51 protein-coding genes (1 of these 51 only partly in view) are annotated in these 56,691 nt (G+C 67.5%); 31 read left to right on the forward strand and 20 right to left on the reverse strand.

The genetic code is table 11. The annotated features are described in order from the left end of the window. The coding region (locus tag LY44_RS17800) for a hypothetical protein (protein ID WP_055212898.1) at positions 1-232 on the forward strand (232 nt) is incomplete at its 5' end. 180 nt (positions 233-412) lie between these two features. Here LY44_RS17800 and LY44_RS02425 read toward each other — a convergent pair. The 6 genes from LY44_RS02425 to LY44_RS02450 form a co-directional block, all read right to left on the reverse strand. Beyond that, on the reverse strand, positions 413-1,105 hold the full coding sequence (locus LY44_RS02425) for an ATP-binding cassette domain-containing protein (protein ID WP_055208924.1): 693 nt from the start codon (positions 1,103-1,105) through the stop codon (positions 413-415). A gap of 8 nt (positions 1,106-1,113) precedes the next feature. Then, positions 1,114-2,286: an FtsX-like permease family protein gene (locus LY44_RS02430; RefSeq protein ID WP_055208922.1), complete on the reverse strand. Its 1,173-nt coding sequence runs from the start codon at positions 2,284-2,286 to the stop codon at positions 1,114-1,116. After that, complete coding sequence (locus LY44_RS02435) at positions 2,283-3,464, reverse strand: HlyD family efflux transporter periplasmic adaptor subunit (protein WP_055208920.1); 1,182 nt, start codon at positions 3,462-3,464, stop codon at positions 2,283-2,285. The genes LY44_RS02430 and LY44_RS02435 overlap by 4 nt, the downstream gene beginning before the upstream one ends. A 645-nt stretch (positions 3,465-4,109) precedes the next feature. Beyond that, positions 4,110-5,204 carry a polysaccharide pyruvyl transferase family protein gene (locus tag LY44_RS02440; protein WP_081024471.1) on the reverse strand — a complete coding sequence of 365 codons (1,095 nt, stop codon included), beginning with the start codon at positions 5,202-5,204 and terminating at the stop codon, positions 4,110-4,112. A 261-nt stretch (positions 5,205-5,465) separates the two neighbouring features. Then, positions 5,466-7,112: an FMN-binding glutamate synthase family protein gene (locus LY44_RS02445; RefSeq protein ID WP_055208982.1), complete on the reverse strand. Its 1,647-nt coding sequence runs from the start codon at positions 7,110-7,112 to the stop codon at positions 5,466-5,468. Positions 7,113-7,213: 101 nt separating this feature from the next. Beyond that, positions 7,214-8,155, reverse strand: a complete 942-nt coding sequence (locus LY44_RS02450) for a LysR family transcriptional regulator (RefSeq protein ID WP_055208981.1) — start codon at positions 8,153-8,155, stop codon at positions 7,214-7,216. 174 nt (positions 8,156-8,329) lie between these two features. On the opposite strand from LY44_RS02450, the gene LY44_RS02455 reads away from it, so the two are divergent. The 4 genes from LY44_RS02455 to LY44_RS02470 are packed head-to-tail and all read left to right on the forward strand — an operon-like array spanning position 8,330 to position 13,821. Further along, entirely contained in the window at positions 8,330-9,613 is a 1,284-nt protein-coding gene (locus LY44_RS02455) for an NAD(P)/FAD-dependent oxidoreductase (protein WP_055208980.1), read from the forward strand. A gap of 3 nt (positions 9,614-9,616) precedes the next feature. Continuing rightward, positions 9,617-11,053 (forward strand): hypothetical protein, encoded by a 1,437-nt coding sequence (locus LY44_RS02460; protein ID WP_055208916.1) that lies wholly within the window; start codon positions 9,617-9,619, stop codon positions 11,051-11,053. 16 nt (positions 11,054-11,069) lie between these two features. Beyond that, entirely contained in the window at positions 11,070-12,581 is a 1,512-nt protein-coding gene (gene amaB / locus LY44_RS02465; RefSeq protein ID WP_055208915.1) for an L-piperidine-6-carboxylate dehydrogenase, read from the forward strand. Between the two features lie 7 nt (positions 12,582-12,588). Then, the gene (locus LY44_RS02470) at positions 12,589-13,821 is read left to right on the forward strand and encodes a pyridoxal phosphate-dependent aminotransferase (RefSeq protein ID WP_055208913.1); all 1,233 of its coding nucleotides are present in this window, start codon (positions 12,589-12,591) and stop codon (positions 13,819-13,821) included. Here the strand turns inward: LY44_RS02470 and aroQ are convergent. Then, positions 13,818-14,261 (reverse strand): type II 3-dehydroquinate dehydratase, encoded by a 444-nt coding sequence (aroQ, locus tag LY44_RS02475; RefSeq protein ID WP_055208911.1) that lies wholly within the window; start codon positions 14,259-14,261, stop codon positions 13,818-13,820. The genes LY44_RS02470 and aroQ overlap by 4 nt on opposite strands. Before the next feature lie 71 nt (positions 14,262-14,332). Then, the gene (locus tag LY44_RS02480) at positions 14,333-15,358 is read right to left on the reverse strand and encodes an AraC family transcriptional regulator (RefSeq protein ID WP_065118314.1); all 1,026 of its coding nucleotides are present in this window, start codon (positions 15,356-15,358) and stop codon (positions 14,333-14,335) included. 130 nt (positions 15,359-15,488) lie between these two features. Between LY44_RS02480 and LY44_RS02485 the strand changes: the two genes are divergently transcribed. From LY44_RS02485 to LY44_RS02505, 5 genes are all read left to right on the forward strand, one after another. Continuing rightward, positions 15,489-16,919, forward strand: a complete 1,431-nt coding sequence (locus tag LY44_RS02485) for an APC family permease (RefSeq protein WP_055208979.1) — start codon at positions 15,489-15,491, stop codon at positions 16,917-16,919. A 57-nt stretch (positions 16,920-16,976) separates the two neighbouring features. Next, positions 16,977-18,116: a tyramine oxidase subunit B gene (locus LY44_RS02490; protein WP_055208908.1), complete on the forward strand. Its 1,140-nt coding sequence runs from the start codon at positions 16,977-16,979 to the stop codon at positions 18,114-18,116. Between the two features lie 80 nt (positions 18,117-18,196). Next, a complete protein-coding gene (locus LY44_RS02495) occupies positions 18,197-18,616 on the forward strand; it encodes a Rid family hydrolase (protein WP_055208906.1) in 420 nt (139 codons plus the stop codon). Positions 18,617-18,619: 3 nt separating this feature from the next. Beyond that, a complete protein-coding gene (locus LY44_RS02500; protein ID WP_055208903.1) occupies positions 18,620-19,912 on the forward strand; it encodes an NAD(P)/FAD-dependent oxidoreductase in 1,293 nt (430 codons plus the stop codon). A gap of 78 nt (positions 19,913-19,990) precedes the next feature. Next, positions 19,991-20,572 carry a CIA30 family protein gene (locus tag LY44_RS02505; protein ID WP_055208901.1) on the forward strand — a complete coding sequence of 194 codons (582 nt, stop codon included), beginning with the start codon at positions 19,991-19,993 and terminating at the stop codon, positions 20,570-20,572. A 63-nt stretch (positions 20,573-20,635) separates the two neighbouring features. On the opposite strand, the gene LY44_RS02510 is transcribed toward LY44_RS02505, so the two are convergent. Next, entirely contained in the window at positions 20,636-20,902 is a 267-nt protein-coding gene (locus tag LY44_RS02510; RefSeq protein WP_055208899.1) for a spike base protein, RCAP_Rcc01079 family, read from the reverse strand. Positions 20,903-21,195: 293 nt separating this feature from the next. Here LY44_RS02510 and LY44_RS02515 point away from each other — a divergent pair, with 293 nt between their 5' ends. The 12 genes from LY44_RS02515 to rnd all read left to right on the forward strand — a co-directional run bounded on the left by LY44_RS02515 (position 21,196) and on the right by rnd (position 33,297). After that, a complete protein-coding gene (locus tag LY44_RS02515) occupies positions 21,196-22,020 on the forward strand; it encodes a hypothetical protein (protein ID WP_055208897.1) in 825 nt (274 codons plus the stop codon). A gap of 150 nt (positions 22,021-22,170) precedes the next feature. Further along, positions 22,171-22,602: a PACE efflux transporter gene (locus LY44_RS02520; RefSeq protein WP_055208895.1), complete on the forward strand. Its 432-nt coding sequence runs from the start codon at positions 22,171-22,173 to the stop codon at positions 22,600-22,602. Positions 22,603-22,698: 96 nt separating this feature from the next. Next, positions 22,699-24,183, forward strand: a complete 1,485-nt coding sequence (locus LY44_RS02525) for a UDP-N-acetylmuramoyl-L-alanyl-D-glutamate--2,6-diaminopimelate ligase (protein WP_055208893.1) — start codon at positions 22,699-22,701, stop codon at positions 24,181-24,183. Between the two features lies 1 nt (position 24,184). Continuing rightward, positions 24,185-25,636, forward strand: a complete 1,452-nt coding sequence (locus LY44_RS02530; RefSeq protein ID WP_055208891.1) for a UDP-N-acetylmuramoyl-tripeptide--D-alanyl-D-alanine ligase — start codon at positions 24,185-24,187, stop codon at positions 25,634-25,636. Further along, positions 25,636-26,718 carry a phospho-N-acetylmuramoyl-pentapeptide-transferase gene (gene mraY, locus LY44_RS02535; RefSeq protein WP_055208889.1) on the forward strand — a complete coding sequence of 361 codons (1,083 nt, stop codon included), beginning with the start codon at positions 25,636-25,638 and terminating at the stop codon, positions 26,716-26,718. The genes LY44_RS02530 and mraY overlap by 1 nt, the downstream gene beginning before the upstream one ends. A 25-nt stretch (positions 26,719-26,743) precedes the next feature. Beyond that, entirely contained in the window at positions 26,744-27,097 is a 354-nt protein-coding gene (locus LY44_RS02540; RefSeq protein ID WP_055208887.1) for a hypothetical protein, read from the forward strand. 442 nt (positions 27,098-27,539) lie between these two features. Next, positions 27,540-28,940, forward strand: a complete 1,401-nt coding sequence (murD, locus tag LY44_RS02545; protein ID WP_055208885.1) for a UDP-N-acetylmuramoyl-L-alanine--D-glutamate ligase — start codon at positions 27,540-27,542, stop codon at positions 28,938-28,940. Between the two features lie 70 nt (positions 28,941-29,010). After that, positions 29,011-29,589: a hypothetical protein gene (locus LY44_RS02550; RefSeq protein WP_055208883.1), complete on the forward strand. Its 579-nt coding sequence runs from the start codon at positions 29,011-29,013 to the stop codon at positions 29,587-29,589. 22 nt (positions 29,590-29,611) lie between these two features. Beyond that, entirely contained in the window at positions 29,612-30,076 is a 465-nt protein-coding gene (locus tag LY44_RS02555; protein WP_223230745.1) for a GFA family protein, read from the forward strand. A 78-nt stretch (positions 30,077-30,154) separates the two neighbouring features. Then, positions 30,155-31,201, forward strand: a complete 1,047-nt coding sequence (purM, locus tag LY44_RS02560; protein WP_055208879.1) for a phosphoribosylformylglycinamidine cyclo-ligase — start codon at positions 30,155-30,157, stop codon at positions 31,199-31,201. Then, a complete protein-coding gene (gene purN / locus LY44_RS02565) occupies positions 31,198-31,788 on the forward strand; it encodes a phosphoribosylglycinamide formyltransferase (RefSeq protein WP_081024470.1) in 591 nt (196 codons plus the stop codon). Before purM ends, purN begins: the two co-directional genes overlap by 4 nt. Positions 31,789-32,142: 354 nt before the next feature. Further along, entirely contained in the window at positions 32,143-33,297 is a 1,155-nt protein-coding gene (gene rnd / locus LY44_RS02570) for a ribonuclease D (RefSeq protein WP_055256444.1), read from the forward strand. Between the two features lie 239 nt (positions 33,298-33,536). On the opposite strand, the gene LY44_RS02575 is transcribed toward rnd, so the two are convergent. Then, positions 33,537-35,888 (reverse strand): ATP-dependent helicase, encoded by a 2,352-nt coding sequence (locus tag LY44_RS02575; protein WP_055208875.1) that lies wholly within the window; start codon positions 35,886-35,888, stop codon positions 33,537-33,539. 139 nt (positions 35,889-36,027) lie between these two features. Here LY44_RS02575 and LY44_RS02580 point away from each other — a divergent pair, with 139 nt between their 5' ends. Beyond that, complete coding sequence (locus LY44_RS02580) at positions 36,028-36,543, forward strand: hypothetical protein (protein WP_146707193.1); 516 nt, start codon at positions 36,028-36,030, stop codon at positions 36,541-36,543. Between the two features lie 102 nt (positions 36,544-36,645). Here LY44_RS02580 and folE2 read toward each other — a convergent pair whose 3' ends face one another. After that, entirely contained in the window at positions 36,646-37,737 is a 1,092-nt protein-coding gene (gene folE2 / locus LY44_RS02585; RefSeq protein WP_055208871.1) for a GTP cyclohydrolase FolE2, read from the reverse strand. Positions 37,738-37,945: 208 nt separating this feature from the next. Further along, the gene (gene metZ / locus LY44_RS02590; protein ID WP_055208870.1) at positions 37,946-39,145 is read right to left on the reverse strand and encodes an O-succinylhomoserine sulfhydrylase; all 1,200 of its coding nucleotides are present in this window, start codon (positions 39,143-39,145) and stop codon (positions 37,946-37,948) included. Between the two features lie 141 nt (positions 39,146-39,286). Here metZ and LY44_RS02595 point away from each other — a divergent pair, with 141 nt between their 5' ends. Further along, complete coding sequence (locus LY44_RS02595; protein WP_055208867.1) at positions 39,287-41,167, forward strand: elongation factor G; 1,881 nt, start codon at positions 39,287-39,289, stop codon at positions 41,165-41,167. 93 nt (positions 41,168-41,260) lie between these two features. Here LY44_RS02595 and LY44_RS02600 read toward each other — a convergent pair whose 3' ends face one another. Beyond that, complete coding sequence (locus LY44_RS02600) at positions 41,261-41,749, reverse strand: hypothetical protein (RefSeq protein ID WP_055208865.1); 489 nt, start codon at positions 41,747-41,749, stop codon at positions 41,261-41,263. Positions 41,750-41,906: 157 nt separating this feature from the next. On the opposite strand from LY44_RS02600, the gene LY44_RS02605 reads away from it, so the two are divergent. Next, positions 41,907-42,335, forward strand: a complete 429-nt coding sequence (locus LY44_RS02605; protein WP_055208863.1) for a SufE family protein — start codon at positions 41,907-41,909, stop codon at positions 42,333-42,335. Positions 42,336-42,429: 94 nt separating this feature from the next. After that, a complete protein-coding gene (locus LY44_RS02610; protein WP_055208861.1) occupies positions 42,430-43,197 on the forward strand; it encodes a gamma-glutamyl-gamma-aminobutyrate hydrolase family protein in 768 nt (255 codons plus the stop codon). A 42-nt stretch (positions 43,198-43,239) separates the two neighbouring features. On the opposite strand, the gene LY44_RS02615 is transcribed toward LY44_RS02610, so the two are convergent. From LY44_RS02615 to glmU, 3 genes are read right to left on the reverse strand one after another with little or no spacing between them, the layout of a single operon-like run. Then, a complete protein-coding gene (locus LY44_RS02615; protein WP_081024469.1) occupies positions 43,240-44,079 on the reverse strand; it encodes a DNA alkylation repair protein in 840 nt (279 codons plus the stop codon). Continuing rightward, entirely contained in the window at positions 44,076-45,890 is a 1,815-nt protein-coding gene (glmS, locus tag LY44_RS02620) for a glutamine--fructose-6-phosphate transaminase (isomerizing) (protein WP_055208860.1), read from the reverse strand. The genes LY44_RS02615 and glmS overlap by 4 nt, the downstream gene beginning before the upstream one ends. Next, positions 45,891-47,237, reverse strand: a complete 1,347-nt coding sequence (gene glmU, locus LY44_RS02625) for a bifunctional UDP-N-acetylglucosamine diphosphorylase/glucosamine-1-phosphate N-acetyltransferase GlmU (protein WP_055208858.1) — start codon at positions 47,235-47,237, stop codon at positions 45,891-45,893. Between the two features lie 115 nt (positions 47,238-47,352). Between glmU and LY44_RS02630 the strand changes: the two genes are divergently transcribed. The 3 genes from LY44_RS02630 to LY44_RS02640 are packed head-to-tail and all read left to right on the forward strand — an operon-like array spanning position 47,353 to position 50,424. After that, positions 47,353-48,027 carry an HAD-IA family hydrolase gene (locus LY44_RS02630; protein WP_055256440.1) on the forward strand — a complete coding sequence of 225 codons (675 nt, stop codon included), beginning with the start codon at positions 47,353-47,355 and terminating at the stop codon, positions 48,025-48,027. After that, positions 48,020-49,231: an MFS transporter gene (locus tag LY44_RS02635; protein WP_055208854.1), complete on the forward strand. Its 1,212-nt coding sequence runs from the start codon at positions 48,020-48,022 to the stop codon at positions 49,229-49,231. The genes LY44_RS02630 and LY44_RS02635 overlap by 8 nt, the downstream gene beginning before the upstream one ends. Next, positions 49,228-50,424, forward strand: a complete 1,197-nt coding sequence (locus tag LY44_RS02640) for a DegT/DnrJ/EryC1/StrS family aminotransferase (RefSeq protein ID WP_055208852.1) — start codon at positions 49,228-49,230, stop codon at positions 50,422-50,424. Before LY44_RS02635 ends, LY44_RS02640 begins: the two co-directional genes overlap by 4 nt. On the opposite strand, the gene LY44_RS02645 is transcribed toward LY44_RS02640, so the two are convergent. From LY44_RS02645 to LY44_RS02655, 3 genes are all read right to left on the reverse strand, one after another. Next, the gene (locus LY44_RS02645) at positions 50,415-51,167 is read right to left on the reverse strand and encodes a hypothetical protein (protein WP_055208850.1); all 753 of its coding nucleotides are present in this window, start codon (positions 51,165-51,167) and stop codon (positions 50,415-50,417) included. The two genes, LY44_RS02640 and LY44_RS02645, sit on opposite strands and share 10 nt — an antisense overlap. A 114-nt stretch (positions 51,168-51,281) precedes the next feature. Continuing rightward, positions 51,282-53,972 carry a hybrid sensor histidine kinase/response regulator gene (locus LY44_RS02650; protein ID WP_081024338.1) on the reverse strand — a complete coding sequence of 897 codons (2,691 nt, stop codon included), beginning with the start codon at positions 53,970-53,972 and terminating at the stop codon, positions 51,282-51,284. Positions 53,973-54,005: 33 nt separating this feature from the next. Then, a complete protein-coding gene (locus LY44_RS02655) occupies positions 54,006-54,572 on the reverse strand; it encodes an oxidoreductase (RefSeq protein WP_055208846.1) in 567 nt (188 codons plus the stop codon). Positions 54,573-54,814: 242 nt separating this feature from the next. On the opposite strand from LY44_RS02655, the gene LY44_RS02660 reads away from it, so the two are divergent. Beyond that, positions 54,815-55,435: a response regulator transcription factor gene (locus tag LY44_RS02660; protein WP_081024336.1), complete on the forward strand. Its 621-nt coding sequence runs from the start codon at positions 54,815-54,817 to the stop codon at positions 55,433-55,435. 125 nt (positions 55,436-55,560) lie between these two features. Here LY44_RS02660 and LY44_RS02665 read toward each other — a convergent pair whose 3' ends face one another. Next, positions 55,561-55,809 (reverse strand): hypothetical protein, encoded by a 249-nt coding sequence (locus LY44_RS02665; protein WP_055208844.1) that lies wholly within the window; start codon positions 55,807-55,809, stop codon positions 55,561-55,563. 213 nt (positions 55,810-56,022) lie between these two features. Between LY44_RS02665 and LY44_RS02670 the strand changes: the two genes are divergently transcribed. Further along, a protein-coding gene (locus LY44_RS02670) for an acyl-CoA dehydrogenase family protein (protein ID WP_055208842.1) crosses the window boundary here: on the forward strand, positions 56,023-56,691 show its 5' portion. It continues 492 nt past the right edge of the window; only the first 669 of its 1,161 coding nucleotides appear in the window; the start codon lies at positions 56,023-56,025; its stop codon lies beyond the right edge, outside the window.

Below are 56,691 nucleotides of genomic sequence, written 5' to 3' on the forward strand. Positions count from 1 at the left end.
CGCCACCGAAAGCTTCTCCGACGTGCCCCTGCGCCGCATCCCCGGCGGTTACGAGGCCGTTCTGGCGGGCAAGGCGCTCAAGCGCCTGATCGCCGCCGCCTTCGAGGGCGCCTCGATCGAGGTCTGGGGCGGCGATCTGAGCGCGCATGGCCTCGATGTGACCGACATCCGCATGGCGGGCGCCACCACCACCGTCACGCTGATGAGTTCGGGCGCGAAGGCGTTGCACTGAGATCCGGGGCAGGTGCGCTTGCCCCAGACGTCGAGAAGGCCCAGGCGAAACCTAAACCTCGGGCACCAATGAAGAGCCTGATCGACGAACCTGGCCCCTGTCCGCAAGGACGGGGGCCTTTTCCCTGACCGCCCGCCGGGGTGCGAGGGGGCGGGGGCGGGGCGGGCGGTGGCGGGGGGCCTAGCTGCGGTCCTCGACCTTGACGATGCGGCCATCCTCCAGCGTCAGGATGCGATCGGCGCGATCCAGAATGCGGCTGTCATGGGTCACCAGCAGTGTCGTCGTGCCCCGCGCGCGGCCCATGCGCCGGAGCAGGTCGACCACCCCGGCGGCGCTGTCCTTGTCCAGCGCGGCGGTGGGTTCGTCGGCCAGCACCAGCGCCGGATTGCCGACCAGCGCCCTCGCCACCGCGACGCGCTGCTTCTGCCCGCCCGAGAGCTTCGCGGGCAGGTAATCGACCCGGTCCGACAGCCCCACCAGCCCCAGCACCCGCGCCGCCGCCGCGCGTGCCGTGGCCTGGTCGATGCCCGGATGCACCTGCAGCCCCATCATCACATTCTGTGCCGCGGTCAGGCTTTCGTGCAGGTTGTGCATCTGGAAGATGAAGCCCAGCCGGCGTCGCAGCGCCACCAGATGGGCCTCGGGGGCGCCGTGCAGCTCCTGCCCCAAAAGCCGCACCGACCCCGCCTGCACCGACCGCAAGCAGCCAAGCAACGTCAGCACCGTGGTTTTCCCCGATCCCGAGGGCCCCATCAGCACGGTGAAAGACCCCCGCGGCAAGGCCAGCGAGACATCGAACAGCGCCTGTTTGCGGGTCTCCTCCCGTCCGAACCAGTGGTTCAGCCCCGCGGCGGCAATGGTGATCCCGGTCATCGCCCCCCTCAGAACAGATCGGCCGGATCGGCGGCGGCCAGACGGCGCGTCGCGATCGCCCCCGACAGCGCCGAAAACGCCACCGTGCCCAGAAACACGCTGGCCGCCATCCCGGGTGTCATCCGCAGGGGCAGGGTGGTGACCTTGCCCATCAGCGCCAGAATGCCGCCGCCAAAGATCAGCCCCGGCAGGAAGCCAAGACAGCCCAGCACCAGCGCCTCTTCGAAGACCACGCCAAGAAAGAAGCCGGGCCGGTAGCCCATCGCCTTGAAGGTCGCATATTCGCGCAGATGGTCGGCCACGTCCGAGGACAGCACCTGATAGACGATGACCAGCCCGACCAGCACCCCGATCAGCACGCCGAAGCCGAAGATGACGCCGGTGGGGCGGCGGGTCTGCTGATAGCGCAGATCCTCGGCTTTGGCCTCGGCAAAGGTGCGGATCCGCAGCCCGGGGTCCGACAGCTGCGCCCGCAGCCGGGTCACCACCGCCGCGGCCTCGGCCCCGGGGACAAGGCGCAGCAGGATGTGGTCGGGCGCGCCCGCGCGGCGGGCGGGAAAGAGCCGCAGGAAGGTCTGGTCGGAGACCAGCATGTAGCCGTCCGCGCCGAAACCGCCGCCGCCCGCAAAGGTCGACCAGGCGGTCAGCGTGCGGTTCTCGGTCTCGAAGGACAGCGGCGTCGCCGGGCTGATCGCGGCGGCTTCAGTGCGTTTGAAGCCGCGCGCCAGACGGTCGAGCACCGCGCCGTCGCGCAGCTGCAGGAAGCCCGCCGTCGGGGCCAGCGCCGGGGCCAGGAACTGCGGCTGGAACGGATCGACGCCGAAGGTGGTCAGGCTGATGTCGGTCATGCCCCGGTCCCACGGCACGTTGGCGACGTAAAGCCCCATGCCCTCGGCCACCTCGGGGTCGGCCAGGGCCTGCCAAAGCCATTGCCGCGCGACATTGGCGCCATCGGTCAGGGTGTTGGCATCCGGGGCGGAAATCAGGATGTCGGCGGTGAAGAAGGCATAGGGGCGCACGGTGGCCGCGGACATCGAATTCATGATGCCAAGCTGCACGAAGACCAGCACATTGGCAAAGGCCACCCCCGCCAGCGCGGCGAAAAACCGGGTGCGATTGTGCGTCAGCTGCAGCCAGCCCACCGGCAGCCGCCCGAACAGGCGTTGCAGCAGCCAGCTCATGGTGCCGCCCCCGCCGCCGCCTTTGGCGTCGCCGCGGCCCCGGAGCCGGGCGCGGTGTCGATATGGGCGATCACCTCGAGGCCGGTGAAGCGGGCGGCCCGCCGCGAGGCCTCGGGGTCGAGCGTGATCCGCACCTTGACCACCCGCGCATCGGTATTGGCGGCGCTGTCGTCAGAGATCAGCCCCTGCCGCCCCACGGTCAGCCCGATGCTGTCGACCCGGCCGGAGAGCGGCGCGGCAAAGGCGCGCGACAGCAGCGTGACCCGCTGCCCCGGCTGCACCAGGCCGATGCGATCCTGCCAGATCTCCGCCTCGGCGCGCATCCGGCCCAGATCGCCCATGGTCAGGATGCCCTCGGTTCCGGGCTTGCCGCCGGGCCGGGCGATCACCTCCAGCACCGTGCCCGAGATCGGCGCCACCACCAGCGCCCGCGCGAGGTCAAGCTCGGCGCGCGCCAGATTGGCCGCGGCGGCGGCCAGATTGCGCTCGGCCACCGTCACGTCTGGCTGCGCCGCCAGCGCCGCCGGGGTGAACCGCGCCAGCGTCGCCTCGGCCCGGATCACCGCCAGCCGCGTCGCCTCGGCGCTGGCGCGCACGGCCTCCAGCGTCGCCGTCGTCGCCACGCCGCGCCGGTGCAGGGCCTCGGTCCGGGTCAGGCTGGTCGCCGCTTCGGTCGCGGCCGAACGGGCCTGATCCAGCGCCGCCCGCGCCTCGTCGCGGCTCGAGGCGACCGTGGCCTTCACCTGCACCAGCGCCGCTTCGCGCACCGCAAGCTCGGCCCGTGCCGCCAGAACCGCGCTTTCAAGCGCCGCCTGATTGTCAAGCCGCGCCAGCGGCTGGCCCTTGCGCACCTGCGCGCCCTCGGCCACCAGCAGCTCCGCCACCCGCGCATCGCCCGAACCATAGGGCGCCGCCACCACCGCCACATCGCCCCGCGGCATCAGCCGCGCCAGCCCGACCACGTCCTGTGCGGCAAAGGGCGCCTCGGGCGCCACCGCCACCGCCGTCTCGGGCGCAGGCGCGCGGCGCGTGGCCAGGAAAGCCGCCGCCGCCGCCAGCACGATCAGCCCGGCCAGCGCCAGCCACCGCCCCCTGCCGGGACCGGGCGCGGGCAGATCAAGCCGCTCCGTGTCGGGGCCGGTCTGCATCGGCAATGTCGCGGCGCTGTCTTCGGTCATGCTGCAGTCCTTTTGCCCGCCCCATTCGGCCCCCAAATCCGGCCCGTGCAAGGGCCGGACCGTCGCGCCCCGGCCCGGCTCCTAGCGCAGAGCCGGTCCGCTGTCGGTGACGCAGTCACAAGCCCCGGGCACTTGATGTCACGGCCGCGTGATCCGCTTCGATCCGCGGGAAGGCGGGGCAGGGCAGGGCCGAGGCGGTTGCCCGCGCCGCGCTGTGGCGCGACAAGCAGGTGGAATATTCCCGGCTGCGCACCATCACCGGGCATTACGAAAGCTTCTGGCAGATCACCCGCGATGCGCTTTGCGTCACGCTGGAACGGCTGGCGGGCGGGATCGAGCCCGCCGCGCAGGAACTTTTGCTGTCGGTCCATGCCGAGCTGCCGGCGCATCCGGAAACCGCCCGGGTTCTGGAACGGTTGCAGGGCGCGGGCCTGCCGCCGCGGATCCGGTCTTCGTGTCGTCGAACGGCCGGAACATCGGCTGCGCCGCCTGGTTCGGCGACCGCAGCTTCCGGGTCAGTCGCACCGCCGCCCCGCGGAGCGCATCGGCCGCTCTCTGCGCCATCTGGCCCGGCATCTGGGGCTTGCCGACTGATCTTTCGGCGCAGGTTGCGCAACCGCACCGCCCTGCGCCGGATTTGCCGGATCACCGATCCGGCAGGCTGCGCCGGTAGGTCAGGCCGTTGGCTTCCAGCAGCTGCGCATAGACGACCCGGTTCTCTTCGCGCCGCTCGACAAAGGCGCCGACCTGCGCGTCGATATCCTCGGGCAATCGGACCGTGCCCTGATCCTCGTTCAGCAAGAGATCCGGATTGCCGGTCGGGATCTTCGCGAAGTCGATCAGCTCGTGGGTGCGCGAGTCATGCGGCAGCAAGGTTGCCCGCACCCCCGAGTTCAGCGCCAGGATCGCGCCGTGCAGCCGCGTGCCGATCACCCCGGCGCGCGACTTCAGGAACCCGGACCAGTCGTCGATCGAGGTGAAGACCTTGCCATGGGCGCGCAGATAATCCTGCAGCTCCGTCACGGTGGCTTTGCCGTAAAGCTTGTGCAGCCCGGCCTCCTCCGCGGCGCTGGCCCAGCCCTCGCCCATGGCGCCGTCGAACAGGCTGATTTCCAGCCGTTCGGACTGATAGATCATGTCCATCTCTGCCCGGCCGGCGATCGAGAATATCTTCCGGTCCAGGGACCGCGTCCGCAGATACTGCGGCGACATGACATACCGCGTGCCCTGCAGGATCAGATCCTCGCTCGGGGGGGGATCGATGTCTTTCGGCAGGTCCATGTAAAGCGAGGGGCAGCCCGTCACCACGGTATTGTGGCAGCCCAGATGCGCCAGCACCTTGCGGGTGAATTCGCCGCGCACCGAAATATGCTTGCAGCGCTCGGTCAGGATTTTCGTCAGATCGATGGCGCCTTGCGACAGCTTGAGGCTGGACGGATCCGCCCCCGCCGAGGCGGCCTGCGCGCCAAGCCCGATGCAGGTGATCGGAATCTCGATCCTTTTCAGCAGATTGACAAGGCTGCCAAGGGTTTCGCCGCGGTCGATCCAGTTTGCCGCGGGCATGACGACATGATCGTATTCCGCGTTGATCTTGTCCGGATCGAAATTGAAACCGATCCAGGAGATGTCACCGGCGATATTGCGATAGGTCGCCTCGGTGAACATGTAATTTCCGGTATTGGTCCGGATCGGAGAGCCGGGAACAGGCTTTCGCCGAATGGTGATCGCTGCAATTTTCATGGTTCAGTCCCTGTTGCCCATTCCTTCACAAAGGCGACAGCCGAAACCCCGCAAGGGGGCGCGGCATGTCCGGAGTGCCTTCAGGGCGATCTGCAGGCCTTGCGCGCAAGCACAGTTCCGGATCGGTCCCGTTCCATCCCGAAAGGCCGGCCATTGCATTCGGGGGGCGTATCACGGTCCAACCTCTTTGTGTCAGAGGTCACTACCCCATCCCCGCGCGTGCTGTCGACAAGATTCTTGACCGGCCCCAAGGCCCGCCGCTCACGAGGCAAAACGGCTTTTCGGCATCCTGAGCGGCTCGAAAGTCTCGGCCGAGGCGCGGTTCCAGCGGTCCAGCCAGGCCTGCAGATCGGGGTGGGTCGAGCCGGTCAGCAAGAAGCCCTCGGGCAGATCCTCGAAGACTTCGTTGCCATCCTGAAAGGCATTGTCCTTTTCGCGGAACATGAAGTGATAGGGCAGGAATTCGGAGGGATGCGAGAGTCCGGCGGCCCCCACCAGCTCGCCCAGCGCCTTGAGCGTGTTGCGGTGAAACCGCGCGACGCGCTGGGTCTTGTCGGTGACATCGAGCGCCTTCATCCGGCGCGGATCCTGCGTCGCGATGCCCGCGGGGCAGCGGTTGGTGTGGCAGGATTGCGCCTGAATGCAGCCGATCGCGAACATGTAGCCGCGCGCCGAATTGCACCAATCCGCCCCCAGCGCCATCGCCCGCGCGATGTCATAGGCCGAGACGATCTTGCCCGCCGCGCCGATGCGGATGCGGTCCCGCAACCCCGCCCCGCGCAGCAGATTGTGGACGAAATGCAGCCCCTCGAGCATCGGCATGCCGACGCGGTTGACGAATTCCAAGGGCGCCGCCCCGGTGCCGCCCTCCTTGCCATCGACGACGATGAAATCGGGCGTCGTGCCGGTTTCCAGCATCGCCTTGACCAGACACATGAATTCGCGCCGATGCCCGATGCAGAGCTTGAAGCCCACCGGCTTGCCCCCCGACAATGCGCGCAGCTGCCGGATGAAGGCCATGAATTCCAAAGGCGTCGAAAATGCCGAATGCGCCGCGGGCGAGACGCAGTCGCGCCCCATCGGGATGCCGCGCGCCTCGGCGATCTCGGGCGAGATCTTGGAGGCGGGCAGCATCCCGCCATGGCCGGGCTTGGCGCCCTGGCTCAGCTTGATCTCGATCATCTTGATCTGCGGATCGCGGGCCTGGGCGGCGAATTTCTCGGGCGAGAAGCTGCCATCATCATTGCGGCAGCCGAAATAGCCCGACGCCACCTGATAGACCAGATCGCCGCCACCCGCGCGGTGGTAGCGGCTGATGCCGCCCTCGCCGGTGTCATGGGCAAAGCCGCCCAGTTTCGCGCCCCGGTTCAGTGCCGAGATCGCATTGGCCGAGAGCGCGCCGAAGCTCATCGCCGAGATGTTGTAGACCGAGGCGTCATAGGGCTGGGCGCAGTCCGGCCCGCCGACGCGGACGCGGAAATCGGTGTCCTTGATCGTCTTTGGCACGATCGAATGCGTCAGCCAGTTGAAGCCCGAGGCATAGACGGATTCGACCGTGCCGAAGGGGCGCTTGTCCTCGACCCCCTTGGCGCGCTGATAGACAAGAACGCGGGTCTGCCGGCTGAAGGGCACCTCGTCGCGGTCGGATTCAAAGAAATACTGCCGGAATTCCGGGCCGACGCTTTCGATCATGTAGCGCAGATGGCCGATCACCGGATAGTTGCGCAAGATCGCGTGGCGGCTCTGGCGCAGGTCGTAAAGGCCGACAAGGCTCAGCCCGGCCGCGATCCCGAAGATCGCCAGCACCCAAAGCTGCGGCACGAAGATCAGCACAAGGCCGAAGATCCCGGTCAGAAGCAGGACCGCAAGGAAGGGAATGTAGCGGATGTTGAGGCGCAGCTTGGGCATGGCGGGCTCGCGGATGAGGGGCATCGCCCAATTTGAAAGCACGCCGCCGGGCCGGTGACAAGCACGCGCTGTGTAAAGATGTGTCCGTTGCCGATGGTATCTTAGCCGCCGGTGCCGCTCTCGGTGCCGCGCCGGGCGGCTTCGGCCGCTTCGGCCGCCCGGGCGACATGGCCCAGCCAGTTGCGGAACGCCGCCAGCGGCGGATGCGGGCCGCGGCCGCGCGGCGCGCACAGATAATAGGCCTCGTCCGAGCGCATCCGCGCCGCGAGCGGCACCACAAGCCGCCCCGAGGCGATCTCGTCCTCGATCAGGAACTCGGGCAGAAGCGCGACGCCCAGCCCCACCATCGCCGCCTGCGCTACGGTGGCGAACTGGTCGAACAGCATCCCGTGCAGCCGTTGCGGCGCCATCCCGGCGCGCGCGAAGAACTTTTCCCAGGCATCCGGGCGCGAGGTCAGATGCAGAAGCGGCGCCGCGCGCAGCTCTTCCAGCGTCGCAAAGCCATGCCGCGCCGCCAGATCGGGGGCGCAGGCGGGCACCACATGTTCGCCGCGCAGCCAGCTGCAGTCGGCCCCCGGCCAGTCCGGCACGCCGAAATGGATCGCGGCATCGACGGCCTCGGTGGCGAAATCGAATTGCGTCAGCCGGGTCACAAGGTTCAGGGAGATCCCCGGATGGGCGTTCAGGAAATCGGGCAGCCGCGGCGCCAGCCAGCGCGTCCCGAACGTGGGCAGGATCGCCAGCGTCAGCGTGCCGCCGCCCGGATTGGCGCGCAGCGTCAGCGAGGCGGTGGAGATCTTCTGCAGCGCCGCCCGGATCTCGCGCGCATAGGCTTCGCCGCCCTGGGTCAGCCGGATCGTCTGCCTTTCGCGGTGGAACAGCTCGGTGCCCAGCTGCGTCTCCAGCGCCCGGATCTGCCGCGACACCGCGCTTTGCGTCAGCGACAGCTCCGCCGCCGCCGCGGTGATGCTTTGCCTGCGCGCGGCGGTCTCGAAGGCCTGCAACAGCGAGAGCGAGGGCAGGAAACGGCGCGGGGTCTTCATCTTTGCCTCCGGTCTTGCCTCTTTCTGCTGCCTCTCGCCCCGTTTCTCAAGGGTTTTCGCCTTGGTCCGCGAAAAGGTCATTCCGAAACGGAATGACCTGAGACGCATCGCGAATTGGCCCTGGCGCGCGAAACCGGGCAGGAAGGGGCCGGAACAGCCCCGCAGGAAGGTTTGATGCGCAACGATCCCCGCTCGCATGGTCTTTGGGAGGTCTCGGCGCCGCAAGCGCCGGTGACCGCGCCGCTCTCTGGCGCGGCCGAGGCCGATGTGGTGGTGATCGGCGCGGGCTTCACCGGGCTTTCCGCCGCGCTGCATCTGGCCGAGGCGGGCAAATCGGTGATCGTGCTCGAGGCCGATCAGATCGGCTTTGGCGCCTCGGGGCGCAATGTCGGGCTGGTCAATGCCGGGATGTGGGTGCTGCCCGAGGCGATGCCGCAGGCGCTGGGTCCGGTCTACGGGCCGCGATTGCTGGCGGTTCTGGGCGCGGCACCGGCCGAGGTCTTCGCGCTGGTGCGCCGTCACGGCATCGCCTGCGAGGCGGTCGCGCGCGGCACGCTGCACTGCGCGGTGGGCGCCGCGGGGTTGGCCGAGATCACCGAGCGCGCCCGGCAATGGGCGGCGCTGGGGGCACCGGTCGAGGTGCTCGATGCCTCTGATACGGCGCGGCGGCTGGGGGGCGGGCGCTATGCGGGGGCGCTGCTGGATCGGCGCGCGGGCACGCTGCAGCCCTTGGCCTATGTGCGCGGTCTGGCGCGGGCGGCGCGGATGGCGGGGGCGCGGATCTGCACCGAAAGCCCCGCGACCGGGGCCGGGCCGCAGGGCGCGGGCTGGCGGGTCACCACCCCGGAGGGTTCCGTGCAAGCCGCATGGCTGATCGTCGCCACCGACGCCTATAGCGGGGCGCTGTTTGCCGGGCTGCGCCGCGAACAGGTGGCGTTGCCCTATTTCAACATGGCGACGCCGCCCTTGCCCGAAGGGGTCCGTGCCGGGATTTTGCCCGGGGGCGAGGGCTGCTGGGACACGCGCGCGGTGCTCTCCTCCTTTCGCATGGATGCGGCGGGGCGGCTGGTCTTCGGCTCGGTCGGGCGGCTGGGCTGGGCGGACCGCGCCATTCACCGCGCCTGGGCCTTGCGGGCGCTGCACCGGATCTTTCCGCAGCTGAGCGGCATCGGCTTTGAAAGCGACTGGTTCGGCCGCATCGGGATGACCGCCGACGCCCTGCCGCGCCTGCATCTGCTGGGGAAAAACGCTTTGGCGATCGCGGGCTACAATGGCCGCGGCATCGCCCCCGGCACCGTCCTCGGCAAGGCTTTGGCCGAGCATGTGCTGGGCGCGCGGGCGATCGAGGCGATGCCCTTGCCCGTCCGCCCCGTGACCCCGGCGCCGTTGCGCCTGGCTCACGAGGCCGGATACAGCATCGGCGCGGCGGCGGCGCATCTGCTGGCCGACCGGATCTGAGGAATGACGATGCCCATCCGCCCCCGTTTTCGCCTGCCTTTCGGCCCGCAAACCACGATGGCCGCCGCAGGCGTGCTGTCGCTTGTGCTGCTGGCCAGCCTTGTCGCGGGCAGGATCGGCGGGGCCTGGCTGCCGGGGGCAGGGGGGCTCTTGATGCTTTCGGCGATCACCGCCATCGTTCTGGCGCTGGTGCGCCTGCCCCGCGTCTCGCGCATCGCGCAGGTGTTTCTGGCGGGCGCCATTCTGGCCACGCTGACCGTTGCGGTCTTTCTGCCCAAGGCGCTGCCCGCGATGCAGGCGGCGCTGATGCAGGGCACCGCCTTTTCCGCCTTTCTGACCGCGCTCGGGCTGATCCGCGCCCCGGTGCGGCGCTCAACCCTGATCGCCCGCGCGGCCGAGGGGCTTTTCGCCCATTCCGCCCGCGCCCGGGTTTTCGCCGTCTCGCTGGGCGCGCAGGGGATTTCGGTGCTGTTCAACATCGGCACCATCGGGATGATCTCCGACATCGCGCGCAACCATGATGCGGCGCGCAAGGCGGCGGGCAAGCGCGGCATCGACAGCCGCGCGATGACGCTTGCGGCGCTGCGCGGCACGCTGCTGATGACGGTCTGGTCGCCGATCGGGCTGGGCTTTGCCATCGTCACCAGCGCCATCCCGACGCTGGATCCGGTGCGCTTCTTCGGCCTTGCCTTTGGCATCGTCGCCGTCCTGTCGCTTGCCGCCGCGCTGCTGGACGCCGCCGCCACCCCGGTTCCGCAGGGCCCGCGCCCGCAAGATCCCGCCCCCGAGGGGGCGGGCCGGGCGCTGGCGCTGGTGCTGGCCGCGATCGCCGGGCTGATCGCGCTGACCCTTGCCGCGCATCGGCTGCTTGACGTCAGCTTCCTGATCGCCGCCTGTCTGGTGCTGCCGCTTCTCGCCGCGCTCTGGCCGCGGCTGGAGCCGGGGTTGCGCGGGGCGGGCACGGACGGCGCCCTGACCCGGCTTTCGGCGGCCTCCGAGGGGATGGCGACCGAAAGCACGATCTTTCTGGCCGCGGCGGTGATCGGCGCGGCCGTGGCGGCGGCGGCACAGGCGGCGGGGATCGACGCGCTGATCGCGGGCGGCCAGATTCCGGCGCTGGGCGTGATCCTCGCCTGCCTTGTCGTCATCCCGGCCGTCGGCGCGGTGATGATCCCGCACACCATCGTGATGATCATGGCGGCAAGCCTTTTCGGGCCCGGGCCGGTTGGCGCCGATCACCCCTATGCGCTTGGTCTTGCGCTGCTTTTCGCCTGGGCGCTGGCCATCGCCGCCTCGCCGATCTCGGCGATGTCGATCATCACCGGGCGCGAACTCGGCGTCACGCCGCAGCGCGTCACCTTTGCGCTGAACCTGCGCTTCACCCTGGGACTGATGGCCGCCGCGGCGCTGGTCGTCGGTCTTGTTTACAGCTTCGACTGACCCGAAAGGACGCCCGATGACCCTGCGCGACGAGACCCGGACCCTGCTGTCCCGCCTTGGCGTTCCCGCCTCTGCCCATGAGGGCGGGCCGATGGCGAGCTTCTCGCCGCTGACCGGCGCGCAGATCGGCGCGCTGACGCCCGAGACGGCCAAAACCACCGCTGCCGCGATCGGGCGCGCCGCCGCCGCCTTTCGCAGCTGGCGGCTGGTGCCCGCGCCCAGACGCGGCGAACTCGTCCGGCTCTGGGCCGAGGAGCTGCGCGCCGCCAAGGCCGATCTGGGCCGTCTTGTCGCGATCGAGGCGGGCAAGACCCTCTCCGAAGGGCTGGGCGAGGTGCAGGAGATGATCGACATCTGCGATTTCGCGGTGGGTCTCTCGCGGCAGCTTTACGGGCTGACCATCGCGACCGAGCGGCCGGGGCATCGGATGATGGAAAGCTGGCACCCTTTGGGGGTCGTCGGCGTGATTTCGGCCTTCAACTTCCCCGTCGCGGTCTGGGCCTGGAACGCGGCGCTGGCGCTGGTCTGCGGCGATCCGGTGCTTTGGAAACCTTCGGAGAAAACCCCGCTGACCGCGCTTGCCGCGCAGGCGGTGCTGGAGCGCGCGCTGGCGCGGTTCGGCGCCGCGCCCGAGGGGCTGGCGCAGCTCTTGATCGGCGGGCCGGAGGTCGGCGAAGCGCTGGTCGAAAGCCCGAAAGTGGCGCTTATTTCCGCCACCGGCTCGACCCGGATGGGGCGGATCGTCGGCCCGAAAGTGGCGGCGCGGTTCGGCCGGTCGATCCTCGAACTGGGCGGCAACAATGCGGGCATCGTCTGCGCCTCGGCCGATCTTGACATGACCCTGCGCGCGGTGGCCTTTGGCGCCATGGGCACGGCGGGGCAGCGCTGCACGACGCTGCGGCGCCTGTTCGTGCATGACAGCCTTTATGAAGCGCTGGTGTCGCGGCTGATCCGCGCCTATGCCTCGGTTTCGGTCGGCAACCCGTTGGAAACGCAGGCGCTTGTCGGCCCGCTGATCGATGGCGCGGCCTATGCGGCGATGTGCTCGGCGCTTGATGCCGCGCAGGCCGCGGGGGGCATCGTGCATGGCGGCACCCGCGTCGCCTGCGGCCCCGACACGGCCTATTACGTCCGCCCGGCGCTGGTCGAGATGCAGGCGCAGATCGGCCCGGTGCTGGAGGAAACCTTCGCGCCGATCCTTTATGTCATGCGGTTCTCCAGCCTGCAGGCGGTGATCGAGGACCATAATGCCGTCGCTGCGGGTCTGTCCTCGTCGATCTTCACGCTGAATCTGCGCGAAATGGAGCTGTTCCTCTCGGCCGCGGGCTCGGATTGCGGCATTGCGAACGTCAACATCGGCACCTCGGGCGCCGAGATCGGCGGCGCCTTCGGCGGCGAAAAGGAGACCGGCGGCGGGCGCGAAAGCGGCTCGGACGCCTGGAAGGGCTACATGCGCCGCGCCACCAACACCATCAACTATTCCCGCGACCTGCCCTTGGCGCAGGGCGTGGTTTTCGACATCGCATGAGGATCGGATGACCTTGCAAGACCAGACCGCCGCTTTCCGCCCGGCGGACCGCATCGCCGCCCTGGGCGTGTCCGAAATCCTGCAGATCGGCGCGAAGGCCGCGGCGATGCAGCGGGCGGGGCGGCCGGTGATCATCCTTGGCGCGGGCGAGCCCGATTTCGACACGCCCGAGCATGTCAAACAGGCTGCCGCCGAAGCGATGGCGCGGGGCGAGACGAAATACACCGCGCTGGACGGCACCCCGGCGCTGAAGGCGGCGATCGTGGAAAAGTTCAGGCGCGAGAATGGCCTGGACTACAAAGTTGCGGAAATCACCGTGGCCACGGGCGCCAAGCAGGTGCTTTACAATGCGATGATGGCGACGCTTGATCCGGGCGACGAGGTGATCATCCCGACCCCGTGCTGGACGTCTTACTTCGACATCGTCCGCATCGCGGGCGGTGTGCCGGTGGCCGTGCCCTGCGACGGCGCGCAGGGTTTCAAGCTGCGGGCCGAGGCGCTTGCCGCCGCGATCACGCCGAAGACGCGCTGGCTGATGCTCAATTCGCCCTCGAACCCGACCGGGGCGGCCTATGCGGAGGCCGATTACCGCCCGCTGCTGGAGGTGCTTTTGGCCCATCCGCAGGTCTGGCTGCTGGTCGACGACATGTATGAGCACATCTGTTACGAGGGCTTTCGTTTCACCACCCCCGCCGCGCTGGAGCCGCGGCTGAAGGGGCGGATCCTGACGGTGAATGGCGTTTCGAAAGCCTATGCGATGACCGGCTGGCGGATCGGCTATGCCGGTGGGCCCGAGGCGCTGATCAAGGCGATGGCGGTGGTGCAGAGCCAGTCAACCTCTTGCCCCTCCTCGATTTCGCAGGCCGCGGCGCTGGCGGCGCTGAGCGGGCCGCAGGATCTGCTGGCCCTTCGCGCCGCCGATTTCCAGCGCCGCCGCGATCTGGTGGTGGCGGGGTTGAACGCGATCCCGGGGATCACCTGCCGGGTGCCGGAAGGGGCGTTCTACACCTTTGCCGATTGTTCCGGCCTGATCGGCGCGACCACGCCCGAGGGCGGCACGATCACCACCGACCGCGATCTCTGCGCCTGGTTGCTGGAAACCGCCGAGGTGGCGATGGTGCCCGGCGCGGCCTTTGGCCTCTCGCCCTATTTCCGCATCTCCTACGCGACCTCCGAGGCCGAGCTGCGCGAAGCCTTGGCGCGGATCAGCGCCGCCTGCGCCCGGCTGCGCCCCGCCTAAGCCTTTGACAGCAGCGAACAGGCCCGGCGCAGGCAGAGCTCGTAGCCCTCGGTGCCAAAGCCCGCCATCACGCCATCGGCCCGGCCCGAGACATAGCTGTGATGGCGGAAGGGCTCGCGCTTGTGCACGTTCGAGATGTGGCATTCGAACACCAGCCCGTCATAGGCGTTCAGCGCGTCAAGGATCGCGACCGAGGTATGGGTGAAGGCGCCCGGGTTGATCACGATCGCGGCGGCCTCGTCGCGGGCGCGGTGGATCGTGTCGATGATCACGCCTTCATGGTTCGACTGAAAGAACTCCACCGTGACACCAAGGCTTTCGGCCAGCGCCCGGCACCGGGCCTCGACATCGGCCAGCGTCTCGGCACCGTAGATTTCCGGCTGGCGCTTGCCCAGAAGGTTCAGGTTCGGGCCGTTCAGGATGAAGATTTTGTGCGACACGGGCGGTCTCCTGCGATTTGCGCCAAACTAGCCCGCGGCGGGGGCAAGGGCCACCGAAAACCGGCCCGGCGTCATTTCGGGGCGGGGCGGCTGGGCGCCTCACCGGTCCAGCTGCGCCAGGCCCGCCAGAACACCGTGCCATCGGCGTAGCCAAGCGCCTGCGCCACCGCCTCGACCGAAAGGCCGCGTTCGCGCAAGAGCACTTCGGCCCGGCGTTGCCGCTGCCGGCGCAGAAGCCCGCTCAGGCTCTGCCCCTCGGCGGCCAAGCGGCGTTGCAGGCTGCGCGGCGCCATCCGCAGCGCCGCCGCAATGGTTGGCAGATCGATCGGCCGCACCCCCAGATACAGGTCGATCAGCGCCTCGACCTGGGTGACAAGGTTTTCGGCGCGGCCCGCATCGGCGGTCAGATCCTGCAGATGCCGCTCGATCAGCGCGATCATGTCGGGGTCTTCGGCGCGGTGCACCCGGTCGGCCTCGGCGGCGGAAAGGACGATGGCATTGACGGGCTGCGAATGCCGCACCGGGGCGCGGAAGAGCGCCTCGAGCCGCGGCTTCTCGGCGATCGGCGGATGGGTGAAGCGGATCTCCAGCGGCCGCCAGCGCGGATCAAAGGCGCCGCGGATCAGCCGCGAGACCGCCGCCAGACTGAATTCCGTATCCTGACGCGAGGCGATCAGCACCGGCGCCGTCAGCCGGTAGGTGAAGACCAGCTGATCGTCCTCGGTGGTCAGGTTCGATTGCGTGGCGCTTTGCAGCGCCCCCGACCAGCGCGCGAAAGCCGAAAGCGCGCTGCGGATCGTGCCCGCCTGCACCGCGCGCAGCCCGATCGGCGCCAGATTGCCCGGTCGCATCCCGAAGCCCAAGCGTGCGCCAAAGAGCGGATCCCCCGCCAATTCCGCCGCAGTCTCGAAAATCGAGAGATAACTTTGCAAGGGAATCGCTTCGTAAGGGTCGGCCAGCACCTCGGGCGAGAGCTGCTCGCGGGAAAGCAGAGTTTTCAACTTGCCCGGATCATCGGCAAAGTATTCCAGAATTGGCCCAAAAATCAGGGCCCTGACAGACAGCATTCCGGGCAGCGGGGTGCTGATCGTGGACATTTTTCCTCATTTCCCCGCCTTGGGGGTGCATTGGCGCAAACTATCGGATTTTTGGCGCGTTTTGCAATGGCCGCTCTTGTCCTGCCGCCTGCAGACCGGTTCCAAAGAAACCGAAACAGGGATCGGTAAAATGGAAAATCAACCGGGCGCAAACCGCCTGCAGGCCAATTCGATCGGGCTTGCGCATATCATCTTCTTTGTCGTCGCGGCCGCCGCGCCGATGACCGCGGTCGTCGGCGCGACCCCGCCCGCCTTTGCTTTCGGCAATGGCGCGGGGGTGCCGGGCGCCTTCATTCTGGCGGGGATCCTTTACCTGCTCTTCTCCGTCGGCTTCACCGCGATGACCCGCCACATCAGCGGCGCCGGGGCGTTTTACGCCTATATCACCCGCGGTCTGGGCAGCCCGGCGGGCATCGGCGGCGCGCTGACGGCGCTTCTGGCCTATTTCGCCATCCAGATCTCGGTCTTTGCGCTGTTCGCCGTCTTCGTCTCGGGCTTTGCCGCCTCGCTCGGCCTCGATCTGCCCTGGTGGGTCTGGGCCTTTGCCGGGCTGGCCATCGTCGTCGCTCTCGGGCGGCGTCACATCGCCGTTTCGGGGGTGATCCTTGGCCTGTGCATGATCGCGGAGCTGGTGATCCTTCTTGTCCTTGATCTCGCGATCCTCGCCCATGGCGGCGGCGAGGCGGGGATCTCGGTCTCGGGCTTCCGGCTCTCCGAGGTCTTCGGCCCCGGCCTTGGCGTCACCATGGTCTTCGTGCTGGGATCTTACGTCGGCTTCGAGGCCACCGCGATCTTCGGAGAGGAAGCCTCGAACCCCGACCGCACCATCCCGCGGGCGACCTATATCGCCGTGATCCTGATCACCGCCTTCTATGCCTTTTCCACCTGGGCGATCGTGCAATATTACGGCCCCGACAAGGCGCAGGCCGCAGCCGCCGCCTCGCTCGAAGGGTTCTATTTCGCCCCGATGCAGGCGCTTCTGGGCGGCTGGGTGGTGAAACTGGCCAATATCCTCCTCATCACCAGCCTTTTTGCCTGCCTGCTCTCGTTTCACAACACGCTCAACCGCTATTTCTACGCGCTGGGGCATGAGGGGCTGCTCTCGTCGCATGTGACGAAAGTGCATGACGATCACGGCTCGCCGCATGTGGCGGGGCTGGTGCAGGCGGCGCTGGTGGCGACGATCCTGGGCCTCTTCGCGCTGATCGGCGCCGACCCTTATGGCGTCGTCTTTTCCTGGATGTCGGCGCTGGCCGTGCTCTCCATCGTCGCGGTGCAGATCATGGTCTCGGTCGCCGTCATCGCCTTTTTCCGCCGCGACAGCTTTGGCCGCTCCCCCCTTGTCACCCTTGTCGCGCCGGTGCTGGCGACGCTTGGCCTGATGACCGCCTTTGGTCTGGTCTGGTCGAACCTCTCGATGCTGACCGGGTCCGAAAGCCCGATCGTGCAGGCCTTCCCGGTGATCGTCGTCTGCGTCGCCGCCTCGGGCTCGCTTCTTGCCCTGCGCATCAAGCGCGTCCAGCCCGAGCTTTACGCCCGCCTTGGCCGCGCCTTCGACTGAGCCTTTCCCGCCCTGCCACGCGGCAGGGCATCCCTTCCCAAACCAGTGAGAAATTCCATGAACGCCGAAACGCGTATCGACTTTCTGTACCTTTCCGAACCCGACATGATCAAGGCGGGCGTCACCGACATGGCCGCTTGCGTCGATTGCATGGAGGAGATGTTCGGCCTGCTGCATGTGGGCGATTACCGCATGGCCGGGCCGAACAATGACAGCCACGGCGCGATGGTGGTCTTCCCGGCGGAAAGCCCGTTCCCGACGATGCCGAAACCCACCGCCGACCGCCGTTTCATGGCGATGCCCGCCTATCTGGGCGGCCGGTTCTGCACCACCGGGATGAAATGGTATGGCTCGAATATCGCGAACCGGGACAAGGGCCTGCCGCGCTCGATCCTGATGTTCACGCTGAACGACACCGAGACCGGGGCGCCGCTCGCGCATATGTCGGCCAACCTCTTGTCGGCCTATCGCACCGGGGCGGTGCCCGGCGTCGGCGCGCGCCATCTGGCGCGGCCCGATTCAAAGGTCGTCGGCATCCTTGGACCCGGCGTGATGGCGAAAACCACGCTTTCCGCCTTCATGGTCGCCTGTCCGGGCATCGACACGCTGAAGGTGAAAGGCCGCGGCGAGAAGAGCCTGCAGACCTTCCTTGCCTGGGTGGGCGAGACCTATCCGCAGATCACCTCGGTCACGGTCGTTGACAGCATCGAAGAGGTCGTGCGCGGCTCGGATCTGTTCAGCTATTGCAACTCGGGCGAGACGGGCGATCCCTCGACCTATCCGATCGTCAAGCGCGAGTGGGTGAAACCCGGCGCCTTCATGGCGATGCCCGCGGTGTGCAACATCGACGACGGGATGCAGGCCCCCGACGTGCGAAAAGTCCTTGATAACACCGGGCTTTACGAGGCCTGGTATGAGGAGGTGCCAAAGCCCGCGCACAACACCATCCCCGTCATCGGCGTCAAGTTCATGGACATGATCGCCGAGGGGAAACTGACCCATGACGATCTGGAAGACCTTGGCGCTATCGTCGCGGGGGATGCGCCGGGGCGCAAGAACGATCAGGAAATCATCATCATGTCGGTGGGCGGCATGCCGGTCGAAGATGTCGCTTGGGGCACGGTGCTGTATCGCAACGCGCTGGAGCGCGGCATCGGCGTCAAGCTGAACCTTTGGGACGAACCCGTCCTGCGCTGACCTTTCGGGGGGCCAAGGCCCCCCGAATCCTTGCGCTGACCCACAGGGGGCGCAGGCCCCCCGAACCTTCAGGAAAATCCATGACAAAGATCGTGAAACTGAAATCCGGCGCGGTGCTGGAGGAGAAAAGCAGCTATTCCCGTCTGGTCGCCGTGGGCGACTGGATCCATGTCTCGAACACCGCCGGGCGCAACCCCGAGACGAAGCTGATCCCCGAGGATGTGGCCGCGCAGACCCATCAGGTCTTCGCCAACATCTCCCGCGCGCTTGCGGCCGTGGGCTCGGGTCTGGGCGACGTGATCGCCGCCCGCGTCTTCATTCAGGACCCCGCCGACACGCCCGCGGTGATGGAGATCTTCGCCGAGGTCTTCCGCGGCGTCGATCCGGCGCTGACCGTCACCTGCCCGCCGCTCGGCTCGACTGTCTACAAGGTGGAGATCGAAGTGACCGCCTGGCGCGGCGCGGCGCAGGGCGCCGAAGTGATCCGGCTGGGGGTGTAAGCCATGGAACCGCTTGCCATTCTGCCGCCCTCCACCGCCGACATTCCGGCGCAAACCACCGTCGTCGTGATCGGTGCGGGCATCGTGGGCTTGTCCGCCGCGCTGACGCTGATCGAGCGCGGCATCCCGGTGACGGTACTGGAAAAGGGCCGCATCGGCGCCGAACAGTCGGGCCGCAATCTGGGCTGGGTGCGCAAGACCTCGCGCGCGCCCACCGATGTGCCGCTCGCACAGGCCGCCGACCGGCTTTGGGCCGAGATGCCGGCCCGGATCGGCGCCGATTGCGGCTATCGCGCGGCGGGGATCCTGTTCGTCACGCGGTCGCAAAAGCAGATGGGGATCTACGAGGACTGGCTGAAGGCGGTTTCGGCCCTTGATCTGGGCGCCAGCCTGCTCTCGCCCAAGGACATCGACCGGCTTGTGCCCGGCGGGCAGGGCGACTGGCTGGGGGGCGTGCACACGCCTTCGGACGGGCGGGCGGAGCCCTCGCTCGCCTGCGCCGCACTGGCCCGGGCGGTGCTGGCGAAGGGCGGCCAGATCGTCGAAAACTGTGCCGTGCGCAGCCTGTCGACGGCGGCGGGCAAGGTCTCTGGCGTCATCACCGAACGCGGCGAGATCGGCTGCGAAAAGGTGATCCTGGCCGCCGGGCTCTGGTCGCGCCGGTTTCTGGGCAATCAGGGCATTTTCCTGCCGACGCTGCCCTTGATCTGCTCGGTCCTGCGCACCGCGCCGATGGAAGGCCCCTGTGACACCGCCGTGGGCGGGCCGGATTTTTCCTTCCGCAAGCGTCAGGATGGCGGCTTCACCATCACCCAGCGCGGCCGGCTCGATGCGCCCCTGACGCCCGATCACCTGCGGCTGGGCCTGCGTTACCTGCCGGTTCTGCGGGCGCAGAAAGGCGCGACGCAGGTGGGATTGGGTCGTCACTTCCTGCATGAACTTCTGTCGGCAAGGCGCTGGAAAGACGATCAGATCACACCCTTCGAGCGCTGCCGGATCATCGACCCCGACGTCAACCCGGCCCTGAATGCCGAGGCGATGGCGGCGCTGCGCAAGGCCTGGCCCGTCTTCGATCAGGCCCGCGTCGCCGCCGCCTGGGCCGGGATGATCGACGTCACCCCCGACAGCGATCCGGTGATCGACACCGTGGCCGCGCTGCCCGGGCTGATCCTGGCCACCGGCTTTTCGGGCCACGGTTTCGGCACCGGCCCGGCGGCGGGGCAGCTGGCGGCCGATCTGGCGACGGATCACGCGCCGATCGTCGATCCCGCGCCCTATCGGCTGGCGCGGTTCTGACCCGGGGGGCCATGAAACCGCTGGCCAAACGCCGGATTTCATGGTCCCCTGCCTGCATCGCAACCTTGGGAGGGGTCGATGCGCAGGCTTTCATCCCTTGTCCTGTCGCTGGCGCTCGGGCTTGCCGCGGTGCTGCCCGCGCTGGCCGCCGACACCGTGCCCGGCACCGTGCCCGGCACCGTGATCGAGGATTTCACCATGCAGCCCGAAACCCGCTGGCGTTTCTTCACCGATGCCGTGATGGGCGGCGTCTCGACCGGGCGGCTGGAGATGGTTTCGGGCGAGGGGCCGCCACATGCCCGGATGACCGGCCATGTCAGCACCGAAAACAACGGCGGCTTCATCCAGATGCGGCTCGATCTGGCCGCGCCGCCGCCCGCGGGCACGACCGGGCTGCGGCTGATCGTGCGCGGCAATGGCCAGCGTTACTTCGCGCATCTGCGCAATGGCGCGACGCTGATGCCCTGGCAATACTATCAGGCGCCCTTTGAGGTCACCCCAGACTGGGCCGAGATCCGGCTGCCCTTCACCGCCTTTCGCGCCTCGGGGCGGCTGATGCCGGGCACGCCCGCGGTGAAAAGCCTGCGCTCGGTCGGGGTTGTCGCCTATGGCCGCGCGCATGACGCGGAGATCGAGGTCCGCGAGGTCGGTTTCTACTGACCTTGCCGGACTGGCCACACCGGACTGGCCGCGACGGGTTTGCCCGCCACGGCCGGAACCGCCTCACTCCCAGCCGGTCAGGCCGGTGGCGGTGGTGCCGGTGGCCCAGATCCGCCGCGCCCAGATCGAATGTTGCCCGACCGGCAGCGGTCCGGTGGTGCAAAGGGCGCCGGTGCGGGCATGGGTGTATTTCACCACCCCCCCGGCAGTGCCGATGGTCACCGCGCGTACCGGCACCGGCAGATCGGTGCTGTCCGAGGGCGTGACGGCAAAGGCGGACAGGGCCGGGCCGGTGATGCCGGGGGCACTGGCGCTGAAATGATCGGGCATCGGGTGTTCCTTTCCTGAATGCGACCGGCACGGCGGCGCGGTCCGAAGCGCTTGGCGCGACCGCGCCCCCGGCACGCAAAGGCGCCGACAGGGCCGAAGTCCCGCAGCCGGAACTCTAGGCGCGGCGGGCTTAGGAAAGGGTAGGTCCGGCGCGCGCTGCCCCGGCCCCGGAAAAGCCCCGGAAAACCTCTGAAACGGCGCGAAAAATCCCCCGGGCGCCGGTGCGGATTAGGCTTTCCTTCAGCGCTTGGCCTCATGCTGCGCCAGACCGCGGCTTCCGCAAAGGCCACCGCATGACAGCTCTGCCCCGCTTCCTTGTCGCCTTCGGCTCTGCGCTCGGCCTGCTTTGGGCCGCGGCGGCGCCGGGGCTCGGCTCCGATCTTCCCTATGCGGGCGCCTGCGAGCTGACGCGCGACGGCGGCGTCTATTACCGCGGCATCTGCGCCATCCGCCGCGCCCCGATCCCCCCGGACCCCGGCTGCACCGGCGAGCTGATCTCGCTGCAGATCCCCGGTCGCGGCGGCGCCGATCTTCTGCGCGGCACCGGGCCCGGCTGCGCCTCCGATTTCCTCGGCAGCCCCGTCACCTTCATCGCCGAGGATGTCGAGGGCTGGCTGGTCATCACCACCGAGGCGGGCAGGATCTTCCGCGTCGATCCGGGGCCGGACCCGGCCTTGCCCGCGCTGGATGCGGTTCTGGCGGGAATGGAGCTTTGCGCCCCCGCGGCCCCCGCCCGCGCCCTCCTTGCCAGCCTGCGCGACCGCTTCCCGCAGGCCGCCACCGCGCCCGAGGGGCCGCTTGCCATGGACGACCTGCCGCTGCCCTGGCCCGCGGGCGGCTGGCTTGCCCCCGAACAGATCCGCGCCGAAAAACGCGGCGCCACGCTCCGGATCGAGCTGCAGCTGCAGGGCAGCTTTCTCGGCCTGCCGCTGTCGCGGCTGCACCTCGGCTTCGGGCCCGATGGCGCGCTTCTGACGCAAGATCTGGTCTTTGCCGTGCCCCGCGCCCGGCTGGGCAAGCTGCGCGATCTGCCCGAGCGACCGCGTCCGGCCGCGCCCGGCGGCCCCTTTCTCGCCCCGGGCGAGCCGGGCACGCTGGCCTGCCGCCCCGCCCGCTGAGCCCGCCCGCTCAAGCCGCTTGCCCCTTGACCCCGCCGCCCGCGGCGCCATACTGGGCGGGCCGGGCGCGGAAACCGTGGCGCCAAGGGGCGAATGCAACTGTCGGGACGGTCCGATCGAAAATCGGGACGCCACGGGCGACACTTTGCCATGTTCACCTTTTCTGCGCCGCTGCGGCGGCTGATCTATGTTCTCGCCTTCGAAGCGGGGGCCATCGCGCTCTCGACGGCTTTGCTGACCCGGCTCAGCGAGGGCCCGGCGGCCGAGTCGCTTGGTGTCTCCGTCCTCGTGACGGTGATCGCGCTGATCTGGAACCTCGTCTTCAACACCGGCTTCGAGGCGGCCGAACACCGCTTCCGGCTGCGCCGCACCCTTTGGCTGCGCGCGCTGCATGCGCTGGGCTTCGAGGGCGGGCTCTTCCTGTTCACCGTGCCGCTCTACATGGGCTTTTACGGCGTCACCTTCACAGAGGCCGTCGCGATGGAGGCGGTGCTGCTGCTGTGCTTCCTGATCTACACCTTCTTCTTCACCTGGGGCTTCGACCGGCTCTTCCCGCGCCCGCCGCTGCCCGCCCGGGGCTGACCCGCTGGGCTGCCCGGCCCTTGTTTCCAAGGCTTGCGTTGACGCCCGCCCGGCTTCGCCTCTAAATGGCGCAGGAACTGAACAAGGACACAAGATATGGCCCTCACGGCGAAGCCTTTGAGTGCATTGGGGCTGACCGCCCGCCCGGGAAGCGACGTTGCGGTGACGGGCCTTGCGGTGGACAGCCGCCTCGTCAAGCCCGGGCATCTGTTCGCGGCGCTGCCCGGCACCAAGCTGCATGGCGCAACCTTCGTGACGGCAGCGCTGGAGCGCGGCGCGGGCGCGGTGCTGACCGACCGCGCGGGCGAAGACATCGCGCGGCAGGCGCTGGCGGGCAGCGCCGTGCCGCTGCTTGTCGTCGAGGATGCGCGGCTGGCGCTTTCCTGTGCCGCGGCGCTGTTCTTCGGCGCGCAGCCCGCGACGATGGTGGCGGTGACCGGCACGAACGGCAAGACCTCGGTTGCGACCTTCACCCGGATGATCTGGCAGGCGCTTGGCCTTGACGCCGCCAACATCGGCACCACCGGGGTCGAGGGCGCCTTTGCCGCGCCCTCCAGCCACACCACGCCCGAGCCGATCACCCTGCACCGGCTTCTGGCCGAGATGGCGGCGGCGGGCGTCACCCATGCGGCGATGGAGGCAAGCTCGCACGGGCTGGCGCAGCGGCGTCTGGATGGCGTGATGCTGAAAGCCGCCGCCTTCACCAATTTCACCCAGGATCACCTCGATTACCACGCCAGCTTTGACGAGTATTTCGACGCCAAGGCCGGTCTCTTTACCCGCGTCCTGCCCGAGGAGGCGACCGCGGTGATCAACACCGACGATCCGAAGGGGCCGGGGCTCGCGGCGCTGGCGCAGGCGCGCGGGCAAAAGCTGATCCGGGTCGGGCATGGCACTGTCTGCGAGATCCAGCTGCAGGGGCAGCGTTTCGACGCGGGCGGGCAGGATGTGCGGTTTCTCTGGCAGGGCGGGCCGCAGATGGTGCGCCTGCCGCTGATTGGCGGCTTTCAGGCGATGAACGTGCTGACCGCGGCGGGGCTGGTGATCGCCTGCGGCGCCGAGCCGAAAGCGGTCTTTGACGCACTGGGGCAACTTGCGACGGTGCGCGGCCGGATGCAGCTGGCCGCGACGCGCACGAACGGCGCCACCGTCTTCGTCGATTTCGCCCATACGCCCGATGCGGTCGAAACCGCGCTCCGGGCGCTGCGCCCGCATGTGCTGGGCCGCATCATTGCCATCGTCGGCGCGGGGGGCGACCGGGACCGCAGCAAACGGCCGCTGATGGGCGCGGCCGCCGCGGCCCATGCCGATGCGGTCATCGTCACCGACGACAACCCCCGCACCGAAGACCCGGCCTTGATCCGCGCCGCGGTGATGGCGGGGGCGGGGCCGGAGGCTGCCGAAGTGGGCGACCGCGCCGAGGCGATCTTGCGCGGTGTCGATGCGCTGGGCCCGGGCGATGCGCTGTTGATCATGGGCAAGGGGCACGAACGCGGCCAGGTCATCGGCACCGATGTCTTCCCCTTTGACGATGCCGAACAGGCCTCGATCGCCGTGGCTGCCTTGGATGGGACGATCTGACATGGCTGTTTTGTGGACCTCGATCGATGCGGCCGTCGCCACCGGCGGGCGCGCCACACGGCCGTTCATGGCGACGGGGCTCTCGATCGACACCCGCTCGATCCGCCCGGGCGAAATGTTCGTGGCGCTGAAAGACGCGCGCGACGGCCATGATTTCGTGGCGGACGCGCTGAAAAAGGGCGCCGCCTGCGCGCTGGTCAGCCGCATCCCCGAGGGCTGCTCCGAGGAAGACCCGCTGCTGCTCGTGTCCGATGTGCTGACGGCGCTCGAAGATCTGGGCCGCGCCGGGCGGGCGCGCACGCGTGCGCAGGTGATCGCGGTGACAGGCTCTGTCGGCAAGACCTCGACCAAGGAGATGCTGCGCGCGGTGCTCTCGGCGCAGGGCCGCGTTCATGCCGCCGAGGCCAGCTTCAACAATCACTGGGGCGTGCCGATCACGCTGGCCCGGATGCCCGCCGAGGCCGATTTCGCGGTGATCGAGATCGGCATGAACCACCCGGGGGAGATTTCGCCGCTGGTCAAGATGGCGCGACCCCATGCCGCGATGATCACCACGGTCGCCGCGGCGCATCTGGAGGCCTTCGAAACCCTCGACGACATCGCCCATGAGAAGGCCGCGATCTTCGACGGGCTGGAGCCCGGCGGCACCGCCGTCGTGCCCACCGGCCTTGCCGCGACGGAGATCCTTTTGGCTGCGGCAAAGGCGCGCGCCGGGCAGGTGGTGACCTTTGGTCCGGCGCCCGGATCGGACTACCGTCTGGTCAGTGCCAAGATCGCGGGCGACGCCACGATCGTGCAGGCCGAACAGGCCGGAAAGCCCATGCTTTTCAAGGTGATGACGCCCGGAAAACACTTTGCGAACAATGCCTTGGGGGTTCTTGCCCTGGCGCGCGCGGTGGGCGCCGATCCGGCCGTGGCGGCGCTGGACATCGCGCTTTGGGCGCCCCCCGCCGGGCGCGGCACGCGCGAGCGGATCTGGCTTGATCTGATTGACGAAGCGCAAAGCTTCGATCTCTTCGACGATGCCTTCAACGCCAATCCCGCCTCGATGGAAGCGGGTCTCGAGGTGCTCGCCGGACAGGTTCCGCGCGACGGGGTGGGGCGGGTCAAACGCGGCCGTCGGGTGGCCATTCTGGGCGACATGCTGGAGCTTGGCGCGGGGGAGGCGCGGCTTCATGCCGCGATTGCCGAACTGCCCGCAATGGTATCGATAGACATCGTGCATCTGGCCGGACCGCGGATGCGGGCGCTTCACGAAGCGCTGCCGCGGGAGAAGCGGGGCGAATGGGTCGAGACCGCCAGGGATCTGGCCGCCCGCGCGCCGCATCTGGTCGATGCAGGGGATGTGGTGCTGGTAAAAGGATCGAAAGGCTCGAAGGTTTCGCTCGTGGTTGACGCGCTCAGAAAACTCGGTCAGCCCGGCGCGGCAGAGGCCTTCAAGGGAAAAGAATAATGCTTTACTGGCTTGCGAACCTTTCGGACGGGGGCGATTTCTTCAACCTCTTCCGCTACATCACCTTCCGCGCCGGTGGGGCCTTCTTCACCGCGCTGATCTTCGGCTTCCTGTTCGGGCGGCCCTTGATCGACATGCTGCGCCGCAAGCAGGGCAAGGGCCAGCCGATCCGCAACGACGGCCCTGCCACTCATTTCGCCAAGGCGGGCACGCCGACGATGGGGGGCTTGCTGATCCTCTCGGCGCTGCTTTTCGCGACGCTGCTTTGGGCGCGGCTCGACAATGGCTATGTCTGGATCGTGCTGGGCGTCACCTATGGCTATGCCGCGATCGGCTTTGCCGATGATTACGCCAAGGTGACGAAGCAGAACGTCAAGGGCGTCTCGGGGCGCACCCGCATGGCGCTGGGCCTCGCACTGGCCGCGCTGGCGGCGGTCTTTGCCGCGCTGATGCATCCGCCGGAACTGACCAACATGCTGGCGCTGCCGGTGTTCAAGGACGTGCTGATCAACCTTGGCATCTTCTTCGTGCCCTTCGCGATGTTCGTGATCGTCGGCGCCGCCAATGCGGTGAACCTGACCGACGGGCTGGATGGTCTGGCGATCATGCCGGTGATGATCGCGGCCGGAACGCTGGGCGGCATCGCCTATGTCGTGGGTCGGGCCGACTTCACGCAATATCTGGGCGTCAATTTCGTGCCCGGCACCGGCGAGCTGTTCGTCTTCACCGCCGCGCTGATCGGCGGCGGGCTCGGCTTCCTGTGGTACAACGCGCCGCCCGCGGCGGTGTTCATGGGCGACACCGGCAGCCTTGCCCTGGGCGGTGCGCTGGGCGCGATTGCCGTTTGCACGAAGCACGAGCTTGTCCTCGGCGTCGTCGGCGGGCTTTTTGTCGTCGAGGCGCTCTCGGTCATCATTCAGGTGGCTTACTTCAAGGCCACCGGCAAACGGGTGTTCCTGATGGCACCCATCCACCACCACTTCGAGAAGAAGGGCTGGGCCGAACCGCAGATCGTGATCCGTTTCTGGATCGTTTCGCTGATCCTTGCGCTGATAGGCCTTGCCACGCTGAAGATCCGCTGACCCTTGAAAAGGAAGGAAGACCCGCATGATCAAGAACTTCACGGACCCGCTGAAAGTCACGGCGCTGCTGCTGCCGTGCCTCGTGTTCTTTGCCAACCTGACCGGCATGAGCAATCTGACGCTGGGCTGGGGCCCGGTTTTCGCGCTGACCGTCGGCACGCTGGCGCTGTGCAAGTTCCTCGACGTGATCGTCGGCGCCGATACCCGGCCGATGACCGCCGAGCGCGCCCGGACCTCGGTCTGGGTGTTCCTCGCGCTTCTGAACGTCGTGGCGCTGATCTTCGCGATGACGCAGCCGGGCCTTGCGCCGGTGGCCTTCGCGGGCGCCGTCGTGCTCTGCTTCGTCTCGATCGCGGGCTATGCGCTGAAGAAGCGCTGAGACCCTGACATCGGCGGGGGCGCAAGCGCCCCCGATGCGGCCGCCGGGCCTTGCCGCCCGGCACCCGATACGTCCTGCGGGCGCCGGATCGGGTGTTTCGCCGCGCTGCCCGCGCTTTGGCCGCCGCGCCCCAGAACGCGCGCCCCGGCCCCTCAAGGATGTGCGGCGGCCCGGGAATGCGGGCAGACCGGGCCGACCGCCGCCTTTCCTCCCACGCCGTCCGTCAGGTTCCGCTTTTGACAAAGCGGGTTGCGCCGCCTGCGGCGTCGCCCGAAAGGGGGGCTGCGCGCCCCCCTCTTGGTCCGCTGGCGCGGCCCAATTCACCCCCGCGGGATATTTCGGCCAAGGTGAAACGGGAAGAAGGGCTTTTCCTTTCATCTTGGCTCAAATATCCCACGGGGGTGCGGGGGTGTGAAACCCCCGCAGCTTACGGAGGTCGCGGATGATACCGGTTCAGGGATATGAGGGCGCGCGCGTCGCGGTGCTGGGGCTCGGGCGCTCGGGTCTGGCGACGGCGGCGGCGCTGAAGGCAGGGGGCGCGCAGCCCGTGCTGTGGGACGACAGCCCCGAGGCCCGCGCCAAGGCCGAGGCCGCGGGCTACAGCTGCACCGATCTGACCCGGCAGGGCGCCTTTGAGGGCATCGCGGCGCTGATCACCTCGCCCGGCATTCCGCATCTTTACCCGCGCCCCAATCCGGTCATCGCCGCGGCGATGGCGGCAGGCGTTCCGGTCGACAATGACATCGGGCTGTTCTTCCGCTCCTGGGCGACGGCGGGCTGGGACGATTTCGACGTCACGCCGCGCAGCATCTGCATCACCGGCTCGAACGGCAAATCGACGACGACGGCGCTGATCCACCACATCCTGAAACACGCAGGGCGCCCGACCCAGATGGCGGGCAACATCGGCCGTGGTGTCCTTGACCTTGATCCGCCCGTCGATGGCGAGGTGGTGGTGCTGGAACTGTCGAGCTACCAGACCGATCTGGCCCGCGCGCTGACCCCCGACATCGCGGTTTTCACCAATCTTTCGCCCGACCACATGGACCGCCATTCCGGCATGGGCGGCTATTTCGCCGCCAAGCGTCGTCTGTTCGCCGAAGGCGCGCCCGACCGCGCGGTGATCGGCATCGACGAGCCTGAGGGCGTCTATCTGGCCAATCAGATGGCGATGGGGCGCGAGGATGACCGGGTGATCCGGGTTTCCGCCGCGCAGAAACTGGGCGATTTCGGCTGGTCGGTCTTTGCGCGCAAGGGGTTTTTGGCGGAGTGGCGCAAGGGGCGGCAGGTCGCCTCGATCGATCTGCGCGCCGTCAAGGCGCTGCCCGGCGCGCATAACCACCAGAACGCCTGCGCCGCCTATGCCGCCTGCCGCAGCCTTGGCCTGGCGCCGAAGCTGATCGAGGAGGCCTTTCACAGTTTCGGCGGGCTGCCGCACCGCAGCCAGACCATCGCGGAAAAGCGCGGCGTGCGCTATGTCAACGACAGCAAGGCCACCAATGTCGACAGCGCGGCGAAGGCGCTGGAGGCGTTCCAGAACATCCGCTGGATCGTCGGCGGCATGGGCAAGGAGGGCGGCGTTGCGGCGCTGAAACCGCTTTTGGGCACTGTGAAGAAGACCTATTTCATCGGCCATTCGGGGCGCGATTTCGCGCTGGAACTGGCCCCGCTCGCGCATGAGATCTGCGAGACGATGGAACGCGCCGTGGCCCGCGCCGCGGAGGAGGCCGAGCCCGGCGATACCGTGCTTCTGGCCCCCGCCGCGGCCAGTTTCGACCAATATCCGAATTTCGAAAAGCGCGGCGAGCATTTCACCGCGCTGGCGCAGGCGCTGCCCGACTGAGGCGGCGCTTGCGGGGGGCCGCGCGGGCGGCCATACTCGTCCCGAACCCGCAACAGGCGAGAGCGCAGCGATGATGGTGTTTCCCCGCGAGAACCTCGTGTTCTTCGCGGTTCCGAAAACCGGCACCACCGCGATCGAGGCGGCGCTGGACGCCCGCGCCGCGATCGTGCTGCGCGATCCGCCGCAGATGAAGCACCTGACCGTGGCCAGCTATGCCCGGGTGCTGCAGCCGCTTCTGAAGGCCGATTACGAGATGATGGCGGTGATCCGCCATCCGCTCGACTGGCACGGCTCGCAGTATCGCTATCGCAGCCGCCCGGCGCTGAAGGGCACGGCGCGCTCGACCGCAGAGGTCAGTTTCGCCGATTTCATCGCGCGGATGCTGACGCCCGGCAACCCCGAGGCCGAAGGGTCGCAATCGCGGTTTCTTTGCCTGAAGGACGGCAGCTGCCCGGTGCGGCATCTGTTCCGCTACGAGGCGCAAGACCGCATTCTGGCCTTTCTGGCCGAGCGCTTCGGCGGCCCGGTGGCGCTGCCCGTCGTCAATGTCTCGCCCCGCCGCGCGCTCGATCTGCCCGAGGCGCTGCGCGCGGCGCATGAAACCCGGTTTGCCCGCTGCTATCACATGTGGGAGACGGCGCAGCATTGAGGAGGAACGCATGACCGAAAGCCTGACCGGCCGTTGCCCCTGCGGGCAGGTGAGCTACCACCTGACCGCGGCGCCGATGATCACCCATGCCTGTCATTGCAGCTGGTGCCAGCGCGAGACCGGCACCGCCTTCGCGCTCAACGCGATGATCGAGACCGACCGGCTGCAGGTCACGGGCGCGGTCGATTACGTGCTGACGCCCTCGGCCTCGGGTAAGGGGCAGGAGATCGCGCGCTGTCCCAGCTGCCGCGTCGCCGTTTTCAGCCATTATGCCGGGGCAGGGCGGGCGCTGGCCTTCGTGCGCGTCGGCACGCTGGACAGCCCCGCCGCCTGTCCGCCCGATGTGCATATCTTTACCGCGACGAAACAGCCCTGGGTGGTGCTACCCGCAGGCGCGCAGGTGTTCGAAGAATATTACAAAAGCGCCGAGGTCTGGTCGCCCGAAGCGCTGGAGCGGCGCCGCGCGGCGCTCTCACGGGTGGGCTGAGCCCGCCCGCCACGCGGTGCTTTTCAACCGGCCCCCTTTGCGCTAGGGCTTCGCACGACGAATCCGACGGAGACAGCGATGACCGAGCGCAAGAATGGCCTGACCTATGCCGATGCAGGCGTGGATATCGACGCGGGCAATGCGCTCGTCGAACGGATCAAACCGGCGGCGAAACGCACCAGCCGCCCCGGCACTGTCTCGGGGCTGGGTGGCTTCGGCGCGCTGTTTGATCTCAAGGCCGCGGGCTACAATGACCCGATCCTTGTCGCCGCGACCGATGGCGTCGGCACCAAGCTGCGCATCGCCATCGACACCGGCGTCGTCGATACGATCGGCATCGACCTTGTGGCGATGTGCGTGAACGATCTGGTCTGTCAGGGCGCCGAGCCCTTGTTCTTCCTGGATTATTTCGCGACCGGCAAGCTTGAGGTCGCGCAGGCCGCCACCATCATCGAGGGCATCGCCGAGGGCTGCGCGCAATCGGGCTGCGCGCTGATTGGCGGCGAAACCGCCGAAATGCCGGGCATGTATGCGAAGGACGATTTCGATCTGGCGGGCTTTGCCGTCGGCGCGATGGAACGCGGCTCGGATCTGCCCGCGGGGGTCGTGGCGGGCGACGTGCTGTTGGGCCTTGGCTCGAACGGCGTGCATTCGAACGGCTACAGCTTCGTGCGCAAAGTGGTGGAACTGTCGGGCCTTGGCTGGGATGCGGCCTCGCCGTTTTCCGAGGGCACGCTGGGGCAGGCGCTGCTCGCGCCGACCCGGCTTTACGTGAAACAGGCGCTTTCGGCGATCCGCGCGGGGGGCGTGCATGCGCTCGCCCATATCACCGGCGGCGGGCTGACGGAAAACCTGCCGCGCGTGCTGCCGGAAGGGCTGGGTGCGACGATCGATCTGTCCTCCTGGCCGCTGCCGCCGGTCTTCCGCTGGCTGGCCGAGACCGCGAACATGGCCGAGCCGGAACTGCTCAAGACCTTCAACTGTGGCATCGGCATGATCTGCGTTGTCGATGCGGCGCAGGCCCCGGCGCTGAAGGCGCTTCTGGAAGCCGCGGGCGAAACCGTGACCGTGATCGGCACCGTGACCGAGGGGCAGGGCGTCGCCTATACGGGCAAGCTGTTGTGACCACCCGCGTCGCGATCCTGATTTCGGGCAGCGGGTCGAACATGATCCGTCTGGTCGAGGACATGCAGGGCCTGGGCCATGCGACGCCGGTTCTGGTCGCCTCGAACGACCCGACGGCGGCGGGGATCGACCGCGCCGCGCGTCTGGGCGTGGCGACGGCGGTGATCGATCACCGCCCTTTCGGTAAGGATCGCGCGGCGTTTGAGGCGGAACTGCTGAAACCGATCCTGATGGCCGAGCCCGATGTTCTGTGCCTTGCGGGCTTCATGCGCGTGCTGACGCCCGAGTTCGTGACGCGCTTTGCCGGTCGGATGCTGAACATCCACCCGTCGCTTTTGCCGAAATATCCGGGGCTGCACACGCATCAGCGCGCGATCGAGGCGGGCGATGCCGAGGCGGGCTGCACCGTGCATGAGGTGACACCGGTTCTGGATGACGGCCCGATCCTCGGTCAGGCGCGGGTGCCGGTCGTGGCGGGGGACACCGCCGAAACCCTGGCTGCCAGGGTTCTGGCGCAGGAACACAAGCTTTACCCCGCCGTGCTGCGCCGCTTCGTGACCGGCAACCGCAGCCGTCTGGATCTCTAGGCAGCCAAGCCCTGTTCGGGCGGAGCAGGAAAGGCACGGCCTTTCCCCGCCCGTATCGCAACAGCCGCCGCAAGACCGTTTCCCCAAGCGCAACAGAGGCCAGCGCCCGTCCCGGCGGGCGAGAAGCGCCCGCCATGGGCGGGGCGGGCGCTGGCCGAGTGCCTGATGCACTCGGCGGTCACGGGGCTGATGTGCCACGTGACCTCGGCGATGGCCTCGGTCAAGACGGCGTTGCCTGCCGCCCGGCTCACAACCTTTTGTGCATTCCTGCAACGACACGCTTTCCTTTGTGCGGACAAATGCCTAAACCGAAGACATGGGCGGGATGACCCCGCGATCCCCGGGAAAGGCACGATGCAGACGATTACCACCACCGACGCACTGGAGCAGTTCTGCACCCGCGCCAAGGCTGCCCCCTATGTGACGGTCGATACCGAGTTCCTGCGTGAACGCACCTACTGGTCGAAGCTCTGTCTGGTGCAGATGGCGCTTCCCGGCAAGGACGGCGAGGCGGTTCTGCTCGATCCGCTGGTCGAAGGCCTGTCGCTCGAACCGCTTTACGACCTCTTTCGCCACCCGGGCACGGTCAAGGTCTTCCACGCCGCCCGGCAGGATCTGGAGATTTTCTTCACCGAGGCCGGGGTCTTCCCGCTGCCGCTGTTTGACACCCAGGTCGCGGCGATGGTCTGCGGCTTTGGCGAGCAGGTCGGCTACGAGACGCTGGTGAAGAAGATCGCCAAGCAATCGCTCGACAAGACCTCGCGCTTCACCGACTGGTCGCGTCGCCCGCTGACCGATGCGCAAAAGGCCTATGCGCTGGCCGATGTCACCCATCTGCGAGTGATCTACGAATTCCTCTCGAAAGAGCTGAAGAAATCGGGCCGCGAGCAATGGGTCGAGGAGGAAGAGGCGATCCTTCTGAACCCCGAGACCTATATCACCCGCCCCGAGGAAGCCTGGGAACGGGTGAAGACGCGGACGAATTCGGGGCGGTTCATGGCGGTCGTGCGCGAACTGGCCCGCTTCCGCGAAGCTTACGCGCAGGGCAAGAACATCCCGCGCTCGCGCGTCTTCAAGGATGATGCGCTTTTGGAGCTGGCCTCGACGAAGCCGGTGTCGCTGGAGGAGCTGGGCAAGTCGCGGCTTTTGCTGCGCGAGGCGCGGCGGGGTGACATTGCCGAGGGCATCATCGCGGCGGTGAAGGCCGGGCTTGAAACCAAGCCCGAGGATTTCCCGCGCGTGCCCGATGAAGATGCGCAGCTGCAGGTGAACACGGCGCTCGCCGATCTGCTGCGGGTGCTTTTGAAGGCGAAATCCGAAGAGGCCGGGGTGGCGGCGAAGCTGATCGCCACCGCCTCGGATCTGGACCGGATCGCCGCGGGCAAGCGCGATGTCGGCGCGCTGACCGGCTGGCGGCTCGATGTCTTTGGCAATGACGCGCTGCGGCTGGCCAAGGGCGAGATCGCGCTGACTGCTGCGGGCGGCTCGGTGCGGGTGGTGCAGGTCTGAACCTGCCACGGTTTTTCGGGCGGAGAAGGAAAGGCAGCGCCTTTCCCCGCCCGTGTCGTAACCGCTGCAGCACGACCGTTTCCCCAGGCACGACAGAGGCCGGCGCCTGACCCGGCGGGCGAGAAGCGCCCGCCGAGGGCGGGGCGGGCGCTGGCCGGGGACCTTTGGGCCCCCGGCGGTCCCGGGGCTGATGTGTCGCGTGACCTCGGCGATGGCCTCGGTCAGATCAGACGGCCGCGTCAGAACGGCACGTCGTCGAGCCCCACGGCGGGTTTCAGGAACCCGGCCTTGACATGTTTCGACCCGGCTTTCTCGAATTCGATCAAGGCGGTATCGCCTTCAAGGTCGATCACCTCGCCATAGCCGAACTTGACATGGAACACCCGGTCGCCAATGCCGAAGGCGAGGCTGTCCACCGTCGTCACCGTGCGCGCTTTGAGGCGCGGCGGCGTGCTGGCGCGGCTTTCCATCCGCTTCCAGCCCGGGGAATTGTAGACATCGGCCTTGGTCGCGCGGCTCTCCAGACTGCCAAAGCCGGTCTGCGTCGCCGCGCCGAAGCCGCCGCCGTAAAGCCCGGGCGGGGTCAGGATTTCGACATGACGGACAGGCAATTCATCGATGAAGCGCGAGGGCAGCTGCGACTGCCATTGCCCGTAAACCCGGCGGTTGCCCGCGAAGGAAATCGTGCAAAGCGCCTCGGCCCGGGTGATGCCCACGTAAGCCAGCCGGCGTTCTTCCTCCAAGGCGCGCAAGCCGCCCTCGTCCAGCGCGCGCTGGCTCGGAAACAGCCCATCTTCCCAGCCGGGCAGGAAAACCGCGGGAAATTCAAGGCCCTTCGCAGCGTGAAGGGTCATGATCGAGACCTTGTCCTCGGACTGGTCCTTGTCATTGTCCATGATCAGCGCGACGTGTTCGAGGAAGCCCTGCAGATTCTCGAAGCCTTCCAGCGCCTTGACCAGTTCCTTGAGGTTTTCCAGCCGCCCCGGCGCCTCGGGCGTCTTGTCGGCCAGCCACATGTCGGTATAACCGCTGTCCTCCAGAATGGTTTCGGCCAGCCGCACATGATCGGCGTTTTCCAGCACCGCCGCATGCCAGCGCCCGATGCCGTCGAGGAACGCGCGCAACGCGCCTGCCGCCTTGCCGCCAATCGCGCCCTGTTGCAGCGCGGCTTTCGCGCCCATGACCAGACCGGCTTCGGCCTGACGGGCGCAGGTCCGGATCATCGCCTGTGCCTTGTCGCCCAGACCCCGTTTGGGCAGGTTCACCACCCGCTCGAAGGCCAGATCGTCATCGGGGGAAACGGCGAGGCGGAAATAGGCCATCGCATCGCGGATTTCCTGCCGTTCATAAAACCGCGGTCCGCCGATGACGCGATAGGGCAGGCCGATGGTCAGGAACCGGTCTTCGAAAGCCCGCATCTGATGGCTGGCGCGGACCAGAATCGCCTGTCCGTTCAACGGGATGGGATCAAGGCCGCGGGTGCCGCGCGACAGGCTCTCGACCTCTTCGCCGATCCAGCGCGCTTCCTCGTCGCCGTCCCAATGGCCGATCAGTCGCAGCTTTTCGCCGCCCTTTTCCGCCGTCCACAGCTCCTTGCCCAGCCGGTCGCGGTTGGCGGCGATCAGGCCGGAGGCAGCCGCCAGAATATGTTCGGTCGAGCGGTAGTTCTGTTCCAGCCGCACCACCACCGCGCCGGGAAAATCCTTTTCGAACCGCAGGATATTGCCCACCTCGGCGCCGCGCCAGCCGTAGATCGACTGGTCGTCATCGCCCACACAGCAGATGTTGCGATGCCCCTGCGCCAAGAGCCGCAGCCACAGATATTGCGCGGTGTTGGTGTCCTGATATTCGTCGACAAGGATATATTTGAAGCGCCGCTGATAGTCGGCAAGCACGTCGGGGTGACGCTGAAAGATCGTCACCATGTGAAGCAGCAGATCGCCGAAATCGACGGCGTTCAGCGTGCGCAGGCGGTCCTGATAGGCGGCGTAAAGCTCGGAGCCGCGGTTGTCGAAATGCGCCGTCTCCTCGCCGCGGACATGCTCGGGCGTCCAGGCGCGGTTCTTCCAGCTGTCGATCAGCCCGGCCAGCTGCCGCGCTGGCCAGCGTTTTTCGTCCATGTTCGCGGCGATGATCAGCTGTTTCAAAAGCCGGATCTGGTCGTCGGTATCCAGAATCGTGAAGTTCGAGCGCAGCCCGACCAGTTCCGCGTGACGGCGCAGCTGCTTGACGCAGACCGAGTGGAAGGTGCCCAGCCACGGCATGCCTTCGAGCGTCTGCCCCATCAGACGGCCGATGCGGTCTTTCATTTCCCGCGCCGCCTTGTTGGTGAAGGTGACGGCCAGAACCTCGTTCGGCCGGGCGCGGCCGGAATGGATCAGATGCGCGATGCGCGAGGTCAGCGCCTTGGTCTTGCCGGTGCCCGCGCCCGCAAGCATCAGAACGGGGCCGTCGAGCGCCTCGACTGCCCGCCGCTGCGCGTCGTTCAAGCCATCCAGCCAGGGCGTGCCAACCGGCCCCCGCGCCGCCATCATGGCGCGTTGCGACAGGCTCAGCCCGCCGAAATCGTCATCATCAAGGATACTGCTCATGGGACGCCACTATAGCTTGCGTTCCGGCAAAGCCAAGATCCGTTCGACTTTTGTTCGCATGGGGGCGGGTTGATTTTTCCTTGAGAGTGATGCAACCTTGGGTTGATAATGTGAATTTTTTAGATGAGGCCGAGTTGTGTTGACGAACTCCTGCGCGAAGTTTTCCTTTCTTCTCAGCCGGGCCGATGCTCTCGCATGGGAGCATCTTCCGAACCGGATGAACGGGTTTCAGCGGTTTCTTTTGACGGCTTGGTTGATCTCTGCAGCGTTCTGGGTGCTGGTGCTGCCCTTGGGCGTGCAAGCTCCCTGGGGGATGATACTGCTGGAGCTGCTGCCGTTTTTTCTTTTGCATTATGGACTTGCTGCTGTCGTGCTGTCGGCTTGGGCTCGGATACAGGCAAAGCGACGTATCCCGGTACCCGTCGAGGCCCAGCTGGAAGACCTTGGGGAAAGTCTGGTTTGGACGCTTGGTATGCGCCCATCTGTCATGATTGCGCCTGAGGCGATCCGCCAGGTGCGTCTGGGGCCCGGCCATGTCTTCATCGAAGCGCCGCCAGAGCTGATCATCATCCCGAGGCCCGTCTTCGGAACGGCGCAGGCTGCGGAAGACTTCGCGATGCGATGGGAAGAGCGTCGCACCATGTGTTTTCTGTAACTCAAACCCCCCGGGCGATCCCGCGCGGCAAACCCGATGCCGATGCGCGATCCCCCGGGGGGCGCGGGTCACACGGGCGGAAGGGGCGCCTTCCGCACCGCGTCACCCGGCATGCACAAGCGATGCGAACAATTTCGGATCAAGGCTCGCGCTGGCGAAAGTGGGGCCTTCCGTCAGCACGGCCACCGCATCGTGGCTGTGCAGGCTTTCCTGATGGCTGGCGATGACGCGGAAATCCGCCACCCGCGGCTCGGCCATCAGCCCCGCCGCGAAAGAGCGCACCGCATCTTCGACAAAGATCGGATTGGCGGCGTTCAACTCGGCAAAGGCCTGTTCGTCCTCGCGCTTCACCATCACCTGGGTTTCCGTCGGCACATTCGCCCGGGCAATCTCGATCAGGTCTTCGAACCAGAGTGTCTTGCCCGGCTCGATCACCACCGAGATCCGCGCCACCGAGCGTTGCGAATGCGGCGTCGCCAGCCGCCCGCGGCGGATCCGGGCATCTTCGCTGAGTTCGAGCGAGCAGGGGCAGGTCGAGGAATAGACGTAATCGAGATGCACGATCTTGGTGCGCACCCCCGCCTGTTCGACCAGCTCCAGCGCGATGTCGTAATATTGCCAGCCGCGCAGGCCGGACCGCAGGCTGTCGACCTGCAAGGGCAGCGAAAACCGCATCATCAGCCGCGCGTCGAAGCTTTCCAGATGGTCGATATAGTCATCCAGCGCCGCCGCCATCACCTCGAAGGAAAATTCGCTTTCCGAATGGGCATAGAAGCTGCGCAGGATGCGCGACATGTTGATGCCCTTCTTTTCCGCCTCAAGGCTGACGGTGCCGGTGACCGAGGTTTCCAGCATCACATCGCCACCATCCCGCAGCTTGTAGCGGATCGGCAGGCGGAAATTCGAGATGCCGACATGCTCGATCCGGGTCTTCGCGCCGCGGATCAGCGAGGACGGCCCGTTCTGCAGATCGGGCATCGCGGCCTTGTAGGCGTCATCGGGGCGGAATTCGGCGTCATAGACGCGGGCCAGCTCCGGATAGGGGCCGGGCACCGGGGTGAAAAGACGGGCAATCGCCGGGTCAAGCGCCGCCACCTCGGCGGGATGCGCCTGTGCCACAAAGGCCCGCAGCAGCTCAAGCGCGGCCTTGGCTTCTGCCGTGTCGGGCGTGTCGATGCGTCCGTGGATATTCATGGCGTCTCCCTTTCGCCTGTCGCGCAAAATTCGATATGGGAGTGAGACGCGGAAAGTCCAACCGAAGTTGCACAAGAAACGACGAAAGCGCCGGGAAAATCTTCTAAACTGCAATGCAATTCGCGTCAGGGTTGAAAGCGGAGGGGCGCATAGCGTCCCTCTGCTTTCAAGATCCCAGCAATTTCAGGGCCTTGCGCCTGATCCGCGCTCAGCCCGCCTCGCCGCATTCGCCCAAAGCGACTTCCAGCGCCGAGCGGATGTCCTCGACCAGATCGGCCGTATCCTCGATGCCGAAGGAAATCCGCACCAGACCGGGGGTGATGCCGATCAGGGCCCGGTCCTCATCGGTCAGGTTCTTGTGCGTCGTCGTCGCCGGATGCGTCGCGATCGATTTCGCATCGCCGAGGTTGTTCGAGATCGACACCACATCGAGCGCGTCCAGGAAGCGGAAGGCGACCTCCTTGCCGCCCTCGAAATCGATCCCGAGCATCGTGCCGCCCGCGCCCATCTGCGCCATCGCCAGCGCATGTTGCGGGTGGCTGGCCAGCCCCGGATAGATCACCCGGTTCACATGCGGATGGCCGTCGATCGCCTCGGCGACCGCCTTGGCCGAAGCCGCCTGCGCCCGCACCCGCAGATCCAGCGTCTGCAGGCCATTGAGCAGCAGCCAGGCATGAAACGGGCTCATCGCGCCGCCGGTGTGCTTGACGTAGGTTTCCAGCGGGCCGCGGATGAAGTCGCGCGTGCCGCAGACGACCCCGCCCAGCACCCGGCCGCCGCCGTCGATGTGCTTCGTCGCCGAATAGACGATGACATCGGCGCCAAGATCGACCGCGCGCGAAAAGATGGGCGAGGCAAAGGCGTTGTCGACCACGACGAGGGCGCCGACCGCATGGGCGATTTCCGCCACGCCCTTGATGTCGATCACCTCAAGCCCCGGATTGGACACGCTTTCGAAGAAGCAGATCTTTGTCGTGGCCTTGACCGCCGCGCGCCAGTTTTCAAGATCGGCGCCGTCGATCAGCGTCACCTCGACGCCGAAGCCCGCCAGCACCTTGAGCACATGCAGGCAGGACCCGAACATCTGCCGCGCCGCGACGACATGATCGCCGGTCTTCAGACAGCAGCTCAGCGCGCCGTTGATCGCCGCCATGCCCGAGGCGCAGGCAAAGGCATCCTCGGTGCCCTCGATCGCGGCCATCCGGTCTTCGAACATCCGCGTCGTCGGGTTGCCGTAACGGGCATAGATGAATTCATCCTCGCCGGCCTCGATGAACCGCGCCTCGGCGGCCCCGGCCGAGGGGTAGATGAACCCCTGTGTCAGAAACAGCGCCTCGGCCATTTCGCCGAACTGGCTGCGCCGGATCCCCTCGTGGACCAGTTTCGTGCGTGTGCGCCACTCGCTCATCGTCGTCTCCCCGGGATCTTGCGGAATTTCTTCGGATAAGCCGCTGTTTGGCATGGGTCAAGGCCGGGACCCGTTCAAACCTTTAAGAGAATCACATGCGCCCGGAAAATGACCAGCGCAACAGACCCGAGGAGGTGCCCAATGAAAGTCGTATCCATCGTAGGCCCATCGCAGGCCGGCAAGACCACGCTTGCCGAGGCGTTGGCCACGCTCGAAGGGGCCAAACCGCGCAAACATGTGCTTTTCGGCGAGACCGCCGTGACGCGCTTCGCTTTCATGGGGGAAGACTGGGCGCTTCTGGACGCGCCCGGAGGGGCCGACCATCTGCCGCAGCTTGGCCCGATGCTTGCAGCCTCGGATGCCGTCGTTTTGTGCATTCCCGCCGAGACCGAGGCGGCGGTGCTCTGCGCGCCCTATCTGCGGCTGGTCGAGGCCGCGGCCCTGCCGACCTTCATCTTCATCAACAAGATCGACATCGCGCAGGATCGCACCAGTGAAATCGTGGCGGCGTTGCAGAATTTCTGCCCGCATGGAATCGTGCTGCGGCAGATCCCGATCCGCAAGGACGGTCAGGTGATCGGCGCGGTCGATCTGATTTCCGAACGCGCCTGGGAATATCACGATCATGCGCGCTCCTCGCTGATGGAACTGCCCGCCGAAATCCGCGACCGCGAGGCCGAGGCGCGGGCGGAACTGCTCGAACATCTGGCCGATTTCGACGAGGCGCTTTTGACCGAGCTGATCGAGGATCAGGCCCCGATGACCGACGAGGTCTATGAGGTCTCGACCAAGGTCTTGCAACATCACGATCTTCTGCCCGCGCTGCTGGGTTCGGCCGGGCATGGCAACGGCATGATGCGGCTGATGAAAAGCCTGCGTCACGAAGTGCCGGACGTGGCGGAAACCCGCGCGCGCATCGGCGCGCTGGCGGTGGGCGCCTTGGCCGATACGGTCAAGCATCTGGGCAAGACGGTGCTGATCCGCGCGCTGTCCGAGGGGGTCGCGCCCGGGGCGAAGCTCTGCGGCGCGGCCGTGGGCTCGATCGTCGATGTCGATGGCAAGACCCCGCTTGGGGCGCTGAAGGCCGGCGAGATCGGGCTGACGGTGAAGACCGATCACCTCAGCCTGACCGGCCCGCTTTACACCGGCGAAGGTATCCTGCCCAATCCCGACTGGATGGCGCCGCATGCGGCGAACCACCGGCTGATCCTGGAACCCGAAAACGAGCGCGACGAGACCCGGCTGGCCGCGGCCCTGCCGAAATTGCTGGAAATCGACCCGGGGCTGAGCCTTGGCACCGATCCCGCGACCGGCAAGACCGTGCTGGGCACGCAGGGCCCGCTGCATCTGCGCCGGGTGCTGGAAAAGCTCGAGGCCGATTTCGGGCTGAAACTGGCCACGGCACCGCTGGTCGCGGCTTTGTGCGAAACCATCACCGGCACGGCGCAGAAACAATATCGCCACCGCAAGCAATCGGGCGGCGCGGGGCAATTCGCCGATGTGGTGATCGAGGTCAGCCCGCTGCCCCGCGGCGAGGGCTTCCGCTTCACCGAAACCGTCAAGGGCGGCGCGGTGCCGCGCAATTACATCCCCTCGGTCGAGGCGGGCGCGCGCGAGGCTTTGGCGGCCGGGCCGAAGGGGCATCCGGTGGTGGATCTGGCGGTGAACCTGTCGGACGGCAAGCATCACGCGGTCGACAGTTCCGATCACGCTTTCCGCACCGCGGGCAAGATGGCGCTGCGCGAGGCGCTGGCGGAAATCGGCACCGTCGTTCTGCAGCCGGTCAGCAAGGTGGTGATCTCGGTGCCCGCGACCTATGCGGGCGGGCTTTCGCCGCTCGTGTCCGGGCTCAAGGGGCAGGTGCTGGGCTTTGCGGCCGATCCGGCCGCCAAGGGCTGGGATCTGTTCGAGGCGCTGATGCCCGCGTCGTCGCTGCCCGAGCTCTTCCAGTCGCTCGGCGGCGCCACCCGCGGCACGGCCAGCTTCACCGCCACGCTCGATCACTACGAAGAGCAGTATTGAGCGGCTGATCCGACCGAAAAAGGGCGGTCCCCCGGGGCCGCCCCTTGCGATTTCCCGCCGCGCTCAGCGGCTGATCGCGTTTGACCGCCGCGGTCAGCGGCTGATCGAGCGCTGGCTGTCGGCGCCGATCACCACGACCTTCGTCACCTCGGCCAGCACGACATTGTCGATGAAGGCCGCCGCCGTCACTTCGCGCGATTGCGCGGTGCTGACGCGGGTTGCCGCCGGGCTGCCCGGATCGGGCCAGGCGACGACGAAGCGATAGGTCATCACGCCCTCGACCGGCTTGCCGTCGTTCTCCGCCAGAAGCTTCGCCCCCCACCAGCCCTGTGTCGGCGTCAGGCCGGTGGCGGCGACGATCGCGCCGCCCTGGGTCTGTTTCACTTCGATCGCGGTGACCTGGGCGATCAGCTCGCGCGGGTCTTTCTTGACGTCGGGGTAGCCGTCCTTCGGCGCGAGCGTCATCACCTCTTCATGCTTGAACCAGTTCCACGGGTTCAGCTTCGACTGTCCGCAGCCCGCAAGCGCCACGGCCAGCGCAAGCGAAAGGGCCACGGGGGCGGGGCGGAGACGCAGGAACATCGGGCACCTCGGGAGGCTTGGGTCGGGTCTTGCCTTGGGTAGCCGATCCGGCCCGGTTTGAAAAGCGGCGTTTGGCCCGGCGCTTGCGCGCGCCGCCGCGCAGCTCTTGCCGCGCCGCCGCATGAAGGCTAGGCAAGGGAAAACGCAGGAGTTTCCCATGGCCAGCCCCGCCTTTGAAGAGATCGCCGAAACCTTCGACTTCCTCGACGATTGGGAGGAGCGCTACCGCCATGTGATCGAACTGGGCAAGGCGCTTCCCGCGCTCGATGACGCGCTGAAAGTGCCCGCGACCAAGGTCGAGGGCTGCGCCAGCCAGGTCTGGCTGATGCCGCGGATTGCGGGCACCGGGCCGGGGGCGGTCTTCGATTTCGAGGGCGCCTCGGATGCGATGATCGTGCAGGGGCTGATCGCGCTGTTGCACGCGCTTTACGCCGGTCTGATCGTCGCCGAAGTGGGCGCCATCGATGCGAAGGCGGAACTCGGTCGGCTGGGTCTGAACGAACATCTGTCCAGCCAGCGCTCGAACGGTCTGGCGGCGATGGTCGAGCGCATCCGCAAGCTGGCCGCCGAGGCCGCCGCCGCCTGAGCCCTGACCCTGCACATCCGCACAGATCCTGCGCGGGCCTTCCCCCTTTGCGCAAGGACGTGGCTTTGCTACGTTTTCGCGAAAGGAGCATGACATGGACAAGAGCGGACATCGCCCGGTCGTGGGGATCATCGGCAACCGCGGGCTGATCAACGACCGCTATCCGATCCACGAGGGCGGGCAGATGAATTCCTGCGCCGTGGCCAATGTCGCGGGCTGTCTGCCGCTGCTGATCCCCGCCGATCCGACGATGGTCTCGGTCGCGGAGCTGATGCGGGTCTGCGACGGGTTTCTGCTGACCGGCGGGCGGCCGAACATCCATCCGTCGGAATATGGTCACGCGGAAACCGACAGGCACGGCACCTTTGATCGCGCCCGCGATGCGATCACGCTGCCGCTGGTGCGGGCCTGCGTTGCGGCGGGGCAGCCGTTTTTCGGCATCTGCCGCGGCTTTCAGGAGGTGAATGTGGCGATGGGTGGCACGCTGCATCCCGAAATCCGCGAATTGCCGGGGCGGATGAACCACCGCATGCCGCCCGAGGGCACGCTGGAAGAGGCCTTCGCGCTGCGCCATCGGGTGGTGCTGACCCCCGGCGGGCGCTTTGCGCGGCTCTTCGGCACCGAAGAGGTGATGACCAACACCCTGCACGGGCAGGGAATTTGCCAGCCCGGGGCGCGCATCGTGATCGAGGGTCGGGCCGAGGATGGCACGCCCGAGGCAATTTTCGTGGACGGCGCGGCGGGGTTCACGCTGGCCGTGCAATGGCATCCCGAGTGGAATGCGGCGAGTGATCCGGTCTCGCGGCCGTTGTTTCAGGCTTTTGGCGAGGCGGTGCGGGATTTTGCCGCCGCGCGCCGGTGACGGGCGGCGCAAGGGCGTATTTGGACCAAGAAAAAGCGGAAGCTATTTCAGGTATTTCGAGGCTTCCTTGCGGGCAAAGGGCTTGAGCGTTGTGCCGTGCTCGGCCAGCCAGTCGCGGACCGCCGCGGCATCGTGTTTCGACAGCTCGCGCAGCCACCAGCCGATGGCTTTCTGGATGAACCAGTCGCGGTCGGGGGCGAGGCGGAGGCACCAGCCCAGCACGCGGGCGCGGGCGGCCTGTTCGGCGGCGTCGGGGTGGTTCGATTTCGTGAAGGGCAGGGTGATCACCAGCGCGGCGCGGCGGGTCCACATGTTTTCCGCGTCCAGCCAGGTCTCGATCTCGTCGAGCCGTTCGGGCGCGCCCGCCAGCCGCCGCCCGCCCGCATTGCAGGCGTGATCGGCCGCGGCCCAGGCGTCGAAGCCGGGCACCCAAGCAGCGATGGTGCGCCAGACCGCGTCATCGGGGCGGATGCGCGCCTGTGTCAGCAGTTTCGCCGCCGCGATCTTCGCCTCGTGAATGTCGCTGTGCCAGAGCCCGTCGGCCAAGGCGATGCGTTCCTCCAAGGTCGCCTGTGCCCGCCAGAGCCGCGCCATATCCTCGATCAGCGGCACCGACACGCCCAGATAACGCCGGTCCACTTTATGATAAGCTGCGGCCCCCAAAGCCTTTTCCGCATCGCCGCAGGCTTCGAGCGCGGCAATCGCCTCGGCCAGACTGGGGGGCGGGCCAAGGTCGTCTGCCGCCGCCGCTTCCTCGTATTGCGTGTAATCGGCATCCGAGGCGGCATAGGCCGCGGCTTCGGCGGCAAGGGCCGCTTCCTCCTCGGTCAGCGGCCGGTCTTCGGCGACGATCACCCGGGTTCCGCGTTTGCGTCCCATCATTCCACCGTCACGGATTTCGCCAGATTGCGCGGCTGATCGACATCCGTCCCCTTGGCGATGGCGGTGTGATAGGCGAGCAGTTGCGCGGGCAGCGCATAGAGGATCGGCGCGAAGGGCTCGGCCACTTCGGGCAGGCGCAGGCTGGCCCAGGTGCCCTCGGCCGCGGTGGCGATGCCCCGCCCGTCGGTGATCAGAAGCACCTTGCCGTGCCGCGCCATCACCTCCTGCATGTTCGAGACGGTCTTGTCGAACAGCCGGTCATGCGGGGCGAGAACGATCACCGGAACCATCCGGTCGATGAGCGCGATCGGCCCGTGCTTGAGCTCGCCCGAGGCATAGCCCTCGGCGTGGATGTAGCTGATTTCCTTGAGTTTCAAGGCGCCTTCCAGCGCCAGCGGATACATCGGCCCGCGTCCGAGGAAGAGGATGTCCTGCGCCTCGGCGAGCTGGCCCGCAAGTTTCGCGATCTCGTCGGAGGTGGAGAGCGCCGCATTCATCAGCCCGGGCAGGGCGCGCAGCGTTTCCAGATGGCCCGCCAGCTGATCGGGGCTCAGATGGCCGCGGTCGATCCCCGCCTTCAGCGCCATCACGGCGAGCGCCAGAAGCTGGCAGGTGAAGGCCTTGGTCGAGGCGACACCGACTTCGACGCCCGCCAGGATCGGCAGCGCCAGATCGGCCTCGCGCGCGATCGAGGAGGTGGGCACGTTCACCACGGCGATGGTTTTTTGAACCTTTTCCGTGCAATAGCGCAAAGCGGCCAAGGTGTCCGCGGTCTCGCCCGATTGGCTGACGAAGATCGCATAGCTGTTTGCGGGCAGCGGCGGCTCGCGGTAGCGGAACTCGGAGGCCACGTCGATTTCGCAGGGCAGGCCCGCCAGTTGCTCGAACCAGTATTTCGCCACCGAACAGGCGTAGAACGCCGTGCCGCAGGCCACCAGCGTCAGCCGCTCAAGGCCGGAAAAATCCAGCTCGGCCGGAAGGTTGACGCCATCTTGCGTCAGGTAATGGCGCAGCGCATCGCCCAGAACCACCGGCTGTTCGGCGATTTCCTTGGCCATGAAATGCTTGTAGCCCGCCTTTTCGACCCGAGTCGAGGACAGGTCGATCCGGGTTTCTTCCCGGTTCGCCCGCCGCCCCTCGGCGTCGAAGATCTCGGCCCCCCGACGGGTGACGAAGGCATGATCGCCCTCGGCCAGATAGGTGATACGGTCGGTGAAGGGCGAGAGCGCGATCGCATCGGAGCCCACGAACATCTCGCCGTCCCCGTGCCCGATGGCCAGGGGCGAGCCCTTGCGGGCAGCGATCATCAGATCGTCCTCGCCCTCGAAGAGCCACAAGAGCGCGAAGGCGCCCTCGAGCTTTTGCAGCGTTGCCACCGCGGCCTCGCGCACCGACAGGCCGCGGTCGATGAAGAGCCGCGTCATCAGCGCCACGGTCTCGGTGTCGGTCTGGGTTTCGGGCGCGATCCCGGCCTTGGCCAGTTCGGCGCGCAGCGCGCGGAAATTCTCGATGATGCCGTTATGCACCACCGCCACCGGCCCCGAGCGATGCGGATGCGCATTGACCGTGGTGGCCGCCCCATGCGTCGCCCAGCGGGTGTGACCGATGCCCGCCTTGCCCGCGAGCGGTTCATGCACCAGAAGATCGGAGAGGTTCACCAGCTTGCCCACGGCGCGGCGCCGGTCAAGTTTGCCGTCGTTTACCGTGGCGATGCCCGCCGAGTCATAGCCGCGATATTCCAGCCGCTTGAGGCTTTCCACCAGCAGCGGCGCCACTTCGTGATTGCCCAGAACGCCAATGATCCCGCACATTTACGCGCCTTTCTTCTGCGCGGCCTTTTTCGCGCGCAGCATCTCGAACAGTTTTACCGCCAGTCCCGGTTTCGTCACCTGCTTCGCCCGCCCCAGCGCGACGGCGCCCGGCGGCACATCCTCGGTGATCGTCGAGCCCGAGCCCGTCAGCGCGCCATCGCCCACCGTCACCGGCGCCACCAGCATCGTATCCGAGCCGATGAAGACATTGGCGCCGATCGTCGTGCGGTGCTTGAACACGCCGTCATAATTGCAGGTGATCGTGCCCGCGCCGATATTGGTGCATTCGCCCACATCGGCATCGCCCAGATAGCTCAGATGCCCGGCCTTGACGCCCTCGCCGAGGATCGAATTCTTCACCTCGACGAAATTGCCGATATGCACATCCTCGGCCAGTTCCGTCCCGCCGCGCAGCCGCGCAAAGGGCCCGACAGAGGCCCCGCGCGAGATGTGGCAATCTTCCAGATGACAGAAAGCCTCGATCGTGGCCCCGCTTTCGATCGTCACATCGGGGCCGAAGACGATGTTCGGCCCCAGCACGACATCGCGGCCGATGCAGGTGTTCAGCGCGAAATAAACCGTGGACGGATCGACCATCGTCACGCCGGTTTCCAGCGCCTCGGCGCGGGCGCGGGCCTGAAAGGCGGCCTCGGCGGCGGCCAGTTCGGCGCGGGTGTTGATGCCCAGCGTCTCGGCCTCGTCGCAGCGCACCACCTCGGCCACATGGCCCTTGGCGCGGGCATTGGCCACGATGTCGGTCAGGTAATATTCCCCCGCCGCATTGTCGTTGGAAAGCGCGCGCACAAGGCTTGCCAAAAGCCCGGCATCGCAGCAGATCACCCCGGAATTGCAAAGGGTTATCGCGCGTTCTTCCGCCGTTGCATCCTTGAATTCGACGATCCGCTCCAGCCGGTCGCCCGTTGCGATCAGCCGCCCGTAGCGGCCCGGATCGGCGGCCTCGAAGCCCAGAACGACGACATCGGCCGTGCTTTCGACCAGCCGTTCCAGCGTTTCCGCCGCGATGAAGGGGGTGTCGCCGTAAAGCACGACCACCTTGCCCTCGAAGGTCGCCAGCTGCGCCAGCGCCTGCGCCACCGCATGGCCGGTGCCCAGCTGTTCGGCCTGCAGCGCGATCTCGGCCTCGGGTTCGATCTTGCGCGCGGCCTTTTCGACCAGATCGGCGCCATGGCCGACGACGACCACCACCCGCTCGGGATCAAGCCTGCGCCCGGCCGCCAGCGCATGTGCCAGAAGCGGCGCGCCGCCCAGACGGTGCAGCACCTTCGGCAAGTCGGAATTCATCCGGGTTCCTTGCCCGGCGGCAAGGACAATCAGGGCAATGGCCATGGGAACGCCTTTTCTTCTGCTCTCGCCTGTTTTACCGATACCCTATCTCGCTGCAAGAGGGCGAGGATCACGCAATCTTTCGCGGGCGTAACAGTATCTTTCGGGGGCGCATAGAGTGGCAACGGTGGTTTTCGATCTGGACGGCACGCTGGCCGATACCTCGGCCGATCTGATCGCGGCGGCGAATGCCTGTTTCGTCGCCCGGGGCCTCGAGCCGGTGCTTGACCCGGTGGCGGATGCGCTGACCGCCTTTCAGGGCGGGCGGGCGATGCTGGCGCTTGGCCATGCACGGCTTGGCACGCCAGATCCCGCACCGCTGGTGAACGAGGATTACTTCCGCCTGCTTCTGCATTACGGCGAGAATATCTGCGTGCACTCAAGGCTTTATCCGGGGGCCGCCGGGGCGGTGGCAACGCTCAGGGCGGCCGGTTACCGCACCGCGATCTGCACCAACAAGCCCGAGGCGCTGGCGGTGCAGCTGCTGGATGCTTTGGGGGTCGCGTCGCTTTTCGATGCGCTGGTCGGCGCCGACACGCTGCCCACGCGCAAGCCCGATCCCGCGCCCTATCACGCCGCGGTGACGCGGGCGGGCGGCACGGTCGCGCGATCCTTGCTCGTGGGCGACACCGTGACCGATCGCGAGACCGCCCGCGCCGCGGGCGTGCCCTGTCTGCTTGTGGCTTTCGGTCCCGAGGGCCGGGCGATCGAACGCCTTGCCCCCGAGGCGATGCTGGACAGTTTCGCCGATCTGGCCCTGCGCGTGGCGCAATTCCTGCCGCGCCATGGCTGACGTGCCAAACCCCCGCCGCGCGACGGTCTTCATCCTGATCGTCGTCTTCTTCGACATGGCCGGGCTCGGGTTGATCCTGCCGGTCCTGCCGCATCTGATCGAGGATGTGGGCGGGCTGCAGCTGCAGGATGCGGCGCAGGTCGGGGGCTGGCTCTATGCGGTCTATTCGCTGGCGCTGTTCCTGACGGCGCCGCTTCTGGGGGCGCTCTCCGACCGTTTCGGACGGCGGCCGCTTCTGCTTTTGTCGCTGGCCGGGCTTTGCGTCGATTACGTCCTTTGCGCGCTGGCGCCCTCGCTGTTGTGGCTTTTCCTTGCGCGGATCGTGGCGGGGATCTGCGGCGCGACGCAGGGCATCGCCAATGCCTATGTCGCCGATTTCACCGCGCCCGAAGACCGCGCCCGCGCCTTTGGCTGGCTTGGCGCGGCGCTGGGGCTGGGCTTCGTGCTCGGCCCGGCGTTGGGCGGGTTGCTCGGCGCCTTTGGGCCGCGGGTGCCGTTCTGGGCCGCCGCGGCGCTGGCGGCGCTCAATTTGCTCTGGGGTCTCAGGGCCTTGCCCGAAACCCTTGCGCCCGAGAACCGCCGCGCCGTGGTCTGGCGCGAGGCGAACCCGTTCGGCATCCTCACCGTCTTTCGCCGCCACAAGGGGGTGCTGCCGCTCGTCGCGATCTACGGGCTCTATTTCTTCGCCTCGGCGGTCTATCCGGCGGTCTGGTCCTATTGGGGGATCGCGAAATTCGGCTGGTCCGAACTGACCATCGGCGTCTCGCTGGCCGCTTTCGGCATCGTCTGGGCGCTGTTTCAGGGGCTTTTCACCGGCCCCGTGGTCGCGCGCATCGGCGAGCGGCGGGCGGCGCTTCTGGGCCTTGCCATCGCCGCTCTGGCCGCCGCCGGCTACGGGCTTGTGCCCGGGATCATCGGCGTCGTCGTGCTGTTGATCTTCCACGGCCCCGAGGGATTTGCGCAACCGGCGCTGACCGCGATGATGTCGGCGCGGGTGCCCGAAGGTGAACAGGGCGCGCTGCAGGGCGGGCTGGGCGCGGTCACCAACCTGATGATGCTGGCCGGAACGCTGTTCTTCGCCCAGGTCTTCGGCTATTTCCTTTCGGATGCGGCGCCGGTGCGAAGCCCCGATGCCGCCTATTTCGCCGCGGCGGCGCTGCTGGCGGTGCCCTTCGTGATGCTGCTGCGCAGGAAAGAGACATGACGGACACGGTCTTCACCGGCAATTTCACCCAGCAGGAACCGATCGACGAGGCCGCCATCGCCGCCGCCGTCGCCCTGCTGCGTTCGGGGCGGCTGCATCGCTACAATGTCGCGCCCGGCGAGATCGGTGCGGCGGCGGCGCTGGAGGTTGAATTCGCCGCCTTTACCGGGGCGAAATACTGCCTCGCCGTCGCATCGGGCGGCTATGCGATGGGCTGCGCTTTGCGCGCCGCGGGGGTTGGCCCGGGGGATCGCGTCTTGACGAATGCCTTCACGCTGGCGCCGGTGCCCGGGGCGATTGCGGCGCTTGGCGCCGAGCCGGTTTTCGTGGAAGTCACCGAGGATCTGGTGATCGACCTTGAAGACCTTGATCTGAAAGCCAAAACCACAGGCGCGCGGGTGCTTTTGCTGTCACACATGCGCGGCCATATCTGCGACATGGACCGGCTGATGGAGAGTGCGACCGCCGCCGGGCTTCTGGTGATCGAGGATTGCGCCCATACGATGGGGGCGCGCTGGCGCGGCGTGCAATCCGGGCGGCATGGGGCGGTGGGCTGTTATTCGACGCAGACCTACAAGCACATGAATTCGGGCGAGGGCGGGCTGATCGTCTCGGACGATCCCGTCATGATGGCGAAAATGATCCTGCTTTCAGGGTCTTACATGCTTTATTCCCGCCATGCCGCCGCCCCGCCGCCCGAGGTCTTCGAAGGGCTGAAATATGACACGCCCAATGTCTCGGGGCGGATGGACAACCTGCGCGCGGCGATCTTGCGGCCGCAGATCCCGACGCTGCCGGACCGGATCGGGCGCTGGAATGCGCTGTACCGGGCGCTGGAGGCGGGGCTTTTTGCCACGCCGGGGCTGCGGCTGATCGCCCGGCCCCAGGCCGAAGCCTTTGTCGGCTCGTCCTTCCAGTTCCTTTTGCCCGGCTGGGCGGGCGATCGCATTCTTTCCCTCGTGAAGGCTTGCGCCGCGCGGGGGGTGGAGCTGAAATGGTTCGGGGCAAAGGAGCCCGTCGCCTTCACCTCGCGCCATCAAAGCTGGCGCTTTGCCCCCGCGCAGGCGCTGCCGCGCACCGATGCGGTGCTGGCCGGGCTGCTCGATCTGCGGCTGCCGCTCACCTTCTGCGAGGCCGATGCGGCGCTGATTGCCCGTATTGTCGATGACGAAGTCCGCCGTCTTCAGCGCTGATCGCCCAGCAGCCGCTCCTGCCAGGCGGCATTGTTGATCGGCGCCTCGACCAGCGCGAATTCGAAACTGGCGAAAGCGCAGGGCAGGCGCAGCGTGATATCGGCCAGCACCAGCCGCTCGGTGCCGAAATCATGCGTCTCGACCTCTTCGCTCAGCAGCACCACCGCGATGTCGGGGCGGCCAAGCCGCAGCCGCATCAGCGGCTCCGTCATCTCCGAGATCCCGCCCAGCGTGTCTAGATCGACCAGCAAAAGCGCGCCCTGCGGTGCCGACCAGACCGGCGCGGTCGGGTGCAGCGCGCCGATGCGGCGGAACGGCAGGCCGTGATCGGCCAGCCAGTCAAGGCAGGAAAGCCCCGCGCCGCCGCGATGCGACAGGACATAGACGACCGAGACCGCGTCTTCGTCGAGGCCGTAAAAGCGGGCGGCGGCGGGGGCGACCGCGACCGGCACCGGCGCGAAGCCCCGCAGGGCGGCGGTGGGGGTGATCGCCGGAGCCGTGGCGGACCGGTGCCGGGCCGGCGCCGCTGCGGCGGCGCGACCGATGCGCTGAAGGCCGATGCCGGGCGCGATGCCCGCGGTCCCGAGCGGCTGATCGGCGGCGGCGATCACCGCGGCGGGCCAACCCGGGGCGCTCGGCGCCGGGCTCAGCGCGGCACGCAGCCGGACCAGGACCCGGCCCAGCCAGGGCCCGAAAACCGCAGCCGCCGCAACGGGTTGCGAGGATGTATGCGTCCAGACCATGCGGCCCTCCCAGTGCTTAACCTGAGTGCAAGGTTAATTGCCGTTAGGGAATCCGGGCAATGTGTCGGAGGGATGACAGCGCACGCGAAAGGATAGGTCCGTGGCCTCGGGCGCTCAGCCCTGGGACGCGGGGGCCGCTTCAAGCCGGGTCCGGGTCTCGGTCCAAAGCGCGTCAAGCGCGTCAAGGGCGGCACCCGTCGCCGCATCGGGGGCCGTTCCCGGCGTGGCGGGTCGCAACGCGACCTCGATCGTCTTGAGCCGATGATGTAGCCGTTCCGCCCCGAGCAGCGCCGCCGAACCGGCGAATTTATGCGCCAGCGCTGCGGTTTCCGCGGGGCGCTCCTGCGCCGTCGCCCGTGTCAGCGCCGCGACCATCGCCGCGCCCTCGGTCAGGAAGCGCTGCAGCGTCTGCGCCATCATCTCGGGGCCCAGCGACTGCGCCAGCTCGGCCCGGGTCTCGGCCTGCACCAGCGGCAGCTCGGCCTCCGCGGCGGGCGCGGGCGGGGCCGCCAGCGGCCGTTGGCGCAGCCGCGGGCACAGTTCCTCGGCCAGCACCTGATCCAGCATCTTGCGGGTGATCGGCTTCGAGATCACCCGGCAGACCCCGGCCGCTTCCAGACTGTGGCGCGCCTCGGGCAGGACATTCGCCGTGATCGCGATGATCGGCGTCTCGTGGTTCGGCCCGGTCCCGGCCCGGATCGCCTCGGTCGCATCGACGCCGTTCATCCGCGGCATGTTCAGGTCGATCAGGATCACGTCATAGCGACGCTCCGCCGCCTTTTCGACCGCCTCGACGCCGTCGCGGGCCTCGGCGATGCTGTGTCCGGCCCGGCGCAGCATTTCGCACAGCACGACGCGGTTGATGTCATTGTCCTCAACCACCAGCACCTCGACCGAGGTTGACAGACGCAGCGCCGGGCCATCATCGGCGGAACAGGGCGCCGCACCGGGCGCCGCAGCGTTGGGCGCAAGTGGAGCGGGGGGCGCGGGCGCCTTCACCACCGGCATCGGCGCCACCGGGGCTTGCAGGCTCAGCACCACCGGCGCGGGCAGGCTGATCCAGAAGGCCGACCCCTGTCCGACGTCGCTTTCCACCCCGATCTGGCCGCGCATCGCCCGCATCAGCCGCCGCGCGATCGACAGGCCCAGCCCCGACCCCGTCGCCTCGCGCGAAAGCTCGGGATCAAGCGTGACGAAATCGTCGAAGATCCGCTCGGTCTCGGCCGCGGGAATGCCGATGCCGGTGTCGATGACCCGGTATTCCAGCTGGCCCTGATCGCGGTGATAGTCCGCTTCAAGGGTGATCGTGCCGTCGCGGGTGAACTTGATCGCATTGCCGACGAGGTTGAGCAGCACCTGCCGGATCCGCATCGCATCGCCCTCGACCGCCTCAGGCAGGCGTCCCGCGGTGCGCGTCGACAGCCGGTTGCCGCGCGCCGCCGCCGCCCCCGCCTGCATCTGCACGATCTCGTCGAGCACCGACATCGGCGCGAAGGGCTCGCGCGTCAGCGACAGCTTGCCCGCGTCGAGCCGTTCGACATCCAGCGTGTCGTTGACATGCGACAGCAGGATTTCGCCCGCCTTCTGCATCGAAGCGAGCAGCGCGGTCTGGCTGGCATCAAGCGGGGTTTCGCGCAAGAGTTCCAGCGTGCCGAGCAGCCCGTTCAGCGGCGTGCGCATTTCGTGGCTCATCACCGCGACGAATTCCGCCTGCGCCTGTTCGCCCGCCATCGCGGCGTCGCGCGCGTCGATCAGCTCCTTTTCGGCGGCGACGCGGTCGGTGATGTCGCGCATGTAGCCGACGAAGATCTCCTTGCGGCCGATCCGGGTGGCGGTCACCGAAATCTCGGCCGGGAAGACCGAGCCATCCTTGCGCCGCGCCTGCAGCCCGATCAGCCCGTGTCCGGCAATCCGCGGCACGCCGCCGGTGCGGTAGCGCTTGAACCCCGCCACTTTCGCCGCTTTCATCGCCTCGGGCACGATCAGGTCGTTGAGATTCCGCCCCACCGCCTCGTCGTGGCTGTAGCCGAAGACCCGTTCGGCGGCGCCGTTGAATTCCAGCACCTTGCCCTCGTGATCGACGACGATCACCGCGTCGAAGGAGGTGCCGATCACCGCCTCGAGCCGGGCCTTGGCCGCCGAGAGCGAGCCGGTCTGCCGCATCCCGAAGCGCCAGAGCGACCAGGTGATCACCAGCCCCGCGGTGATCGCGGCCAAAAGCGCCGTGGTCAGCGAGGCGAGCAGCATCAGCGAAGAGAACACCCTTTCGCGCTGTGCCATCGCCCGGCTGGCGAATTCGCGCACGCCTTCGAGCGAGATCTTGCGGACGTCGTCTTCAAGCGCCCCGGCGCGGTCGCGCAGCGCGGGCAGGGCGGGGGCAAGCGCCTCGGGGCCGGCATCGACCAGCTCTGCCGTCTCGTGCAGGAAGGCGTCGATGCGGCCGATCTCGGGGCCTGCGACCTCGGGGGTGACGATGGACGCAAAGCCGCGCCCCTCGAGGATCGTGTGCACGCGGCTGTAGAAGACATCGAAGCTGCGGCCGAATTCCGCCATCGTTTCAGGGGCGTCGGGGCGGGCGCGCAACAGCGCCCCGTCCATGTGGAAATATTCCACCTCAAGCTGGGCCAGTGTCCATTGCAGGCTGTCGGAATTGGCGATGGCGAGATTGTCGATTTCCGACTGCACCATCACGCCGTAGCGGTAAAGCGCCCCCACCGCGCCAAGGAACACCACGACGAGCCCTGCGAACAGGAACGGGCGCAGGCGTCGCCGAGAGCCGAGAAACGGGGGGAAACTGTCCGACATGAAACCGATGCGAAAGGGGGCAGGCTCCCCGGGTTAAGGCAGAACCTCGATCCGGTCGACCTGCCAGACGGACCGGGAATAGACGACTTCGTTTCTGAACTCTGGGGCGGAATCATAGGGATAGACAAGCCAGAGCGGGCCCTTGTCGCGCACCTTCATCGGCTTGCCGTCGCGCAGGTCGGCCAGCAACGCGCCGCCCGCGACCACTTCGGAAACCGGGATCTGCACCGAATAATCATTGACCGCGGTGATCTTCAGCGTGCCGCCCGTGACCCCCAGATGATCGATCAGGCTGCGCAATTCCACCCCCGAGAAGCTTTGCACGCCCTCGGTCCAGATCGTCGAGGTGGCGAACTCCCGGCGCGGCAGCGCGGCCAGCATCGCCGCGTCGAATCTGGCCATCCCGATGCCGTCGGTCCCCGCGATCCGGCCGGTGACGGTCAGCATCACGGGCCCTGTGGGCGCGGGCAGCGCGGCTGCAGGAGCCGGGGCCGCAGACTCGGCCAGCGCGGATTGCGCCGGAAGGGCAAGCCCCGCGGCGACAAGCAGGAAGCGGCTCAGGATAAGCACGGCCTTGGCCGTCTTGGTGAAGATAGGCATGTCTTTCCCCCGTTGGATCCTGCACGATCGCGGGATTGTCGCATAGCCCTCCGGTCAAGCCATGCGGAATTAAGTATGTTTACCTATCCGAAAGGATAGGAGTACCCTTCGATGGGGGACCTCTGCAGCGCTTAGGGCGAGCGCGTCAGAAACTTCCCGTCGCGGTCTTGAAATAGCCCGCTTTCTTTAAGATTACCTTTCCGCAACCCCTGCGGGAGAGGCTTGGGCCGAGATTTTCGGAGGTGAAGGTGAGATTGCTGATTGCCGACGACCATGATCTCGTGCGCGATGCGATCGCGGCGCTGTTGCGCGCGGGCGGCTGCGACGAGGTTGCCGTGGCCGGAACCCTGCCCGCGGCGCTGGCGGCGGTGCAGGCCGCGGTGCAGTCCGGGGGCGGCTACGATCTGGTGCTGCTCGATTACGACATGCCGGGGATGGACGGGCTTGAGGGCCTTGCGCAGATGAAACGCGCCTTTCCCGCCCAGGCAGTGGCGATCATCTCGGGCGTCGCCCGGCCCGCCGCCGCGCGTGAGGCGCTGGAGGCCGGGGCGATCGGCTTCGTGCCGAAGGCGATGCCCGCGCGCTCGATCATCGGGGCGGTGACCTTGATGGCCTCGGGCTCGGTCTTTGCGCCCTTCGACTTTCTCAAGCAGGAGGAGCCGCCGGTGCAGGGCGGGCTGACGGCGCGCGAAACCGAGGTGTTGCGCGGCCTCTGCGCCGGGCGGACGAACAAGGAAATCGCCCGCGAGATGGATCTGCAGGAGGTCACGGTGAAGCTGCATGTGCGCACGCTGACGCGCAAGATCGGCGCGCGCAACCGCACCCATGCGGCGATGATCGCCCGCGAAAACGGCTGGTTCTAAGGGGCAAGCCCCTGTTTTACATTGTAAAGGCGGTGCCGAAGCACCGCCTTTCGCCGCCGGATCGAGTGGGTCGGCGGCGCGCCGGTCCGCCTATGATTGGGTCAGGCGCGGACCGGCTTGTCCTGTCAACGGCGCGTGGGGAAGGGCAGCACCTGCGCCGGTTGCACGCGCTCGGCGCGTGCGGAAAAGGGCGAGACCCGGCGCGGCCGTTGCGCCGTGGCGGCCTGCGGAAACACCACCGGTTCCATCCGCTCGATCGCCCGGGTGAGGGCGGCGGACACCTCGCCAAGCCCCTCGTTGCGGCAATAATCGTTCATCTCGATCAGCACGGCATAGATCCAGGCGTGCTGACCGGCAGTGGCGATCGGGCTCATGGCGCGGCTCTCTGTCGTTATCCTTGACAAGATATTTACCAACTCCCGCCGCCCTTGGCGCCTGCGCGGAAGGCCAGCGGCCCTGCGCGAAAGCGTGCGACCTATCCTTTCGTATGCACGCCCCGCCGAAGTGACGTTGCGGCACCTCGGCTTGACGGAATCGCCCGGCACGGGAATAAATGAACAAACGTTCAATAATCCGGGGAGGGGAAGATGTTCGCAGGCTCGATGCGGTTCGATCTGGGGGAAGACATCGGCGCGCTGCGCGACATGGTGCAGGCTTGGGCGCGCGACCGGCTGGCGCCGATCGCCGCCGCGGTCGATCGCGACAACCTGTTCCCGAACGAGCTTTGGGCAGAGATGGGGGCGCTGGGTCTTCTGGGCATCACCGTGCCCGAGGAATACGGCGGCTCCGGCATGGGGTATCTGGCCCATGTGGTGGCGACTGAGGAGATCGCCCGGGTCTCGGCCTCGATCTCGCTCTCATACGGGGCGCATTCGAACCTCTGCGTCAACCAGCTGAAGCTGAACGGCACGGTGGAGCAGAAACGCAAATACCTGCCCGATCTGGTCTCGGGGGCGAAGATCGGCGCCCTGGCGATGAGCGAAAGCGGTGCGGGCTCGGACGTGGTGGGGATGAAGCTGCGGGCGGAAAAGCGCGGCGACGTTTACGTGCTCAACGGCCACAAATATTGGATCACCAACGGCTGCGATGCCGATACGCTGGTGGTCTATGCGAAAACCGATCCGGCGGCAGGCTCGAAGGGGATTACCGCCTTCATCGTCGAAAAGGGGATGAAGGGGTTCTCGACTTCGGCGCATTTCGACAAGCTCGGTATGCGCGGCTCGAACACGGCGCAGCTCTTTTTCGACGATTGCGAG

The sequence above is a fragment of the Rhodobacter capsulatus genome, assembly GCF_003254295.1.
Taxonomy (GTDB): Bacteria; Pseudomonadota; Alphaproteobacteria; order Rhodobacterales; family Rhodobacteraceae; genus Rhodobacter; species Rhodobacter capsulatus.

Coding starts and splice junctions, on each gene's coding strand:
- LY44_RS02650 (WP_081024338.1), bottom strand. CDS start 53,972: ATGTCGGACAGTTTCCCCCCGTTTCTCGGCTCTCGGCGACGCCTGCGC.
- LY44_RS02540 (WP_055208887.1), top strand. CDS start 26,744: ATGATCAAGAACTTCACGGACCCGCTGAAAGTCACGGCGCTGCTGCTG.
- LY44_RS02520 (WP_055208895.1), top strand. CDS start 22,171: ATGTTCACCTTTTCTGCGCCGCTGCGGCGGCTGATCTATGTTCTCGCC.
- folE2 (WP_055208871.1), bottom strand. CDS start 37,737: ATGAATATCCACGGACGCATCGACACGCCCGACACGGCAGAAGCCAAG.
- LY44_RS02595 (WP_055208867.1), top strand. CDS start 39,287: ATGAAAGTCGTATCCATCGTAGGCCCATCGCAGGCCGGCAAGACCACG.
- LY44_RS02505 (WP_055208901.1), top strand. CDS start 19,991: ATGCGCAGGCTTTCATCCCTTGTCCTGTCGCTGGCGCTCGGGCTTGCC.
- purM (WP_055208879.1), top strand. CDS start 30,155: ATGACCGAGCGCAAGAATGGCCTGACCTATGCCGATGCAGGCGTGGAT.
- LY44_RS02460 (WP_055208916.1), top strand. CDS start 9,617: ATGACGATGCCCATCCGCCCCCGTTTTCGCCTGCCTTTCGGCCCGCAA.
- LY44_RS02515 (WP_055208897.1), top strand. CDS start 21,196: ATGACAGCTCTGCCCCGCTTCCTTGTCGCCTTCGGCTCTGCGCTCGGC.
- rnd (WP_055256444.1), top strand. CDS start 32,143: ATGCAGACGATTACCACCACCGACGCACTGGAGCAGTTCTGCACCCGC.
- LY44_RS02640 (WP_055208852.1), top strand. CDS start 49,228: ATGACGGACACGGTCTTCACCGGCAATTTCACCCAGCAGGAACCGATC.
- LY44_RS02600 (WP_055208865.1), bottom strand. CDS start 41,749: ATGTTCCTGCGTCTCCGCCCCGCCCCCGTGGCCCTTTCGCTTGCGCTG.
- LY44_RS02575 (WP_055208875.1), bottom strand. CDS start 35,888: ATGAGCAGTATCCTTGATGATGACGATTTCGGCGGGCTGAGCCTGTCG.
- LY44_RS02440 (WP_081024471.1), bottom strand. CDS start 5,204: ATGAAAATTGCAGCGATCACCATTCGGCGAAAGCCTGTTCCCGGCTCT.
- LY44_RS02510 (WP_055208899.1), bottom strand. CDS start 20,902: ATGCCCGATCATTTCAGCGCCAGTGCCCCCGGCATCACCGGCCCGGCC.
- LY44_RS02450 (WP_055208981.1), bottom strand. CDS start 8,155: ATGAAGACCCCGCGCCGTTTCCTGCCCTCGCTCTCGCTGTTGCAGGCC.
- glmS (WP_055208860.1), bottom strand. CDS start 45,890: ATGTGCGGGATCATTGGCGTTCTGGGCAATCACGAAGTGGCGCCGCTG.
- LY44_RS02665 (WP_055208844.1), bottom strand. CDS start 55,809: ATGAGCCCGATCGCCACTGCCGGTCAGCACGCCTGGATCTATGCCGTG.
- metZ (WP_055208870.1), bottom strand. CDS start 39,145: ATGAGCGAGTGGCGCACACGCACGAAACTGGTCCACGAGGGGATCCGG.
- LY44_RS02605 (WP_055208863.1), top strand. CDS start 41,907: ATGGCCAGCCCCGCCTTTGAAGAGATCGCCGAAACCTTCGACTTCCTC.
- LY44_RS02455 (WP_055208980.1), top strand. CDS start 8,330: ATGCGCAACGATCCCCGCTCGCATGGTCTTTGGGAGGTCTCGGCGCCG.
- LY44_RS02550 (WP_055208883.1), top strand. CDS start 29,011: ATGATGGTGTTTCCCCGCGAGAACCTCGTGTTCTTCGCGGTTCCGAAA.
- LY44_RS02425 (WP_055208924.1), bottom strand. CDS start 1,105: ATGACCGGGATCACCATTGCCGCCGCGGGGCTGAACCACTGGTTCGGA.
- LY44_RS02430 (WP_055208922.1), bottom strand. CDS start 2,286: ATGAGCTGGCTGCTGCAACGCCTGTTCGGGCGGCTGCCGGTGGGCTGG.
- LY44_RS02470 (WP_055208913.1), top strand. CDS start 12,589: ATGACCTTGCAAGACCAGACCGCCGCTTTCCGCCCGGCGGACCGCATC.
- LY44_RS02485 (WP_055208979.1), top strand. CDS start 15,489: ATGGAAAATCAACCGGGCGCAAACCGCCTGCAGGCCAATTCGATCGGG.
- amaB (WP_055208915.1), top strand. CDS start 11,070: ATGACCCTGCGCGACGAGACCCGGACCCTGCTGTCCCGCCTTGGCGTT.
- mraY (WP_055208889.1), top strand. CDS start 25,636: ATGCTTTACTGGCTTGCGAACCTTTCGGACGGGGGCGATTTCTTCAAC.
- glmU (WP_055208858.1), bottom strand. CDS start 47,237: ATGGCCATTGCCCTGATTGTCCTTGCCGCCGGGCAAGGAACCCGGATG.
- LY44_RS02525 (WP_055208893.1), top strand. CDS start 22,699: ATGGCCCTCACGGCGAAGCCTTTGAGTGCATTGGGGCTGACCGCCCGC.
- LY44_RS02500 (WP_055208903.1), top strand. CDS start 18,620: ATGGAACCGCTTGCCATTCTGCCGCCCTCCACCGCCGACATTCCGGCG.
- LY44_RS02645 (WP_055208850.1), bottom strand. CDS start 51,167: ATGGTCTGGACGCATACATCCTCGCAACCCGTTGCGGCGGCTGCGGTT.
- LY44_RS02635 (WP_055208854.1), top strand. CDS start 48,020: ATGGCTGACGTGCCAAACCCCCGCCGCGCGACGGTCTTCATCCTGATC.
- LY44_RS02495 (WP_055208906.1), top strand. CDS start 18,197: ATGACAAAGATCGTGAAACTGAAATCCGGCGCGGTGCTGGAGGAGAAA.
- LY44_RS02530 (WP_055208891.1), top strand. CDS start 24,185: ATGGCTGTTTTGTGGACCTCGATCGATGCGGCCGTCGCCACCGGCGGG.
- LY44_RS02655 (WP_055208846.1), bottom strand. CDS start 54,572: ATGCCTATCTTCACCAAGACGGCCAAGGCCGTGCTTATCCTGAGCCGC.
- LY44_RS02435 (WP_055208920.1), bottom strand. CDS start 3,464: ATGACCGAAGACAGCGCCGCGACATTGCCGATGCAGACCGGCCCCGAC.
- LY44_RS02480 (WP_065118314.1), bottom strand. CDS start 15,358: ATGTCCACGATCAGCACCCCGCTGCCCGGAATGCTGTCTGTCAGGGCC.
- LY44_RS02615 (WP_081024469.1), bottom strand. CDS start 44,079: ATGATGGGACGCAAACGCGGAACCCGGGTGATCGTCGCCGAAGACCGG.
- LY44_RS02445 (WP_055208982.1), bottom strand. CDS start 7,112: ATGCCCAAGCTGCGCCTCAACATCCGCTACATTCCCTTCCTTGCGGTC.
- murD (WP_055208885.1), top strand. CDS start 27,540: ATGATACCGGTTCAGGGATATGAGGGCGCGCGCGTCGCGGTGCTGGGG.
- LY44_RS02490 (WP_055208908.1), top strand. CDS start 16,977: ATGAACGCCGAAACGCGTATCGACTTTCTGTACCTTTCCGAACCCGAC.
- LY44_RS02610 (WP_055208861.1), top strand. CDS start 42,430: ATGGACAAGAGCGGACATCGCCCGGTCGTGGGGATCATCGGCAACCGC.